At 60.9% G+C, this 56,678-nt stretch carries 53 protein-coding genes (2 of these 53 only partly in view); 25 read left to right on the top strand and 28 right to left on the bottom strand.

The genetic code is table 11. The annotated features are described in order from the left end of the window. From M5B98_RS05150 to M5B98_RS05140, 3 genes are all read left to right on the top strand, one after another. Positions 1-612: the end of a helix-turn-helix transcriptional regulator gene (locus tag M5B98_RS05150; RefSeq protein ID WP_248742053.1), read on the top strand. 879 nt of this gene lie to the left of the window's left edge; the window shows 612 of its 1,491 coding nt (coding positions 880-1,491); the start codon falls outside the window, past its left edge; it ends in the stop codon at positions 610-612. 180 nt (positions 613-792) lie between these two features. Further along, positions 793-1,035: a DUF1652 domain-containing protein gene (locus tag M5B98_RS05145; protein ID WP_085711500.1), complete on the top strand. Its 243-nt coding sequence runs from the start codon at positions 793-795 to the stop codon at positions 1,033-1,035. Positions 1,036-1,943: 908 nt separating this feature from the next. Continuing rightward, positions 1,944-2,597: a trimeric intracellular cation channel family protein gene (locus tag M5B98_RS05140; protein WP_248742052.1), complete on the top strand. Its 654-nt coding sequence runs from the start codon at positions 1,944-1,946 to the stop codon at positions 2,595-2,597. 45 nt (positions 2,598-2,642) lie between these two features. Here M5B98_RS05140 and M5B98_RS05135 read toward each other — a convergent pair whose 3' ends face one another. Both M5B98_RS05135 and M5B98_RS05130 read right to left on the bottom strand, forming a co-directional pair. Further along, a complete protein-coding gene (locus M5B98_RS05135) occupies positions 2,643-3,410 on the bottom strand; it encodes an SDR family oxidoreductase (RefSeq protein WP_248742051.1) in 768 nt (255 codons plus the stop codon). 38 nt (positions 3,411-3,448) lie between these two features. Then, a complete protein-coding gene (locus tag M5B98_RS05130) occupies positions 3,449-4,516 on the bottom strand; it encodes a phosphotransferase family protein (protein WP_248742050.1) in 1,068 nt (355 codons plus the stop codon). 190 nt (positions 4,517-4,706) lie between these two features. On the opposite strand from M5B98_RS05130, the gene M5B98_RS05125 reads away from it, so the two are divergent. Further along, complete coding sequence (locus M5B98_RS05125; RefSeq protein WP_085732036.1) at positions 4,707-5,102, top strand: DUF4280 domain-containing protein; 396 nt, start codon at positions 4,707-4,709, stop codon at positions 5,100-5,102. A 1-nt stretch (position 5,103) separates the two neighbouring features. Here M5B98_RS05125 and M5B98_RS05120 read toward each other — a convergent pair whose 3' ends face one another. From M5B98_RS05120 to tssB, 13 genes are all read right to left on the bottom strand, one after another. Then, positions 5,104-5,646 carry a toxin-antitoxin system YwqK family antitoxin gene (locus M5B98_RS05120; RefSeq protein ID WP_248742049.1) on the bottom strand — a complete coding sequence of 181 codons (543 nt, stop codon included), beginning with the start codon at positions 5,644-5,646 and terminating at the stop codon, positions 5,104-5,106. A gap of 12 nt (positions 5,647-5,658) precedes the next feature. Further along, positions 5,659-7,668: a type VI secretion system tip protein VgrG gene (gene tssI, locus M5B98_RS05115; RefSeq protein WP_248742048.1), complete on the bottom strand. Its 2,010-nt coding sequence runs from the start codon at positions 7,666-7,668 to the stop codon at positions 5,659-5,661. A gap of 11 nt (positions 7,669-7,679) precedes the next feature. Continuing rightward, the gene (locus M5B98_RS05110) at positions 7,680-8,252 is read right to left on the bottom strand and encodes a hypothetical protein (RefSeq protein ID WP_248742047.1); all 573 of its coding nucleotides are present in this window, start codon (positions 8,250-8,252) and stop codon (positions 7,680-7,682) included. A 41-nt stretch (positions 8,253-8,293) separates the two neighbouring features. Beyond that, a complete protein-coding gene (locus tag M5B98_RS05105; RefSeq protein WP_248742046.1) occupies positions 8,294-9,034 on the bottom strand; it encodes a hypothetical protein in 741 nt (246 codons plus the stop codon). Between the two features lie 63 nt (positions 9,035-9,097). Continuing rightward, entirely contained in the window at positions 9,098-9,733 is a 636-nt protein-coding gene (locus tag M5B98_RS05100) for a hypothetical protein (protein ID WP_248742045.1), read from the bottom strand. A gap of 66 nt (positions 9,734-9,799) precedes the next feature. Then, a complete protein-coding gene (locus tag M5B98_RS05095) occupies positions 9,800-10,849 on the bottom strand; it encodes a hypothetical protein (protein ID WP_248742044.1) in 1,050 nt (349 codons plus the stop codon). Positions 10,850-11,032: 183 nt separating this feature from the next. Beyond that, positions 11,033-13,573 carry a type VI secretion system ATPase TssH gene (tssH, locus tag M5B98_RS05090; protein WP_248742043.1) on the bottom strand — a complete coding sequence of 847 codons (2,541 nt, stop codon included), beginning with the start codon at positions 13,571-13,573 and terminating at the stop codon, positions 11,033-11,035. 1 nt (position 13,574) lies between these two features. Further along, a complete protein-coding gene (gene tssG, locus M5B98_RS05085; protein WP_248742042.1) occupies positions 13,575-14,600 on the bottom strand; it encodes a type VI secretion system baseplate subunit TssG in 1,026 nt (341 codons plus the stop codon). Next, positions 14,564-16,357, bottom strand: a complete 1,794-nt coding sequence (gene tssF, locus M5B98_RS05080) for a type VI secretion system baseplate subunit TssF (RefSeq protein ID WP_248742041.1) — start codon at positions 16,355-16,357, stop codon at positions 14,564-14,566. The genes tssG and tssF overlap by 37 nt, the downstream gene beginning before the upstream one ends. Then, positions 16,341-16,784 carry a type VI secretion system baseplate subunit TssE gene (tssE, locus tag M5B98_RS05075; protein ID WP_248742040.1) on the bottom strand — a complete coding sequence of 148 codons (444 nt, stop codon included), beginning with the start codon at positions 16,782-16,784 and terminating at the stop codon, positions 16,341-16,343. Before tssE ends, tssF begins: the two co-directional genes overlap by 17 nt. A gap of 15 nt (positions 16,785-16,799) precedes the next feature. Then, positions 16,800-17,297, bottom strand: coding sequence for an Hcp family type VI secretion system effector (locus M5B98_RS05070; protein ID WP_025111453.1), 498 nt, complete (start codon positions 17,295-17,297; stop codon positions 16,800-16,802). Positions 17,298-17,374: 77 nt separating this feature from the next. Beyond that, positions 17,375-18,859: a type VI secretion system contractile sheath large subunit gene (gene tssC / locus M5B98_RS05065; RefSeq protein WP_085711487.1), complete on the bottom strand. Its 1,485-nt coding sequence runs from the start codon at positions 18,857-18,859 to the stop codon at positions 17,375-17,377. Positions 18,860-18,888: 29 nt separating this feature from the next. Further along, positions 18,889-19,431, bottom strand: coding sequence for a type VI secretion system contractile sheath small subunit (tssB, locus tag M5B98_RS05060; protein ID WP_007958861.1), 543 nt, complete (start codon positions 19,429-19,431; stop codon positions 18,889-18,891). A gap of 228 nt (positions 19,432-19,659) precedes the next feature. On the opposite strand from tssB, the gene M5B98_RS05055 reads away from it, so the two are divergent. The 5 genes from M5B98_RS05055 to tssA are packed head-to-tail and all read left to right on the top strand — an operon-like array spanning position 19,660 to position 27,164. Continuing rightward, positions 19,660-20,106 carry a type VI secretion protein gene (locus M5B98_RS05055; protein WP_085732262.1) on the top strand — a complete coding sequence of 149 codons (447 nt, stop codon included), beginning with the start codon at positions 19,660-19,662 and terminating at the stop codon, positions 20,104-20,106. Between the two features lie 46 nt (positions 20,107-20,152). Further along, entirely contained in the window at positions 20,153-21,484 is a 1,332-nt protein-coding gene (gene tssK, locus M5B98_RS05050; protein ID WP_114883825.1) for a type VI secretion system baseplate subunit TssK, read from the top strand. Positions 21,485-21,502: 18 nt separating this feature from the next. Continuing rightward, complete coding sequence (locus M5B98_RS05045) at positions 21,503-22,267, top strand: DotU/TssL family secretion system protein (RefSeq protein WP_248742039.1); 765 nt, start codon at positions 21,503-21,505, stop codon at positions 22,265-22,267. Continuing rightward, entirely contained in the window at positions 22,264-26,085 is a 3,822-nt protein-coding gene (locus M5B98_RS05040) for a type VI secretion system protein (RefSeq protein WP_248742038.1), read from the top strand. Before M5B98_RS05045 ends, M5B98_RS05040 begins: the two co-directional genes overlap by 4 nt. Then, positions 26,082-27,164, top strand: a complete 1,083-nt coding sequence (tssA, locus tag M5B98_RS05035; protein ID WP_248742037.1) for a type VI secretion system protein TssA — start codon at positions 26,082-26,084, stop codon at positions 27,162-27,164. The genes M5B98_RS05040 and tssA overlap by 4 nt, the downstream gene beginning before the upstream one ends. Here the strand turns inward: tssA and M5B98_RS05030 are convergent. The 3 genes from M5B98_RS05030 to M5B98_RS05020 all read right to left on the bottom strand — a co-directional run bounded on the left by M5B98_RS05030 (position 27,161) and on the right by M5B98_RS05020 (position 29,396). Further along, positions 27,161-28,129, bottom strand: a complete 969-nt coding sequence (locus tag M5B98_RS05030; protein ID WP_248742036.1) for a 2-hydroxyacid dehydrogenase — start codon at positions 28,127-28,129, stop codon at positions 27,161-27,163. The genes tssA and M5B98_RS05030 overlap by 4 nt on opposite strands. Before the next feature lie 139 nt (positions 28,130-28,268). Continuing rightward, entirely contained in the window at positions 28,269-28,793 is a 525-nt protein-coding gene (locus tag M5B98_RS05025) for a cysteine hydrolase family protein (RefSeq protein ID WP_248742035.1), read from the bottom strand. Positions 28,794-29,012: 219 nt separating this feature from the next. After that, positions 29,013-29,396 (bottom strand): tautomerase family protein, encoded by a 384-nt coding sequence (locus tag M5B98_RS05020; protein ID WP_248742034.1) that lies wholly within the window; start codon positions 29,394-29,396, stop codon positions 29,013-29,015. Positions 29,397-29,667: 271 nt separating this feature from the next. Between M5B98_RS05020 and M5B98_RS05015 the strand changes: the two genes are divergently transcribed. From M5B98_RS05015 to M5B98_RS04995, 5 genes are all read left to right on the top strand, one after another. Further along, positions 29,668-29,862 (top strand): hypothetical protein, encoded by a 195-nt coding sequence (locus M5B98_RS05015; RefSeq protein WP_096820205.1) that lies wholly within the window; start codon positions 29,668-29,670, stop codon positions 29,860-29,862. A gap of 46 nt (positions 29,863-29,908) precedes the next feature. Then, positions 29,909-30,079, top strand: coding sequence for a hypothetical protein (locus M5B98_RS05010; protein ID WP_248742033.1), 171 nt, complete (start codon positions 29,909-29,911; stop codon positions 30,077-30,079). A gap of 254 nt (positions 30,080-30,333) precedes the next feature. Next, on the top strand, positions 30,334-31,614 hold the full coding sequence (locus M5B98_RS05005) for an HAAAP family serine/threonine permease (RefSeq protein WP_248742032.1): 1,281 nt from the start codon (positions 30,334-30,336) through the stop codon (positions 31,612-31,614). Positions 31,615-31,751: 137 nt separating this feature from the next. Then, positions 31,752-32,369 carry a ParB-like protein gene (locus M5B98_RS05000; RefSeq protein WP_114883813.1) on the top strand — a complete coding sequence of 206 codons (618 nt, stop codon included), beginning with the start codon at positions 31,752-31,754 and terminating at the stop codon, positions 32,367-32,369. Continuing rightward, the gene (locus M5B98_RS04995; RefSeq protein ID WP_412548530.1) at positions 32,359-34,017 is read left to right on the top strand and encodes a SulP family inorganic anion transporter; all 1,659 of its coding nucleotides are present in this window, start codon (positions 32,359-32,361) and stop codon (positions 34,015-34,017) included. The genes M5B98_RS05000 and M5B98_RS04995 overlap by 11 nt, the downstream gene beginning before the upstream one ends. Positions 34,018-34,084: 67 nt before the next feature. Here M5B98_RS04995 and acnB read toward each other — a convergent pair whose 3' ends face one another. Next, the gene (gene acnB, locus M5B98_RS04990; RefSeq protein ID WP_248742174.1) at positions 34,085-36,694 is read right to left on the bottom strand and encodes a bifunctional aconitate hydratase 2/2-methylisocitrate dehydratase; all 2,610 of its coding nucleotides are present in this window, start codon (positions 36,692-36,694) and stop codon (positions 34,085-34,087) included. A 468-nt stretch (positions 36,695-37,162) separates the two neighbouring features. Here acnB and M5B98_RS04985 point away from each other — a divergent pair, with 468 nt between their 5' ends. Then, positions 37,163-37,633, top strand: coding sequence for a DUF1289 domain-containing protein (locus M5B98_RS04985; RefSeq protein ID WP_085711613.1), 471 nt, complete (start codon positions 37,163-37,165; stop codon positions 37,631-37,633). Positions 37,634-37,678: 45 nt separating this feature from the next. Here the strand turns inward: M5B98_RS04985 and M5B98_RS04980 are convergent, their stop codons facing one another. Continuing rightward, positions 37,679-38,542, bottom strand: a complete 864-nt coding sequence (locus M5B98_RS04980; protein ID WP_085711476.1) for a universal stress protein — start codon at positions 38,540-38,542, stop codon at positions 37,679-37,681. 158 nt (positions 38,543-38,700) lie between these two features. On the opposite strand from M5B98_RS04980, the gene M5B98_RS04975 reads away from it, so the two are divergent. The 3 genes from M5B98_RS04975 (at position 38,701) to M5B98_RS04965 (ending at position 41,443) form a co-directional block, all read left to right on the top strand. Beyond that, positions 38,701-39,309: a tRNA-(ms[2]io[6]A)-hydroxylase gene (locus tag M5B98_RS04975; protein WP_085610660.1), complete on the top strand. Its 609-nt coding sequence runs from the start codon at positions 38,701-38,703 to the stop codon at positions 39,307-39,309. A gap of 139 nt (positions 39,310-39,448) precedes the next feature. Continuing rightward, entirely contained in the window at positions 39,449-40,156 is a 708-nt protein-coding gene (locus M5B98_RS04970; protein WP_085711475.1) for a response regulator, read from the top strand. Continuing rightward, positions 40,157-41,443 carry an ATP-binding protein gene (locus M5B98_RS04965; protein ID WP_248742030.1) on the top strand — a complete coding sequence of 429 codons (1,287 nt, stop codon included), beginning with the start codon at positions 40,157-40,159 and terminating at the stop codon, positions 41,441-41,443. A gap of 34 nt (positions 41,444-41,477) precedes the next feature. Here the strand turns inward: M5B98_RS04965 and M5B98_RS04960 are convergent, their stop codons facing one another. Continuing rightward, positions 41,478-42,377 (bottom strand): bestrophin family protein, encoded by a 900-nt coding sequence (locus M5B98_RS04960; RefSeq protein ID WP_248742029.1) that lies wholly within the window; start codon positions 42,375-42,377, stop codon positions 41,478-41,480. A 28-nt stretch (positions 42,378-42,405) separates the two neighbouring features. Then, on the bottom strand, positions 42,406-43,404 hold the full coding sequence (gene moaA, locus M5B98_RS04955; protein ID WP_248742028.1) for a GTP 3',8-cyclase MoaA: 999 nt from the start codon (positions 43,402-43,404) through the stop codon (positions 42,406-42,408). Between the two features lie 356 nt (positions 43,405-43,760). Here moaA and M5B98_RS04950 point away from each other — a divergent pair, with 356 nt between their 5' ends. The 4 genes from M5B98_RS04950 (at position 43,761) to M5B98_RS04935 (ending at position 48,783) form a co-directional block, all read left to right on the top strand. Beyond that, a complete protein-coding gene (locus tag M5B98_RS04950; protein ID WP_248742027.1) occupies positions 43,761-46,085 on the top strand; it encodes an FdhF/YdeP family oxidoreductase in 2,325 nt (774 codons plus the stop codon). 109 nt (positions 46,086-46,194) lie between these two features. Further along, positions 46,195-47,610: a cytochrome ubiquinol oxidase subunit I gene (locus tag M5B98_RS04945; protein ID WP_248742026.1), complete on the top strand. Its 1,416-nt coding sequence runs from the start codon at positions 46,195-46,197 to the stop codon at positions 47,608-47,610. Between the two features lie 17 nt (positions 47,611-47,627). Continuing rightward, positions 47,628-48,644, top strand: a complete 1,017-nt coding sequence (cydB, locus tag M5B98_RS04940) for a cytochrome d ubiquinol oxidase subunit II (RefSeq protein ID WP_248742025.1) — start codon at positions 47,628-47,630, stop codon at positions 48,642-48,644. Continuing rightward, the gene (locus tag M5B98_RS04935; RefSeq protein WP_074688757.1) at positions 48,631-48,783 is read left to right on the top strand and encodes a DUF2474 domain-containing protein; all 153 of its coding nucleotides are present in this window, start codon (positions 48,631-48,633) and stop codon (positions 48,781-48,783) included. Before cydB ends, M5B98_RS04935 begins: the two co-directional genes overlap by 14 nt. A gap of 171 nt (positions 48,784-48,954) precedes the next feature. On the opposite strand, the gene M5B98_RS04930 is transcribed toward M5B98_RS04935, so the two are convergent. Next, positions 48,955-49,806, bottom strand: coding sequence for a CAP domain-containing protein (locus tag M5B98_RS04930; protein WP_248742024.1), 852 nt, complete (start codon positions 49,804-49,806; stop codon positions 48,955-48,957). 201 nt (positions 49,807-50,007) lie between these two features. On the opposite strand from M5B98_RS04930, the gene M5B98_RS04925 reads away from it, so the two are divergent. Then, a complete protein-coding gene (locus tag M5B98_RS04925) occupies positions 50,008-50,628 on the top strand; it encodes a cell wall hydrolase (protein ID WP_085711468.1) in 621 nt (206 codons plus the stop codon). Here M5B98_RS04925 and M5B98_RS04920 read toward each other — a convergent pair. Next, positions 50,625-51,512, bottom strand: a complete 888-nt coding sequence (locus tag M5B98_RS04920; protein WP_248742023.1) for a LysR family transcriptional regulator — start codon at positions 51,510-51,512, stop codon at positions 50,625-50,627. The genes M5B98_RS04925 and M5B98_RS04920 overlap by 4 nt on opposite strands. A 103-nt stretch (positions 51,513-51,615) precedes the next feature. On the opposite strand from M5B98_RS04920, the gene M5B98_RS04915 reads away from it, so the two are divergent. Beyond that, on the top strand, positions 51,616-53,016 hold the full coding sequence (locus M5B98_RS04915; protein WP_248742022.1) for an MFS transporter: 1,401 nt from the start codon (positions 51,616-51,618) through the stop codon (positions 53,014-53,016). On the opposite strand, the gene M5B98_RS04910 is transcribed toward M5B98_RS04915, so the two are convergent. The 4 genes from M5B98_RS04910 to M5B98_RS04895 form a co-directional block, all read right to left on the bottom strand. Beyond that, on the bottom strand, positions 52,961-54,376 hold the full coding sequence (locus tag M5B98_RS04910) for a heavy metal sensor histidine kinase (RefSeq protein ID WP_248742021.1): 1,416 nt from the start codon (positions 54,374-54,376) through the stop codon (positions 52,961-52,963). The two genes, M5B98_RS04915 and M5B98_RS04910, sit on opposite strands and share 56 nt — an antisense overlap. Beyond that, entirely contained in the window at positions 54,373-55,044 is a 672-nt protein-coding gene (locus tag M5B98_RS04905; protein ID WP_085711464.1) for a heavy metal response regulator transcription factor, read from the bottom strand. Before M5B98_RS04905 ends, M5B98_RS04910 begins: the two co-directional genes overlap by 4 nt. Before the next feature lie 19 nt (positions 55,045-55,063). Beyond that, positions 55,064-55,315, bottom strand: a complete 252-nt coding sequence (locus tag M5B98_RS04900; RefSeq protein WP_248740846.1) for a DUF2790 domain-containing protein — start codon at positions 55,313-55,315, stop codon at positions 55,064-55,066. A gap of 167 nt (positions 55,316-55,482) precedes the next feature. After that, entirely contained in the window at positions 55,483-56,196 is a 714-nt protein-coding gene (locus M5B98_RS04895) for a murein L,D-transpeptidase catalytic domain family protein (RefSeq protein ID WP_085711462.1), read from the bottom strand. A 152-nt stretch (positions 56,197-56,348) separates the two neighbouring features. Here M5B98_RS04895 and M5B98_RS04890 point away from each other — a divergent pair, with 152 nt between their 5' ends. Beyond that, positions 56,349-56,678: the start of a L,D-transpeptidase family protein gene (locus M5B98_RS04890; protein WP_248742020.1), read on the top strand. 1,275 nt of this gene lie beyond the right edge of the window; the window shows 330 of its 1,605 coding nt (coding positions 1-330); the start codon lies at positions 56,349-56,351; its stop codon lies beyond the right edge, outside the window.

Raw genomic sequence — 56,678 nt, 5'->3', positions numbered from 1 at the left:
AATCAGGCCTTTCTCGATACCCTGGCTTACGAGAGCGACGACGTGCTCGGCAAGACCCTCGCGCAACTGGACTTCATCGATGAACCGGCGGAACGCGCCCGGTTGCTGGCGGCGCTGGAAAAGACTGGTCGCGTTGACCGCGTCGATATGCGGATCCGCAAGAAAGACGCCGAGCTGCTGGAGTGCGCGGTGTCCGCCGACACCGTCAACATCCAGGACACTGTTTGCTATCTGCTGGTGCTGATGGACATCACCGAACGCAAGCGCACCGAGCTTGAGCTGGTGGCGGCGATTGAAGAGGTGATGAAGGATGCTTCGTGGTTCAGCCGTACGCTGATCGAAAAACTGGCCAATGTGAAGAAGGTCAACTCGCCGCAACTGCCCAGCGTTTCGTTTACCGATCTCACGGCTCGCGAGCGTGATGTGCTGGGGCTGATCTGTGAGGGGCTGGCGGACAAGGAGATTGCGGCGCGATTGAAACTGGCGCCGAACACCGTGCGCAATCATGTAGCGACGGTGTATTCCAAGCTCGATGTGCACAGTCGCAGTGAGGCGATTGTCTGGGCTCGCGAGCGTGGGTTGTTCTCGGGCAGCAGCCGGGGGCAGCGGTAAGGTGCAAATGCACTAGTTCATGGGGTGCAAATTCGGGTGTTTGATCGGGCGGGCTGTTCTTAGTCTGGTGAGGTGCGGTGCGGTTTTCTCCCGTGATCGTGTCCCTTTTGAACCTGCTAATGGATCAGCCCCTATGAATGTGTTGTTTGTTGTCGAGTCTCGTAGTGCGGAGCTTGCGCGATGATTTATCTGGCGCAGTTGCGGGCGCAGCTTGAGCGCAGTTTTTCGCCGTTGGCTTGTGAGTGTGTGGTGGATGGGGATCACTCGCTTACTGTGAAGTTGTATGAGCCGGTTTCGGGGCGCGTGGATCTGGTGATCAGTGGGTTGAGTCTTGGTGCCTTGCGTACGCCGGAAGCGGTGGATGCCTTGATTGATGAGTTGCGGTATGAGCTTGAGAGTAATTCTTTGCGGTCGCCGGGGTGAACTTGGCGGCCTCTGGGCCGACCAGGTTCATGGGTTCTTTTGGGTGAATATCCGTTGCTTCGGGTGCTGCCGCTGGCGGTTTCGCCCTTACGGCGAGTCACTTTTGACAAACGCCTCAAAAGTAACCAAAAAGTCTTTACCCTGACGTTCGGCCCTCGCTGTGGCTCGGGTTCCTTCGCTCCGGGATCGATCCGGGGCATCGCCTACGGTTTGCTTCGCTGCACCTCCTCTCGATGTGTTTGGCTTCGCCAAACGGTCGCTGCGCTCCCACCCCGGATCAATCCCTCCACTCAGCCTGCCGACGGGCCCTGCGATCAAAAGCGGTACTTGAGCTAACGCTCATCGTGTTGAGTGGTGAAGAGCGTAAAGCCGACTTGTATGCTCTTCCACGCCGGAGTTCGGCTCGATGTATCAGGTCGATGCAACTCGAATGAACAACTCCGTCGGCTCCCTCTCCCTACGGGCGGTCCGACGTTTCGGGAGGGCTGGGGTGAGGGCTTGTTCTCAAGGCTGTCCTCGATTTGTCAGAATCCACGAATCAACAACTCCGCCCAAAATCGACAGCCATTTCCCCCCAATCCCACCATTCCACTGGCACTCACCCCCCACTGGTCTATAAGGAATGAGTGGTTCGGTTTCCATAACCGGGTATTTGCACGCTCGGCGACGGGAGTTTGTCTTCCATTTATCGCGGGTCATCCTATGAACAATCCTGGGAAACGCGTGTGTTTTTCGTTGTTGTCGGCTTTCGGTCTGGTGCTGCTCAGTGGCTGTGCCAGTCCTCCACCCCCTCCGCCGGCAGCGCCGCCTCCGCCACCTGAGCGTACCTGTCAGGTGATGGAAAATACCGAGGTCGCCGGTGACATGTATGCCGACGGGCAGGTAACCCGACACATCACCAAGACTCGTTGCGTCACTCAATAACGCACGCGCCGTCGAAGGCGCGGGTCGAGTGGATTGTGCTGGTGGCCGATCTGGTCGGCACTGCCGTGTTCGCCGTTGAAGGCGCCATTGCGGCGATGCACGCTCAACTCGATCTGTTGGGCGTGATGGTGATTGCCTTTATCGTCGCGCTCGGCGGCGGGGTGACGCGTGATCTGTTGATCGGCGCTACGCCGCCCAAGGCGGTGGCCGACTGGCGTTATCCGGCGCTGGCGTTTGCCATGGGCGGGGTGGCGTTTGTTTTTCATGAGCAGGTGCTGGGCTGGTCCGGTTCGACGCTGATCGTGCTGGACGCGGCGGGGTTGGCGCTGTTTGCCGTGGCCGGGGCGCAGAAGGCGTTGAATTTCGGGATCTCGCCGTTTGTGTCCATGCTGATGGGGACGATTACCGGCGTCGGTGGCGGGGTGCTTCGGGACATTGTGCTGGCGCGGGTGCCAGTGGTGTTGCAGGCGGATCTGTATGCCAGTTCGGCGTTTGTCGGCGCGGCGGTGTTGATCGTCGGGCGCAGGCTGGGCGTTTCGCCGGTGGCGGCTGCGTTGCTGGCGGGGGCGGCGTGTCTGTTGTTGCGGTTGTTATCGGTGCATTTCGGCTGGCAATTGCCGAAGGTTCTGGAAGCATGAAAAAGGCAGCCCTTGGGCTGCCTTTTCGTTTGCATCAGAAGCGGATCAGGACAGGAAACCGCCGTCCACGTTCAGCGATACGCCGGTGGTGTAGCTCGACGCATCGCTCGCCAGGTACAGCACGGCGCCGGCCATTTCGCTTGGGTCGGCCACGCGCTTGAGCGGGATCTGGGTCAGGGCTTGCTTCAGGATCGCGTCGTTCTTCACCAGGGCCGAGGCGAACTTGGTGTCGGTCAGGCCCGGCAGCAGGGCGTTGCAGCGGATGCCGAACTGCGCGCATTCCTTGGCGAAGACTTTGGTCATGTTGATCACCGCAGCTTTGGTCACCGAGTAGATGCCCTGGAAGATCCCCGGCGAAATACCGTTGATCGACGCCACGTTGATGATGCTGCCGCCGCCGTTTTCGCGCATCAGCTTGCCGGCTTCCACCGACATGAAGAAGTAGCCACGGATGTTCACGGCGACGGTTTTCTGGAAGGCGCCGAGGTCGGTGTCCAGCACGTTGCAGAACTGCGGGTTGGTCGCGGCGTTGTTGACCAGGATGTCCAGACGGCCGAACTGTTCCTTGATCCCGGCGAAGACCTGGCTGATCTGTTCCATTTCGCCGATGTGGCAGGCGACCGCTGTGGCCTTGCCGCCGGCGGCGATGATGGCGTCGGCCACGTGCTGGCAGCCTTCGAGTTTGCGGCTCGAAACAATCACATGGGCGCCTTGCTGGGCCAGCAGTTTGGCGATGGCTTCACCGATGCCACGGCTGGCGCCGGAGACGAAAGCGATCTTGCCGTCGAGGTCGAACAACTGAGTCTTGGACATGGGATTCCCTTGTAGTGAGCCTTGTTATAACGCCGTCATCAGAGGCTGGATTTGGCAATGACCTGCAGGCTCATCTGCTCCAGCAGTTTGTTCATGTGAATGAACTGCGCGAAGCGTTTGTCCTGGGTCTGGCCATGGAAGAAGCGGTAGTAGATCTGCTGCACGATGCCGGCCAGACGGAACAGGCCGTAGGTGTAGTAGAAGTCGAAATTGTCGATCCGGATGCCCGAGCGCTCGGCGTAGTAGTCGACGAATTCGCGGCGGGTCAGCATGCCCGGCGCGTGGCTCGGCTGGCGGCGCATCAGTTGCACCGGGGCCGGGTCGTCGGCCTGGATCCAGTAGGCGAGGGTGTTGCCCAGGTCCATCAATGGATCGCCGAGGGTGGTCAGTTCCCAGTCGAGCACGCCGATGATCTGCATCGGGTTGTTCGGGTCGAGGATGACGTTGTCGAAGCGGTAGTCGTTGTGCACGATGCTGGAGGTCGGGTGGTCGGCCGGCATCTTGTCGTTGAGCCAGGCTTTGACCTTTTCCCAGTGCGGTGCGTCCGGGGTCAGGGCTTTTTCGTAGCGTTCGCTCCAGCCTTTGATCTGCCGGGCGACGTAGCCTTCAGGTTTGCCCAGATCGCCGAGGCCGCAGGCGTTGTAATCGACCCGGTGCAGTTCGACGAAACGGTCGATGAAGCTCTTGCACAGGGCTTCGGTTTTCGCCGAGTCCAGGCCCAGTTCCGGCGGCAGGTCCGAGCGCAGGATGATCCCCTTGACCCGTTCCATCACATAGAACTCTGCACCGATCACCGAATCGTCGGTGCAATGCACGTAGGCTTTCGGGCAATACGGGAAGCCGTCGCGCAACTGGTTGAGGATGCGGAATTCGCGGCCCATGTCGTGGGCGGACTTGGCCTTGTGGCCGAACGGCGGACGGCGCAGGACGAATTCCTGGTCCGGGTATTCCAGCAGGTAGGTCAGGTTCGACGCGCCGCCGGGAAACTGGCTGATCTGCGGCGTGCCGCTCAGGCCCGGAATGTGCGCCTTGAGGTACGGATCGATCAGGCTGGCATCGAGTTCTTCGCCAGAGCGGATACGGGTGGACTGGTCAGTAAGCGCCATGCTTATCCCTTCTGCTTATTTTGGAGGCCAGACATCATTGGCTAATCTAATGGCGCGCTCGGGTCGTCACAAGCGCGGTTCGGTCTTATAGGTTAGCGTGTTGGACGATAATCACCCTTGGGAATGTGCGCGGCGGGCCGCTGGCGACTAAGGTTTAGCGCGTATGCCTTGTTCACAAAGGAGCTTTGAAATGGGCTGCCCGCAAGTCTGTGCCAGCGCCACCCTGCAATGCAGTTTCGGCGCCGCACCGGCGGTGCTCAACGTGCTGCCGGTCAATCGTACGCTGACCGGCGGGATGCCGGCGGCGAACATCATGGATCATATTCCGCTGGTCAACGTCACCACGTTCGGCATGTGCATGAGCATGGCCAATCCGATGGTCGCCGCTGCCACGGCTGCGGCATTGGGCGTACTGACGCCGATGCCGTGCATTCCTGCCACCGCCTCGCCGTGGATCCCCGGCGGAGCGCCGACCTTGCTGCTGGGCGGGATGCCGGCGATCGATGCCAACAGCACGTTGATGTGCAACTGGGCGGGGGTGATCAAGATCGTGATGCCGGGGCAGATGCAGATGTTGATTCCCTGAGTCAGGCCTGCTGCGGATCCGTCCACTTGCGAAACCACCAACGCACCCGGGAAATCGGCTTGCCATCGGCATCCAGTGGTCGCCCGTCCTCGGCAAATCCTTGCTCCGGCTCCATCAACTGCCCATTCAGATAACGCGCATCCACCGCCGGTTTGCCGTTGGGATGAAAGCGCTGATAACGCCCCTCACGCACGCCATCGCGATAGAACTCGGCTTCCGCGACTTGCCCGTCGGGAAAGTAATTGAAGGCCTCACCATGCAATAACCCACGCCGATAAGTGGCCTTGCGCTGCAACCAGCCTTCGGGCGCATAAAAACTGGCGATCCCTTGCAGCTTGTCGCGCACGAACGGCATATGCGCCGAGACCTTGCCGTTGGGGTGATAGAGCAGGGACGTGCCCTGCAATTGGCCCTGGCTGTAATTCAGGTCTGCCTGCGGGCGACCGTCATCCTTGATGTTCAACGGTCCGTCGAGTTGCCCGTCCTGCAGGCGCCCCTTGAGGTGTTTGTCATCCTGCTGCAAATCCAGCGGTGTGATCGCCATGGCGACTCCTTGTCAGTTGACCTGTACCAGCCCGCCCTTGATGGTCAGCATGCCACCGCCGTCCACGGTCTGCGAGGCCGCGCCCTTGTTGGTCAGGCTGACGCCGGCATCGTTGGTCAGCGTCGTTCCGGCCTTGTTGTCCAGCGAAGTACCGGCCTGATTGGTCATGGCGGTGCCGGCCTTCTGGGTAATCGAGGTGCTGGCCGAAGTTGCCAGATCTGCGCCGCTCTTGATTGTGAAACTGCCGCCGCTTTGCAGGGTGAGGGTGCCGCTGACCTTGATCGTCAGGTTGCCGTCCACCGTCAGGCTGTAGTCGCCGGTGACCTTGTCGGTGTAATTGCCGCCGGTGCTGTGGTTCTGGTCGGCGCCGACCTTGACGGTGCGACTGTCCTTCACATCGAGGCTGTCGCTGCCGGTCTGGATCGTCACGCTGCGTTTGCCTTTTTCCAGCGTGACGGTTTCGTCGCCGTCCTTGACCGTGCGGGTGCGGGCGTTTTGCACCGTGAGGGTTTCGTCGTGGCCGACGGTGGCGCTGGTGTCGTTGAGCACGTTGATCTTCAGGTCTTTCTGCGCTTGCAGGAACACCTCTTCGGCATCCTTCTTGTCCTCGAAACGCAGCTCGTTGAAACCGCCGCCACCCTTGGACGATTGGGTCTTGATCCCCGATTGGGTCTGGTTCGCCGGCAAGGCGTAGGGCAGGGCGTTGTCGCCGTTGTACACGCAACCGGTGACCAGTGGCCGGTCCGGGTCGCCGTCGATGAAGGTCACGATGACTTCCTGGCCGATGCGTGGCACGAACTGCATGCCGAAGCCCTTGCCGCTCCACGGCAACACCACACGCACCCAGCAGGAACTGGTTTCATCGTTCTTGCCGTCGCGATCCCACGGGAACTGCAACTTGATCCGGCCGTATTCATCGGTCCAGATTTCCTCGCCGGACTTGCCCACGACGATCGCGGTCTGCGGATGCATGCGTGGTTTGGGTGTGGTGCGTTGCGGGCGAAAGGGCGTGGCTTTAGGGATGGCTTCAAAGCGGTTGCGATAGCTTTCGTGGCTGGCGTCGTGGGTGACATGCGTGACCACCCAATCGATATTCAGGCTTGCATCGTCATGGCCGTCGAGGGTGAACCAATGGCCCGGAATCAACCAGCGGCAATCGCTTTCGCCGACGAAACGTTTCTCTTCACTGCGCAGGCCATCGACCCGTTGTTTGGTCAATGCGTCACCCCGAGCTTTGGCGTTGTAACCGCCGGGATGCTCATAGATGGAGCGTGGTCCGGCCACGGCCTCCGCCTGGCCATAGAGTGAAGTGGTCGGCGTGGTGAACTCGTAATCCGTTGCCTTGTACACCCCTGCCACTGCTTGCAGACACACCTGGCCTGAGCGGATGCCATGCAATTCTCGCTCGCCCATTTGCTGGCCCAGGTATTTGACCTTCGGCCCGTTGGGGATCTGTACGAAAGCATCGTTGCTGTCACCCAGCACCAGCGTGTGCTTGCCGTCCTCGTGGATGAAGAACCAGAAGATGCCTTCCTCTTCCAGCAGGCGAGAAACGAAGGCGAAATCGGTTTCGCCATATTGCACGCAGTATTCGCGGGGCGTGTAGCTGCCGCTCAGCGAGAGTTTGAAATCGGTGAAACCGTGGGCCTTGAAGATTGTGGTCACGATGTCCGAAGTGGCGAGGTTCTGGAACACGCGGTTGTTGCTGGCCAGGGTCAGCCACCAGAGCCAGGGCCTTAATACCAGCTGATAGCGTTCGGCGGTCGCGTCGGCGGGGAGCTGGCGAATCTCGGCGACCAGTGCGTCGAAGGGACGGAGTTGGGCGTCGTTGTGCAGGGTGGTGGTGACGTGGGTGGCGATGGCTGTGGTCAGGGTGAGGGAAGTGCCGTCGTTGAGACCGTTAAGGATTTGTGAACCCAACAGGTTTAGCGCTTCGTCGCCGGAAAACGACTCAGGGAAAAGTGCCGACAGCGAGGCGGCGGTGAGGGAGAGGGTGGTGTTGCTGTCGGTCGAGCGGGGCATGGTTTGGCCTGCTACTGATAGTCCAATTCATGAATGGTGGTATCGACATTGCCGTTCTGATAATAGAAGTGCCATTTCGAAGTGAAAGGCCAATATCGAGGGACATACTCGCCCCAGAGAATCGCATCGCCTCCACCGTGTCCCATATGAGTGTAGGGCGCTGCCCTGGGGACGGTGTTCACGTTGTATTTATCCGAGGGCAACAACCAGGAGACGTTGGTTCCGTATCTGAACAGGTCGTCATTGGTGAATATGGGCCTGTGAGTCTGGGTGGTTGCAAGGTTGTAATGACGAACCCTGACGAACCCGCCAAAACTCTGAACGCCCACACAGCAGCCCGTCAGATTGTCAGTCAGAAAAATAACCGGATCAGTACCCGTTGGTGTCGCCGGCAAGTCGAGATACAAGCCCGCGTCTTCCGCCCAGGGTAGGTAATAAGCCTCGAAGGGACCTCCATGATTCAGGCAAAGTAGTTCTGGGGCTGAACTCATGGTTGAAATCTGAAACGTCACGGTTCCTGCGTGTGTTTGAGGCAGATTCAAATACAGGTGCTTGTCTTGTTGTTCGAGGAGTGCCTTGAGCATGATCCAGTGTCCTTCAGCAGTGAGACTCCGCTCGTCCCGCGTTACACCACAACCAGCCAGCCAATGTCACTGACGTTGCTGGACTCTTCCCATTTGAGTCCCTTGACCACCTGTTGAATGGGGCTGGTCTTGCCCAGGCCCAGGCTGGCTTCCAGATAATTGAGCAACTGTTCGAGATTGGCTCCGCGCGGGGTTGCCGCCACAGGCGTGGTGCCAGGTGACACCACGTCATAGTGTTTGTCGATCCGGTCACCGATGCTTGAATTGGTCTGGGCGAAACCCACATACAGGTTGTCTGTAGATGCATCGAATTCGCGCAGCATTCGTGTTATCTCAATGGCGACCTGCGGCTTGGTGGCCGTGGATGCGAGGTTTTTCTGCAACATGGCCACTTCTTGTGCAGCAACACTGGCATAACCGTGACCGTAGAGACCTTGCAGCAAAGACTCCAGATGCGACCACGCGAAATTGTGAGGAGCGGGGTTGGTTTGAACTAGCTTCAGAAAGCTTTTTTCTACCGCCGAATACGGGATCTTGTGGCAGACGGCACAGTTATAGGTCGACAGGAATTTCTTGCTTTTCATCTGCTTGGCAATTTTGTAGGGGTTCTTTTTTGAATGGGGGTCGTGGGTATCCAGAAGCAGTTGCTCCGCCTCATTGAGTGGGGTGGTGTTGATGATCTCTTCGACCAGTACTTGCAGAACGCTCAGATTCAAGTGTGAGCCGGGCCGAGAATGATCGGAGGCGAAAGTGTCTGTCGTCTTTTCGTAGGTGATGCCCATATTGATTTCCTGCTTGCAGGATTGGTACAGGTTCATGTCCTCTGGCTCGCACGCTTTTCAATATCAGCCTGAGAACCAGCGCAGCCAGTTTGGCCAGGCATTTCCACCGGGTGAGTGCCCTTGGTGCATGTAGTCCCAGCGTGCGGTCTCCGTTAAGCCCGCGCCTCGCAACTCCTGAACCACCGTAGCTTCAATAGCCCTGACATTCAGGTTCTCCAGCTCGCCTATGTTTCCTTGAGCCAGCAACTGAAATTGTGCCGGATCGGAAATGTACTGCAGTGCATGGCCCATTTCGTGTAACAGGCACACTGCCGGGGTCAGGAAACCTGTACGTGTACGTGGACCAAATACGCCTTCCAGAATCCATGCGCCCCAACTCTGCTCTCTATTCCAAGGCGCATCGATACGATGACTTTCACCCGGTCCCAATCGTGGGTCGTTTGAAGCGAAATCCGTAGTGTCGACCGACTGAGTGTGGTTCCAGCAGATCATCCCGCCGTCAAGGTAATGGGGGCATTTTCGGCTGTAGGGAGGGATATATTCCGAGCCGCCTTGATTGATCACCATGATTCCGATGTGCAGAGGGGAGTTATCAAGGCTGGAGATGACCTCTTGGGCGAAAGGGGAGTGATTCAGATACGAAATTGCCGTGTTGTAGTGAGTCTGGAACTGATTGATTGAAGGGACTAGTCCTAACATGATTGTTTTTTCCTGAGATTTTTAGGGGGGCGTACTGTCGGCTCTTGTTTCGGTATCTCGTGCCATTCATTTTGCGTAGCTGATGTATTCTTTTGTTTGTATCTTTTGAAGGAAGTTGGACTCTTGTCCTGCGTCTGTTGGTCGGCTCCCGGATTTTTTAAAAGCTTTGTCTCTGATCAGGTCCAGGAAAGCGTAATATTTTGTCGTGTCATTGAAGATGGTCATGCATTCATAACCTTCTTTTAATGCTCCGTGGCTATTCGCTGGACGGTATTTCTGACTGTAGATTTCATTTGCAATTCCGCGAATGACATCTTCTATTCGTTGTCTTGTTATTTCTTCCAATATGTCTCTGCTGAAGACGCCGCCACCTTCGGTGCCCCCGAACTCAAGACCCAGTGCTAGAGGTTTTGGAATAATATGCAGTGCACCTATTAGTTCCTTTTTACCTTTGCTGTTTTTTTCATAATAGGGGATCAGTGGTTCGGAGACCAATGAACGCATAGCGTTGTCGCGTTGCAATAAAGACAGTGAGCCATGAATTTGTTCGCAGGCCTTGCAGGTTCTCCGATCTCCTTGGGTTGCTGCGCCGATCGTCGAAGATCTTCCGGTACCTGAGGCAACTTTTTTAAGAGAGTCGAGCAAGTCATTTGTCCCGTCGATCGTTTTTTGCGGCGTCGGTGCAACTAAATAGGCTCTGAAAGCCAAGGTAAAAACTTCATCCAGTACCTCTCTCCAGATTGAGGCAGATACAACGTTGTGCGCATTGGTTCCCGGATTTGATTCGTCCATACTGGGCTTTCCGCACATAGGGCATAACAGAGGAATATTTTGCTTGGCAATACCCGTCTCGGTGATAACTGCTACGAGTGTACTCACGCCAAGGCTGTTTTTAAAATATACCTGCCACGTGTTGTGGGTTTTATATGCTTCGATTGGAATTATTTCGCACTTCAATCCTTGGGAAGATGCACTTTTGGTGAATATGGCTCTTGAGGTGTCAAGGTTTTTTTGAATGCTGCTCAAGTCTTCAATCGCTCTTTCTGCATGGATGACCGCATCAAAAGCCCAATCTTGCAAATTGGAGGTTGTTGAGAAACTTATGGTGATTGACATGGTGGTTTTCTCCAATTCGACGTCGAATTAAAAGTCCTGAAATTAGCAGTTTTCAATATAAGTGCAGTGCTCTGCGGTGACCCGGGTTATGTCAGAAAAAGATGCTGATAGGAGCGCGATCGCTTTGTATTCCCGTGCCGCTAACGTTGAACATAATCTCGACATGACGATTTCCTTATCCAGCTACTCCAACACCCACTCCGCCAACTTCCCCGTCACCTGCGTCATCAACACGTTCTCGACATCCCGCGCGCCTGCCGCGCTGCATTTGGCGAGCACCGCTTTCACAATTCCCGAATCAAACTCGAACTGTTTGCCGGTCGCCGCCTTGTAGCGCCCGCGCAATTTCTCAAGCTTCGCCAGCACAATCCCTTCCAGCGTCTGCTCATCCAGCGGCCGATACGCGACCACCGTCATGCGCGCCAGAAACGCCGGGCGGAAGGCTTGCAGCAGGACTTTGTGCAGCGCCTCGTTGAAGGCTTCGCTGCCGATTTGCGACACCGGCGTATCGAGCAGCAATTCAGCCCCGACATTGCTGGTGGCGAGCATCACGGTGTTCTTGAAGTCCACCACCAACCCGGTGCCGTCCTCCATCAAGCCTTTGTCGAAGACGTTGTAAAACGCTTCCAATACATCTGGATGCGCCTTCTCGATTTCATCCAGCAACACCACCGAATAGGGTTTGCGGCGGACGGCTTCGGTCAGCACGCCGCCACTGCCATAACCGACGTAACCCGGCGGGGCTCCCTTGAGCTGGCTGACGGTATGGGCTTCCTGGTACTCGGATAAGTTGATGCTGATCAAGTTGCGTTCGCCGCCATACAAGGCATCGGCCAATGCATACGCGGTTTCCGTTTTGCCAACGCCTGTGGGGCCGACCAGCAGGAACACGCCGACCGGTTTTTGCGGATCGGTCAGCCCGGCGCGGTAGGCCTGGAGGCGCTGGGCGATGGTTGCGAGTGCCGTTTTCTGGCCCATCACACGCAAGCCCATGCGTTGGCCAAGGGTGCGCACGGCATGGGCTTCATCAGCGAGCATTTTGCCGACGGGGATGCCGGTCCAACCTGCGATCACGGCAGCGACGGTCTTGCTGTCGACCTGTTCCGGTACCAGCGGGTCGTCCTGGCGAATCGCATCGAGCCCTGCCTCCAGGCGCAGCAGTTCGGCGGCCAGATGATCGATGCGACTGTCGGTGGCTTCGTCGGGCTTGTCGCTATCGGCGCTTTCGCTCAACGCCAGCAATTCGCGGCGTGTTTCGAGTAGTTCACGCACGGCCACGCGCTCTTCGCTCCAGCGGGTTTCCAGTTCGCGGATGGCTTGCACATTGGTTTTCGATTCATTTTCCAACAGCGTGATTCGCTCACGATGATCCAGCCCCGTGGCCTGTTCCCGGCGCAGGCGCTCGACTTCATCCTTTAAACTGTTCTGCCGGTGGCGCAGGCTTTCCAGCGGTGGAGGCACGTCATGCTGACCAAGGGCAACCCGGGCGCATGCGGTGTCGAGCACGCTGATGGCCTTGTCCGGTAGCTGGCGTCCGGAGATGTAGCGATGGGAGAGTTTCACCGCTTCGTGGATCGCCGCGTCCAGCACTTGCACTCCGTGGTGCTGTTCGAGTTTGGCGGCCACGCCGCGAAGCATTTCCACAGCGGTGATTTCGTCGGGTTCCTCGACCTGCACCAGTTGGAAGCGGCGGGCGAGGGCCGGGTCTTTCTCGAAGTATTTCTTGTATTCCATCCAGGTCGTGGCGGCGAGGGTGCGCAATTCACCTCGGGCCAGCGCAGGTTTGAGCAGGTTGGCCGCATCGCTGCCGCCCTCTGCACCGCCGGCACCGATCAGTGTGTGGGCTTCGTCGATGAACAGGATGATCGGTTTGTCGGCGCTGCGAACGGCGTCGATTACGCCTTTGAGCCGTTGTTCGAACTCACCTTTTACCCCGGCACCGGCCTGCAGCAGGCCCAGGTCGAGCACCCGCAGGCTGACTTCCTGCAGCGACGGCGGCACATCTCCGGCAGCAATACGCAGCGCCAGGCCTTCGACCACTGCGGTTTTACCGACGCCCGGAGCCCCGACCAGAATCGGGTTGTTTTGCCGGCGTCTCAGAAGAATGTCGATGCACTGACGAATCTCGCCGTCGCGACCTACGATCGGGTCGATGCGCCCGGCGTGGGCGTCAGCGGTCAGGTCCTGGGTGTATTGATCGAGTACCGAGTCCTGACGTGGCGCCGGATTTCCAGAAGACACAGAACGCGGGCCTGCATGCTCGCGAGAGTTCTCCGTCCACTCCAGCAGATTCGCGCGCAGGGCTTCTTTCGGAATTCGCAGCAATGAAGACGCACTGTTGAGCAGCAGACTGCGGCGCTCGTCGCGATCAATCAGTGCCAGCAACAACAACCCGGAACGAATGCTGTCGATCCCCAGCACACTGGCCTGCACCACCGCATCCTCCAGCAGTCCCAGCGTGTGCGATGACAACGCCGGGGTGCGTGTGCTGCCAGCCTTGAACAGGTCCAGCGCCTTGTTGATTTCCGCCGTCAGTGCATCCCGTTCCAGCCCGAAACGCGGCAGCAGAAAGGCAAAGTCGCCACCGTCGATGTCAAGCAATTCCAGCAACAGATGCTCGATCTCGACAAAGTGATGCCCGCGCTGCAAACAGCGCTGGGCGGCGCGTTCGAGGGCGCGGCGGTTGTCCGGGTTGAGGCGTCCGATCAGGCTGGCCAGTTCCATTTCAGGTGATCTCCAGCTGACGAAGACGGGTCTCGATCCGTTGCACTGCAAGGCTGGCCTGACGCTGCAGTCCGCCGTTCCAGCTCAACAACGCCGGGGCCTGACGACCGAGCTTCAGCGGCCCGGCACCGCGCACCAACATCACCAGTTTCACGTCCAGATCCGGGCCGAAATACAACGCCGCCAGGCTCGCCAGTGCCGGGTGCGCTTCGCCGTCCGGCAGAAAGCTTCCGGCTTGCGCCGAGGACAATGGACCGAGCGTCAAACGAATCCCGGCATGCTCATCCCAGACCCGGGTGCCGGCCACGGCGCTGCGACCCAGTTGCAGATTGCGCCCGCCGGCCTTCATGACGCTTCGACTGGCGGCCGGAATCTCACGCCATGCACCTTCATAGGCGCTCAGCTCCACCGGTATGGAAAATTGCTCGCGGACAATCGCTGCGAACCCCGCCAACGACCGGCGGCCATCGGCGTACAACGCGGTGCAAGCCAGAACGGCGCAGTCGGGAATCGCCTGGCGCTCCTGCAGGGACTTGGGCAACAACCCGGTCAGGGCCCGCAATTGCGCCTGCACCGGAGAGGCGCCGGGCGTGGTGAAGCCAAGGGCGATCCGGTGTTTGCGCATCACCTTGTACAGCAGGCTCAGCAGCCGATGCTGGAACAGATCGAGGAATTCGGCAGGTGCGTGATCCTTGGCCCGGGCCCGTTGTTGCAGCCATTCCTGATAGGCGTAGGGCAGAGGGCCGTCGGGGCCGCCGAGGCCGAACATCGGCGAGTTGAGCGTCAGCGGTTCACCGGGTTTTTCCTCCAGGCTTTCGATCTGGCTGGCGGCGAACACGGGCGTCAACGGCCCGCGCAATTTCAGCGCTTCGCCCTGCGGCGATGTGCCTGAACCGAGGGAGTCGGCCTGCGGCTGTTCGCGCTCCAGCAGCAGCAACGCCTGCAACCATTCGAACGCCTGCGGATCGCGGCGCAGACGCTGGCCCAGGGTCAGAGCGACAGGGGCATGCCGGCTTGGGGTTGCCATGCCTTGACCTCCTTGTCAGCCTGCATAAGCACCGTGCGCACAAAGCGATTGGCCGTGGCGTACACCGAAAAGAACTGCGCGAGCACCGCCGAGAACAGCACTGCGCTGCTGCCGACGAAATGCTGCGGATCGAGCTGCAACTGCACTTCAAGCCCGTTGCGCCAGCCACGCCAGGCATCGGCACCGACGTGGCCGATCACCCGTTCGCAGGCAAGGCTCAGCAAGCCATCGATCTGGCGCAGGGCGCTGGCTTCATCGCGCAGGTTATGCAGATGCAGAATCTCTTTCAGCGCATCCATGGCCAGCGGTCCTTCGACCAGCGACAAGTGATTGAGGGTCAGTTGCGACACCAGCCGCCAGCGTGAATCGCCGTCCAGTCGCGGTAGACTCTGCGGGCTCGGCGGATTGCGCAGGCGTGCCCACGCCACCGGCCCCGGCCGCTCGAATCCCAGCGGCGTGCCGGCCGGCAGGCTCTGGGCCAGGTGCCGGTTGGTGCACAGCAGTTCGGCCGTGAGGCTGTAGTCGGGCAGGTCGGTTTGCGGTTCAAAGCGGGTGTCGACCACGCTGACCAAAAGATCACTGCCGAGCCGGTTTGGCGACTGGCCACTGACTCGCCGCGCATGCCAGTAACGCTGTTGATCGCCGCCGATGTGCTGGCTGCCGTAATAGGCGGGCAGGCGTTGCACGCCGACACTGGAGCTGGAGCGCATCGCGCGAATACTGTGAATCTCGACGCTGTTTTCCCGGTGGCTGTCGGCGATGAGTCGGTATTCGCTGCGGGTGCCGTCGGGGCGCAGCGGCTCGGAGGTGCGCGGGAACAGATTGATCACCGGCGCACAGCCGAGGGCGATGTCGCTGGCCTGCAGGTGCAGGCGGCCGGCCGGCGCACGGTCGAAAACGATGTACAGGTAGAGCGTCTGGCTGTCGCTGGAAACGCCGCCGAGCGGCAGGTCGAAGAAATGGAATTTCTCCGGGAAGGCAAAGTATTCCGCCAACAGGCGCATGCCCGGGTGCACGCCGTCTTCGTCCGGCAGCAGCACTTCGCCGTCGGCGAATCCGACGATCTGCGGCAGCCCCTTCAATTTCTCCGGAATGCTCCCCGGCGAGCCTGCGAGCACCTGCACGGAATGGGCGCCGAGCAGGTCATAGAGCCCGGCATTGATCACCGGTGAGGCGGCCAGATGAATGCGTAAACTGTCGATCTCCAGCTCGGACCATTGGCTTTCGCCCAGGCAACGCAGGCTCAGGCGCAACGCTGAACGGGACTGCGCCACACCGGTCAGCGCCTGGGCTTCGTCACTGCCGAGCAACAGCGCTTCGGTCACTTCGATGGGCCACAGCCGCACGGCGGCACTGGTGCGAAAGTGAATGCTTTCGCCCTTGCTGGTGGTGATGAACAGTGGCGTGTCACGGGGCAGGGGATAGCCGCCGTCGAGTTTGCCTTTGCTCGGGTCCGGCTCGAACTGGACGATGGCGCAGGACGGCAGCGGGCGCACGGCCAAGGGATAGAGCTGCTCCAGCAAGGCATCGCTGAACTCGGCGTAGTCGTCATCCAGCCGCCGTTGCAGACGCGCCGCGAGCAGGGCGAAGCCTTCAAGCAAACGCTCGACGTGCGGATCCGGACATTCCCCGGGAGACAGCTCCAGCCGCCGCGCGACTTTCGGGTAGCGTTCGGCAAACTGGCTGCCGGCGTGGCGCAGCCAGGTCAGTTCTCGTTGGTAATAGTCGAGCAGTTGCGGGTCAATCGAGTCGCTCATGGCGCACCTCCAACCCTTCGTTGCCGGGCTCGATGACAAAGGCCACCGGCCAGTGCAGCGAGCCGCTGCGCAACTCGCCGAGCAGGCGGATGCTCAATCGCTGTGGCTGTTCGGGGAGGGGATTGACCTGAACCTCGCCCAGCAGCAAGCGCGGTTCGAAATGGGTGATGGCCTCGCGAATGTCCCGCGCCAGGCGACGACGGTCATCGCTGCGCTGTTGTTGCAGGGCGCTCCAGTCGGCGATGCCGTAGTCGATAACGCTCGGGGGTGTCGTCAGTGCGCGCGGGCCACGGCGGGTGTTGAACAGGCGCCCGAGCTCGGCGTGCACCGAGTCGAGCAGATCCTGCCGATTGAACACCGGCGGCTCGTCGGCCTCGCTGCAAGCGAGGCGTTCGAACAGCGGTGCACGTATGCCGGTGCCTGCCATGGCGAAGGCGTCCGGTTACTTGCTGGCCTTGTTGGCCGCCAGGTCCCAGACCGTGCCGGCGGTGCCTTCCTTGGTGCCGTCGTCTTTCTGCGCGGTGAGTTCCCATTTGATCTTGGTGAAGTTCAGGGACAGGGTTTCCACCGGTTTGCCCCCCGTGCCGCCGCTGACGCTGACGTTGGAGATCACCACGTTGGTCAGGGTGTAGATGATGAACGGCATGATCTGCCCGCTGCCTTCTGCGGCGTTGCGACCGATGGTGATCTTGGCTTCCGGGATCGGCTTGCCGGCGCAGCAATATTCGTTGAGCGAAGGGGTCGAGCTGTCGATGAATTTGGTCAGGGTAAATTCACCGATGTGCGGCCGGCCGGAGGTACGTTCCGAGTTGCTGACGTCGTTGGTCACCTGCATCGCCACGTTGTGGCTGTAGGACATGACTTCGATCTTGTCCTTGTAGCCCTCGAGCAGGCTGTCGCCTTTGATGTCGCCGCCGAGGTCGAGAATGATTGCATCCATCGCTTGAAACTCCTGAAGGTTGTCGCGCTAGACAAACGGGGGAGCGCCCGCAGGGAAATCCTACGGGCGCAGGCAGGTCAGGCTGCTACCGGAGGCGGCAGGGTGGCGACCAGGCGGATCGATGCGGTCAGCTCCTCCAGCTGGAAGTGCGGCCGCAGGAACACGGTCGCGCGGTAGGCGCCGGGCTTGCCGGCGACTTCGGTGACGTCCACCCGGGCTTCACGCAACGGGTACTGCGCCTTGATTTCCTGCGGCGCGTTGTCGTTGATCAGCACGTAGTCGGCGATCCAGTTGTTGAGGTAGGTCTGCACGTTGTCGCGGGTCATGAAGCTGCCGACCTTGTCGCGCATGATCACCTTCAGGTAATGGGCGAAACGCGAAGCCGCGAGCACGTACGGCAGCATCGCCGAGATTCGTGCGTTGGCGTTGGCCTCGTTGGTGTTGTAGACCTTGGACTTGTTGGTGGTCTGGCCGCCGAAGAACACCGCGATGTCGCTGTTCTTCTTGTGGCACAGGGCGATGAAACCGAGGTCGTTGAGTTCCTTCTCGCGGCGGTCGGTGATCGCCACTTCGGTCGGGCATTTCAGCGACAGGTCGCCGGAGCTGGTACGGAAGGTGTGCGCCGGCAGGCCTTCGACCGCGCCGCCGCCTTCAGCGCCACGGATCGCCGCGCACCAGCCGTACTTGGCAAAGGCTTCGGTGATGCGTTGCGACAGCGCCCATGCGGCATTGCCCCACAGGTATTTGCTGTGGTCGGTGCCGTTGGTGTCTTCGACGTAATTGATGCCTTCCACCGGCGAAGTGTCCGGGCCGTATGGCAGACGCAGCAGGAAGTGCGGCAGCACCAGCGAGACGTAGCGCGAGTCTTCGCTTTCACGGAACGAGCGCCACTTGATCAGTTCCTGACTCTCGAACACTTTCGACAGATCACGGGGCACAGCCAGTTCGGTGAAGCTGTTCATGTCGAACAGACGCGGGCTGGCGGCAGCGATGAATGGTGCGTGCGCAGCGGCGGCAACGTTCGAGAGTTTTTCCAGCAGGCCGATGTCCTGTGGGTGACGGCCGAAGGTGTAGTCACCGACCAAAAGGCTGAACGGGTGGCCACCGAAAGTGCCGTATTCCTCTTCGTAGATCTTTTTGAACAGCGCGCTCTGGTCGAACTCGACGGCTTTTTCCAGATCGTTCTGCAGCTCCTTCTGGGTCACGTTGAGCAGGCGCAGTTTCAGCCGGGTGCTGGTTTCGGTGTTCTGCACCAGCATGTGCAGGCCGCGCCAGGACGCTTCGAGTTTTTGCAGGTCCGGGTGGTGCAGCACTTCGTTGAGCTGGGCACTGATCAGTTCATCGATCTTGCTGATGCGGTCGTTGATCATCGCCACGGTGTCCTTGTCGATGGCCATGCCTTCGTCGAGTACCTGGGTGGCGAATTCCGCGAGCATGTCGCGGGCATAGTCCTGCTGGCTGTCGTCATGGGCCATGCGGCCCTCGGCGATGATCCGGTCAAGCAGGGATAAAGTTTCGGCGGCAGCATTTTCGCTGGCTTGATTCTGGGCGGCGGCGGGCATGGCGAATTCTTCCTCGGTCAGGTGGACGATCAGGCTTGCGGTTCGGCCGGGGCCTCGGCATCAGCTGCCGGGACAGCGGTGTCCGGGCGGGCCGATTTGATCTCTTGCAGGCCTTCGGTGTTGGCGATGACATCGCGCAACAGCTTGTCGAGATCGTCGTTGCCGTCGAGTTTGGTCAGCAGGTCGCGCAGACGCTGACGGGCTTCGAACAGGCGACGCAGCGGAGTGACTTGCTCCACCACCTTGACCGGGTCGAAATCGTCGATGTGTTTGAAGTTGAGTTCGATGTTCAGCTTGCTGTCGTCGCCGCTGAGGGTGTTGTTGACTTGCAGCGTGGCGCGGGGAGCGATGGAGGCGAGGACGTCGTTGAAGTTGTCGCGGTCGATTTCGGTGAAACGGCGTTCGGTCAGTTTTGCCAGTGGTTCGAGCGGCTTGCCCGAGAGGTCGGCAAGAATCCCGACCACCAGCGGCAATTCCTTTTTCTCGATGGCGTTGCCGATTTCGACGTCATAGGTGATTTGCACCCGGGGCGGACGCACCCGGTCGAGCTTGTGCTGAGTACTTTCTGCCATGTCGGCGGACTCCGATGCGATGAGCGGGCGCAATGCATCGGGGAGGCCCGTTCATCGCTTTCCCTTGCTGGACCACAGGTTAGAAAGGGAGGCAGATGACCTGTCGTTCCTTTGACAAACCTTCCACATTCGGCTGTAGGAACCGAACTACCCAAGACGCTAGAACAGGTCTATAAAAATGCAAGCGAAAAACTTTTTTGGACCGTCTCGCGAAAAGGAAAATTCATTTTGTCTTCACGACTTTTTCTAACAATCGGCTTTGCGCTGCTCGCGGGCTGTTCGTTCTTCGGGCCGAAAGTCGACCTCGACAGCCTGACCCTCGACGTCGCGCCCAAGGCCAATGACGACACACCGATTGCCGTGGATTTCATCGCGGTCAATGACCCTGACCTGCTCAAGCAACTATCGGGCATCAGCGCCCAGCAATGGTTCGCCGGGCGCGAGCAGTATCAGCGCGACTATCGTCAGTTGATGAGCGTGTGGGGACTGGAGCTGGTGCCGGGGCAATTCATCGACCGTCAACCCTTCCCGCTGGGGGGCAAGCGGGCGGCTGGACTTTTAGTCTTCGCCAGCTATAACACACCCGGAGCGCACCGCTTGCGGCTGGACGATCAGAGCGATGCGTGGCTCAAGTTCGACAGCCGCGAGATGACCCTGGTCAGCAAGGAAAACTGAAAAAAACCGTCCGCCGCCGGTTCGCGGTGCAGTCGAAGGGAGTCGTATGAGTCTGCTACCTGACGCGGTCTGCTGGCATGAAGGCATGCAATTGCTGCCACAGCATTTTCAGTTGCAGGGCCTGCGGGCCGAAGCGCTCGGCGCGCATCTGGCCCAGGCGTGCAACCCGTGGTTCTTCGGGGTCAGTCACATGGAGTTCGACCCTTCGGCAATGAGTGCCGGGGTGGTGCGGGTGATGTCCTTGCAGGGGACGATGCCCGATGGTTTGCCGGTCAATCTGCAGGCGGGTGTCGGGCCGTTGGTGGAGCTGGATGTCGGCCCGTCAATCAACGAAACCGACGATGCGACTGTCACCGTTTACCTCGCGATCAGCCCTTTGTGGCGCGCCGGTCAATTGCTGCCGCTCAAGGGGCGATTGCAGTCGGTGGTCGGCGAGGCGCTGCCCGATCTCACCAGCGGCGAATTCCCCGAATCGATTACCGTGTGGCGACCCAACCCGCGTCTGTGCACGCAACTCAACAAGGCGGATTCGATCTGCCTGCCGCTGCTGAAAATCCGCAGGGAGGGTGGCGGTTTCCTGCCGTTGCCGTATACACCGCCGACGCCGGTCCTGTTGCCGGAATCGCCGCTGGGTCGGCGGATTGCCGGGCTCTGTGCGCGGGCCCGGGAAAAATGCCTGTTTCTCGGCGGGCGTCTGCGTCAGGCACAACAGTCCGGCAATCAGGACGACGCGCTGGAGATTCGCCGTCAACTGACCGCGTTATGGACGCGGCTGCCGGAAGTCGAAGGCTCGCTGAACAGTCGCATCGCCCATCCGCAGGCGTTGTATGTGCAGTTGCTGGGGCTGGCCGGTGCATGGTCGGCGCTGGATCCGCTGGCGGGAGTGCCGTCGTTTGCGCCGCTGGATTTTTTCGAGTTGCAGCGTGGGTACGAACCGTTGCTCGATTGGCTGGAAACCACGCTGGAGCTGATCCGCGCCGGTTATCGCAGCATCGCTTTCGAACGCAGCGAACACAGTTTTTCCATTCAGTTGCCGGACGAGCAGCCGAGCCAGCGGCTGGTCATCGGCCTGCGCATGCCCAACGGTGCCAGCGAACAGGCGGCCGGCGAGTGGCTGCGCGGTGCGATCATCGCCTCGGCGCCACACATCGCCTTGCTCAGCCGCCAGCGCATGAGCGGCCTGACACACCAGGCCATGAGCCGCAGCGAGCAAGTGGCCTACAGCGTCGGCGACGATACCCGACTGTTTGTGGTGACAGCCGAAGGCAACTGGTTCGACGCGCAATTGCCGCTGGTGATCGCCGCGCCGGCCACCCGGCTGACCAGCAGTCCGTGGCAAGTGGTGCTGTTTGTCGCCCAGAACAGTGAAAGTGCCTGATCACACAAGGAACGCCGTATGTCGCAAGGAAGTGCCGCAAGCCTTGGGTTGCAGGACGCACCGTTGAGCAGCGCGTTTCGTCAGACGTGGCAGCAATGGCAACTGGACTGGACGCAGTTGCCCAAGGACATCGAGGACGATGCGGCGCTGGTCGAAACCGTGGTCGAACTGTCCACCCAGGCTTCACAACGGCTGTGGCGCACGGCGTTTTCGCGGGTTGGCGACTCGGCGACCGAACAGGTCAAGGCGCTGGTGTACGCTTTCGTTGCGCTGGTCGATGAAACGCTGCTGTTCAGCCCATGGCCGGGCCAGAGCGCCTGGCAGGAAAAACCTCTGGAATCGCGCCTCTACTCCAGCCGGCAGGCGGGTGAGCAACTGCCGGCGGCGATCCAGACCCTTCTCGATGAACAGCACCCCACCACCCGCGATCTCGCCAACGTTTATCTGCAATGCCTGATTCTCGGTTTCCACGGACGCCTGCGCGGCGAGCACAGTCAGGCGCAATTGGAAAAGTGGCGGCTGGCGCTGTTCACCTTTGCCTGGCAGGACGAGGCCAGTTACGACGATGTCAGCCAGCGCCTGGTGCAGCCGTCGCTGGCCGCGCCGCTGCAATTGCCGGTGCGCACGGCGTTGCCGGACGGCTTTCGTCTGGCGCTGGGGATTCTGGCGATGGTGCTGTTGCTGACCGGGATCGGCCAGTTCTTGTGGAGCGACATTCGTTCCGAGTTGGAGCCGGTGCTGCAAACCACCGACTCGATGGCGGCGCCGGAGCAAGACTCATGAGTACCTTGGCGATCGTCGCGTGGGTGGTGGCGGTGCTGTTGCTGCTGGTGATCGTCGGGGTGGCGGTGTGGTGGCTGCGCACTCGAAGCGGTGCGGCGATCCGCAGTTTCTATCTTGCGGTGCGGCACATGGAGCAAGAGCAGGGCACTCACGATCGCTATCAGTTGCCATGGCTGCTGATGCTCGGCGATGAGGTCCAGGGCACGCAACTGGTGACCGAATGGCGCCTGCAACCCACCGACAAGCCTGCCTGGTTCGGCCGTTGGTGGTCGGACCCTGAAGGCGCGGTGCTGGTGGTGCCCCAAGGCCTGTTTCTGCCGGAAGACGGCATGCATTTGCAACGGGGCGGCTGGTGGCGATTGCTCGGACTGATCCTGCGCCTGCGCAGCAAGCGTCCGCTCGACGGGGTGATCTGGACCGTGCCGGTCAGTCGCCTGGGCAATCTGGAGCAGGCGACGCAGTTGGGTCTGGCGGCGCGCCGACGCTTCATCGACCTGTTGCAACGTTTTGGTTTGAGCGTGCCGGTGTACGTGATTGTCACCGGGCTTGAGGAACTGCCGGGGTTTCAGGACCTGATCAGTGCGCTGCCGGATGAGGCACGCGAACGTACCCTGGGCTGGTCATCGCCGTTTGCGCGAGATGCGGTGTGGCAGGGTCAATGGAGCGATCAGGCACTGGATCGCCTGCACCGCGCCGTCGCCGAAGCGGTGATTGAACTCGGTACGCTGTCCGGGCAGTTGACTGCGGATCTGTATGCCTTGCCCGAGCGTCTCGAAACGCTGCGACGGGGGCTGCAGAACGTGCTGGAACCGGTGTTCCAGGGCAACGCGCAGGGCGAGGCTCCGTGTTTTCGCGGTGTGTATGTCAGCGCCAATCAACCGGCCGACGACGCACTGGACGGCTTCAGCGCCGATGACAGTGGCCTGCAGCGTAGCGTGTTCATGCGTCAGCTATGGCGCCAGCGTCTGGTGGGCGAGCGTGGTCTGGCACAGGGGGTGCCGCGTCTGTTGCGCTTGCGTCAGCGTTGGCAACGACTGACGGCCGGCGTGGCGCTGGTGGTCGGGGTCGTCTGGGCGCTGGCGATGTTCTGGGTGTGGAACCAGTCGGTCAAGGATGCCCATGAACTGGCGCGGCTGATGCAGGGCGCGCAGAAGAGTTACGTCACGGTCACCGATGACGCCCATCGCGTCGAGCCGACCCGGCGCAACGTGCAGAGCTTCTGGCGGGTGCTGGAAAAGGCCCCGCATTGGCACTACGTGTCGCTGGCGTTTCCGTCATCGTGGATTTCTTCTGTCGACGTGAAGATCGAACGGGCGGTGTTCCAGGCCGCCCAGCGTCATATGATCCAGCCGCTGCATGAATTGCTGGTGGCGGAGCTGGCGAAGCTCAAGGCGATCCGCGCGACGGATCGGCGCAACAGCGTCGAAAGCGAAGACCCGGCCCAGTGGCAGAATTACCAGAAAGCCACGGACCTGGTGGACCGGGCGTTGCGCCTGGAGCAACAGAACCAGTTGTTCGCCGAGGTGCAGAACAATCAGCGCGTTCCGCTGGACGATCTGGTGCAACTGAGCAACAACGCGCTGTCACTCAACCTCAACGCGGCGACGGTACCTCACGCTGCTTATTACAACCGGCTGCTGGCGGCGGGGGACAGCGGTGATTTGCAGGCGCTGGACTTGAGTGTCGAGCGGCCGTTGATCGTCAGCAATTTCAACGGACTGATGGAGCGCTGGCTCGATCAGTATTTCCTGGCCGACAACTTTGTCAGCAGGGCCGGCTACCTCAAGTTGCATCTGGAGCAGCTCGAGGCCGGGAGTGGCAACAGCCTCAGCGAGCTGGAAGACCTGCGCGCGCTGATCGATGACCTGCAAGCCGCGATTGCCCTGACCAACTCGACCTGGAGCCGCGGCAAGGGCCAGGAGCTGGTACCGGGCTACCGCGAATTTCTCGACAAGGTGCGCAAGAGCACGTTGCTCGGGCCGGCGGTCGAGCAACAACTCGATGCCCAGGCGGGCAAGTTGCAGCAGAGTTTCCGTGACCAGTGGATCGCCCAGATTGGTTCGCGCGGCAACTTGCTGGTGCAACAGGGCAGCGGGCAACTGGCGTTGCAGGATCAGGTGGTGAAACTCAATAACGCGGTGCAGGCGCTGTTCAAGCGCGACTTCGTGTCCATCGCGATGCGCGCCACTGAAGACAACGTCAACCTGCAAGGCCAGACCGTCGATGGCGATGACCTCAACACCTCGCTCAACTACTTCACCAGTTACAAGAGTTACGTCGCCGAAGAACTGCCGCGCATCCCGCCGGTTTATCGCGAGGCGTTGCTGCAAGCGGCAGAAGGCGCGGCGGCGCAGGCCATGTGGCTGAGCCTGAAGGATCACAACGACCAGACGCATCCCTACACGGTGTTCAACGTGCAGGCCGAGCAGGCGATGGCTTTGCAGAAGGCGTTTGTCGAGGTCCATCGCAGTGATCTGGCGGCGCGTCTGCAAGGCGCGCTGAATCGCCGGGCCATGGCGCAGATCGTCAACGGTCTGGATGAAATCACCGCGCAACCTTTGTTCGGCGGCCGGACTGAAATCAGTCAGTGGGACGGCTCGAAAAACCTCGGCCTGCAACTGTACGGCGCCAGCGATGTGCAGGATTTGAAACTGAGCCTCAAGCAGCAATTCAACACCATGCTCGGCATCACCGAGCGGCGCACTTCGGCGTTGCAGTGGCTGATGACTCAACAGGGCAATCTGTCGGCGCTGGATTACGAACGGGTGACCCAGTTCAGCGCACTCAACGATGAACTGCTCAAATACAAGGATTCGAACCCGGCCAGTTCGCCGGCGCAGATCGAGCAACTGGTCAGCCGCGATTTCATCGAGATGGACACCGGCTCCTGCGTGCAGGTGTTGCAGACCGCGAATCTGGCGGGCGGGCGCGGCACCCTGGCGATGCGTGCGGTGGAGTTGCAACAGTCGGCCATGCAGCGTTGCCAGTACCTGCAACAACGGCAGGCTGCGGCGGCGTGGAATGAACTGGCCAACTATTTCAATCAGTACCTGGCCGATCGCTTTCCGTTTGCCAACGGTTTGCAGGCACAGGATGCGGACCCGGCGCGGGTGCAGCATTTTCTGGAAATCATCGACAAGCGTCTGCCGGTGGCCCAGGCCGGACTGGTGCTGAGCCAGACTCCGGAGCGGCTGGCGGCAGAGGATTTTCTCAACCGTCTGAAGCAGGCAAGCCTGTGGCTGACCCCGTTGTTCGTGCGCGACAAGAGCGGCATTCTCGGTGTCGAGATGGATGTTCGCTGGCGCACTGATCGAGATGATGAGCGCGGCGCCGATCAGGTGATCGCCGGGGGCTTGCTGGCGGGCAGTCAGCAAATCAACTATCCCGCCGCCGAGCAGCCGAACCTGCGCTGGATGGTCGGCCAGCCGATTCGCCTGAGCCTGCGCTGGGCGCGCAACGGGCGCGAGCGCCCGGTCAACGATCCGCTGCAACCGAACCTGGTGGTGCGGGACCTGGAGGCCGGTTGGGAATATGGCGGGCCATGGTCGTTGCTGCGGCTGATGCGCGCGCACTTCTCGGTGCAGCGCCAGCCGAGCATGGATTACACGGATTTTCCCCTGACATTGCGCCTGCCGGTCACTGCGCTGAACGACAGCGTGACCACGGAGTTCACCCGGATGTTCGTGCGCCTGTCGTTGATGAGTCAGGGCTCGAAACTGCCGCTGTCGATTCCACCGTTGCCGACCCGGGCGCCGCGTTCGCCGTTCCAGGTAACCGGCACCACCGCCGCCATTGAATCCCGCGAGGAGGGCCTGTGAGCCTGCCATCTGCAACCTTGCCCGACCTGATCGATCAGTTGCTCGCACCGATCAGCGCCGACGCGCCGTGTGGTGCGGATCTGCGTTACGAACGCGAGTTCGATCAATTGCGCGACCTGCGCCGCGAGGATGATGCGAGCCTGCCGACCGGAGTCTGGCAGTCGACGCTGAAACAGGCGAACTGGCCGGAAGTGGAAAAACTCACCACGACGTTGCTGATCGAACGCAGCAAGGACCTGATGCTCAGCGCCTGGCTCGGCGAGGCCTGGCTGCACCTTCAAGGACTGGACGGATTACCCGGCAGCCTGGCGCTGATCGCCGGATTGTGTGAGCGCTATCCCGAACAACTGCACCCGCAAGCCGAGGAGGGCGATCAGTCATGGCGGGTGATTCCGCTGGAGTGGCTGGTGCGGCGTTACAGCGAGGTGCTGCTGACCCGGGTGCCGCTGTTCGGCTCGCACAACGGCGATTTCGAGGCCTACAACCTGGAAACCTGGCGCCGTTTGCAGACGCAGCAAGTGCAGGTCAATGACAGCAAGAATGCCAAGGCTTCAGCGGAGACCGCACGTAATGAACAGAAGAAACTCAGCGAACAGGTGCGCGCCACGCCGCTGGCGTTCTGGCTGCGCCAACAGGGCAATCTGCTGCTGAGCCAGCAACATCTGCAACGTCTGAACGCCTGGAGTGATACATACCTCGGTGATCAGGGGCCGGGTCTGCATCCCTTGCAGGAGATCATTCAAGCGCTGCTGAAACTGGTTCAGGAGTTCATCGCCATGCACCCACAAAAACCGGCGCCGGTCGCACCCGTCGAAACCCCCGTGGTGGAGGCGCAACCGGTCGAGGAAGCCCCCGTGGCGGCGCAGGTCTTTCGTGAGCCGGCGAACCGTGAAGAGGCCTATCGACAATTGCTGCTGATCGCCGAATACCTGGCCCGCACCGAACCCCACAGCCCCGTGCCGTACTTGATCCGGCGCGGGGTGGAGTGGGGCAACAAACCGTTGAGTGAACTGCTCGGCGAGCTGATCTCGGCCGACGCCGAATCGCGACGGCTGTGGACGTTGCTCGGCGTACTTTAGTGCACGCGCTGATTGTTCTGCTTCGGCGGCAGTGTCAGCGGTGTCAGCACTGGCTCCCCGGAAAAGAACGCCACCAGGTTTTTCCCCACCAGTTCCACGGTGCCTTGGGTGGCTTCCGGTGAAAGCCCGGCGACGTGCGGGGTGAGGATCACGTTGCTCAGGGTTTTCAGCGCGTCCGGAACCCGCGGTTCGTGGTCGAACACGTCCAGTGCGGCGCCGGCAATTCGCCGTTGCTCAAGTGCCGTGATCAGGTCCGCCGTGGCGATCACGCTGGCGCGGGCGATATTAACGATAAAGCCTTTGGGCCCCAGCGCGTCCAGCACGGGACGGGTCACCAGATGCTGGCTGCCGATGCCGCCGGGCGTCGCCACCACCAGAAAATCCGAGGCCCGAGCCAGTTCGGTGGGGGTCGAGCAGAAGGTGTAAGGCACATCGTTGCGCACCTGGCGGTTGTGGTAGCTGATCTCCATGTCGAAACCCAGATTCGCGCGTTTGGCGATGGCCATGCCCACCGCGCCGAGGCCGAGAATCCCCAGCCGCTTGCCCGCCAGGGACGGGCGCATGATCTTCGGCCATTCGCCACGGCGCACGGCGGCATCGCAGCGTGGAATGTCGCGTACCAGCGCCAGCAGCAATGCCATGGCATGGTCGGCCACCGACGAGGCGTTGACGCCGGCACCGTTGGTGACGGTAAGGCCCCGGTTGCTGGCGGCTTGCAGGTCCACTTGTTCGTAGCCGGCGCCGATCACGCAGATGATTTTCAGCACGGGCAATGCGGCGATTTCTTCGGCGTACAGTCCCAGCGGGCCACGGGTCAGCACTGCGTCGATACGAGCGCCGTGAGTGGCAATGGCCTGGGCGCGTTCGGCGGGAGTCGGGGCAAGAATCAGGTGAAAGCCCTGTCGTTCAAGAATGGGCAGGTAGTCATTGATGGTTTCAACCAGTACCAGAACGGTGGCGGGCATTGCTCGGCTCCTGTGATCGTCGGCGTGTCGGTTGCGAAAGTCGTGTCAGAGTGCTGATTGCAGAGCGGTTTGGCAATGGCCGACATTGCCCCGCACCAGCCAGTGTAGGAGCTGATGCGGGGAGTGCGCGGGCGCTTCGTCAGAAGGCGATGTCGGCGGTGTTGATCAACCGCACGAACGCCGCGCCGAGGGTTGCGTTGTGGTGCTCGATGATCGCCTGGGCCGGCAGTGCGTGGGTGTCCATGCAAGTGTGGGCATCGGCTATCAGCAATGGCTTGAAGCCCAGATCGGCCGCGGCACGGCAGGTGCTGTCGATGCAGAACTGGGTTTTCATGCCGACTATGTACAGGTCTTCTATGTTCGCGGCGTTGAGTTGCAGGGCCAGGTCGGTGCCGTGGAAGGCGTTGGGACGGGATTTGTCGAAGAGGGTGGCGTTTGCGGCATCCATTTCAAGCGCCGGCAATAACTGCCAGAACGCACTGCCGGCGGCAATCGGCGAGCCAGCCGGGCCGGTGTGGCGAACGGCAAAAATTGGCACTTGTCGTTGGCGTGCCCGGGCGATCAAGTGCTGGATGTTGGCGAGCACGCGTTCGCCGTCGTGGGGCTTTTCCTGACCCTGGAACAGGCCGACCTGCATATCGATGATCAACAGTGCTGCGGGCATGGTGTTTCTCCTTGGGTACCAAACGTGCCGCACGGACGGGAGAAACAACAAGGCCCCGTCCATTGCTGGCGGGGCCTTGGGTTTGCTGCGCTGGTTTTACCTCAGGCACAAACACCACGACCCGCCGGTGGCGGTCGTGGTGGTACGGGTGAGGTGCAGCGCGCAAAGGTTCATGGGGCCGATCATGCTGGCGGCGTCAGCGGGCTGTCAACAGGTGCATCAACTGGCGTATTGAGCGATGCCGTTGCCGAAGGACCAGTTTTCTTTCTTCACTTCCACCAGATTGATGAACACATCTTCCAGACGGATCGACAGGTGCGTGTTCAGGTTCTGGGCGATGGTCTGGTACAGCGCCTTTTTCTGTTCCAGCGTCCGGCCCTCATTGAGGGTGATCTGGATGATCACCAACTGGTCGCTGCGCTGGATCCCCAGGTATTGCGTATCGAAGACGAAATGCTCGCCGTCGTGCTCGGCCAGGATCTGGAAGTTGTCGTGCTCCGGGACATTGATCGTGCTGCGCATGGCGGCGTAGATCTGCTCGCCGACGCGTTTGGCGAAGGTCGGATCGGGGCGTTTCTTGAGTTCGACGCGGACGAGGGGCATGGGAGGGCTCCATGGGGCAGGGGACTGGAAAGGGCTGTCAGTCGGTTCGCCATTGGGTATAGCTGAAAAATGCCGTTGGATGAGGCTGTTTAAAATCGTTCGGCGATGTAGGTGCCGTACTGCAAAAGTTACGGAAGCAGCCTACGGGTGCTGATGGATTTATCCGCTATTCCGCAGGTGAGAAACGCGAAATCATGCAGGCAAGACGGGATGCGCTCTTCAGGATGGGGCAGCAACCTGAATGGTGATAGCCATTAGCCAAGGAAGGCCAATGCTTCAGAACAACCGCGAAGAGCTGGAACTCGAAAGGTTACTGCATGAATCACGAAAACTCGTTGCTGAAAGGCAAAAGCTTTTGGCGGAGGTTAAAAAGCTGAACAGTGAAATATACCTATATCCAATCGCAGTGTTGGGTGGTGTGGTGACCGCAATCACTGCAGTAGCAAGTGTTTACTTCAAGTTTTGAGTATTCGCTACTCATAAAAACAGACCCTTGATTCGAAGGAGCCAACATGAACACATTTGACCGCCAGGCCATCATTGAACAAGCAGATCGAGAGTACGATGAGTGGGTCGAAAAAATGCGAATCAAAGACAAAGAGAGCAGGTACCCGGTCTGGAGCATGCTGGGTTTCGGTCTCTTCTGCATGTCACTTGGCGTCATATTGGGCCGATCGATCTGACCAGGTTTTCCTGATCACATTCGGCACCGGGATGTGTCACAAAACGACATTAAACGTACCAGTTGCCGACAGATATTTTCCCAAAAACGACAACCGTCCAATCTGCTCCGCACAACCATTCCTCAGCTAAGTCTTTGCTTCCGCTCATTTATCGCGGAGAATCGCGCCCCTGTTTCGGCCGGAGCATGTCTGTCGGTTTTTTCCGACGCGTCCTGACCGAGTGGCAAGTGACCGGAATGCGGAGATCCGACCGGATGAATGATCAGGCCAATAGCGTCGAACAACGCTTTGAAACGGCAGCACCAGCCCAATTGTCGAGCTGGAATCGCCATGACACTACCTGGATGTTGGGACTGTTCGGGACGGCCATCGGCGCCGGCACCCTGTTTTTGCCGATCAACGCAGGTCTGGGCGGCTTCTGGCCGCTGGTGATCCTCGCGCTGCTGGCATTCCCCATGACTTTCTTCGCACACCGCGGCCTGACCCGCTTTGTGCTCTCCGGTCGCGAAGGCGCCGACATCACCGAGGTGGTGGAACAGCATTTCGGCATCAAGGCCGGTGCGCTGATCACGCTGCTGTACTTCTTCGCGATCTTCCCGATCCTGCTGATCTACAGCGTTGGCCTGACCAACACCGTCGCCAGCTTCCTCGAACACCAACTGCACATCATGCCGCCACCGCGCGCGCTGCTGTCGTTCGTGCTGATCCTCGGCCTGCTGGCTGTTGTTCGTTGTGGCGAGCAGGTGATCGTCAAGGCCATGAGCCTGATGGTGTATCCGTTCATCGTTGCGCTGCTGTTCCTCGCCGTGTACCTGATTCCGCACTGGAACGGCGGCATCCTGAGCACTGCTTCGCAGGTGCCGGCGCCGTCGGCGCTGCTGCACACGCTGTGGCTGGCGATTCCGGTAATGGTGTTCTCGTTCAACCACTCGCCGATCATTTCGGCGTTCGCGGTGGACCAGAAACGTCGTTACGGCGTTCATGCCGACGAACGCAGCTCGCAGATCCTGTCCCGCGCCCATCTGCTGATGGTGGTGATGGTGCTGTTCTTTGTCTTCAGCTGCGTACTGACCCTGTCGCCGGAGCAACTGGCTGAAGCCAAGGCGCAGAACCTGTCGATCCTGTCGTACCTGGCCAACCACTTCAGCAACCCGACCATCGCGTTCGCCGCGCCGCTGATTGCATTCGTGGCCATCTCCAAGTCGTTCCTCGGCCACTACATCGGCGCCAGCGAGGGCCTGAAAGGCTTGATCGTGAAAAGCGGCAAGCGCCCGGGCGCCAAGGCCCTGGATCGCATCGTTGCAGCGTTCATGCTGGTGGTGTGCTGGATCGTGGCGACCCTGAATCCGAGCATCCTCGGCATGATCGAAACCATCGGTGGCCCGGTCATCGCGGCGATCCTGTTCCTGATGCCGATGTACGCGATCCGCAAAGTACCGGCAATGGCCCGCTACCGTGGCCAGGCGTCGAACGTATTTGTCACCGCCGTAGGCCTGGTGGCGATTTCGGCGTTGATCTACTCGCTGGCCGCCTGATTCCAGGCCAGCAGTTCCAGACGGGGGCGAGCCATTCGCCCCCGTTATTGCAAGACCTCCCGAGTGCCTGATCCAGGGCACGCATCCCAAGATATAAACGGCTACGCTTGAAAGGCACTTTTCCCCGGAGATGCCTCATGCCCCGTGCACGACCCCAATTGATCAGCGCCAAACTGGAAAAACTCCATCCCACCCAGCTCACGGTCGGCCTCGCCGAAGTCGCCGACAAGCGCCAGGAATGGAAAAAACTCAAACGCAAGGAGCGGGCGGCAGCGCTGGACAATCACTGGTTCCCCAGTGTGCTCGGGCCTGAAGGCGTCTATTACATCGTCGATCACCATCACTTTGGTCTGGCGCTGATTGAAGAAGAGGTCAAGAAGGCCTCCTTGCTGGTGCTCAAGGATCTTTCGTTTGTCGACACGGTGACCTTCTGGAACGTGATGAACTTCAACCAGTGGGCGCATCCCTACGACGGTCGCGGTGTCCGGCGCACCTTTGAAGCCATTCCCAAGTCCATCGCCGATCTGCAGGACGATCCTTATCGCAGCCTCGCCGGACGCTTGCGTCGGGCCGGTGGCTACGCCAAGGACGCGACGCCCTACAGCGAGTTTCTCTGGGCGGACTTCTTTCGCAGCCGCATCGCCAGTGATCAGATCAACGACCTCAGTCCCAAATTGCAGACCAAAGCCATGAATCTGGCCCGCAGTCAGGAAGCTCGGTATCTGCCAGGGTGGGTGGGTCCGATTGTCAACTGAACCTCTGAGTGCCGCTTCCCGACCCGAAGTGCAAAGTCGTAGCCAGGACCTGCTGGCCGGGTTGTCGATTGCCGGTCTGTTACTACCCGAGGCCGTGGCGTATTCCAGCATTGCCGCGTTGCCACCCCAGGCCGGGGTGATCGCGTTGTTCGCCGGGCTGCTGTGTTACGCGTTGATGGGCACCAGCCGCTTTGCCGTGGTCTCGGCCACGTCGTCCTCGGCGGCGGTGCTGGCGGCGGCGACCGCGTCACTGGCCGGCGGTGATCCGGCATTGCGCCTGAGCCTGGCGGTCGGGTTGGTGATGATGACCGGTGTGCTGTTTTTGCTGGCGGGGCTGTTCAAGCTTGGCAGCGTGACGTCCTTCATCGCCAAACCGGTGTTGCGTGGCTTTGCACTGGGATTGGCGGTGACGATCATCCTCAAGCAGGTGGCGAGCGTCGTCGATGTCCACCTGACTGAGAGCAACCTGGTTCGCTTTCTGCCGCAATTGATCGAGCAGTGGCCGAAATGGAATCTGGCAGGCGCTGGAGTAGCGCTGGTGGCGTTGCTGGTACTGATGGTCTGCGCCCGTTTTCGCCGGGTGCCGGGTGGCTTGATTGTTGTCGCATTGGGCATTGCCGCCAGCCAATGGCTGAACCTGCCGGCCCACGGTGTGAAGCTGATCGGGGTTATCGATCTGGCGCTGGAGATGCCGCAGTTGCCGAACATGCCGTTTGCCGACTGGCTGCGGCTCGGCGAGCTGGCGTTTGCCATGGTGATGATTCTGTATGCCGAGTCCTATGGCTCGATCAGCTCGTTTGCCCTGAAACACGGCGACCGGGTGTCCTCGAACCGCGATCTGCTGGCCCTTGGCGCATCCAATCTGCTGTCGGGTCTGTTTCACGGCATGCCTGCCGGGGCCGGGTATTCGGCAACGTCGGCCAACGAAGCGGCGGGGGCGACATCGCGGTTGGCGGGTGTAGTCGCGGCGGCAGTGGTGTTGCTGATCGTCTTGACCGTGCTGCCGTACATCGCCCTGACCCCGGAACCGGTGCTGGCCGCGATCGTGATTCACGCACTGGGACGAGCGCTGAGCCTGCAACCCCTGGGTCGCTACTTCATCTGGCGCCGCGATCGCCTGTTGGTGATTTGCGCGGTGGCGGCGGTGCTGGTGCTGGGCGTGCTCGACGGTTTGCTGCTGGCAGTAGCGATCAGCGTGGTGCTGATGCTCAAACAGATGTCATCGGCGGATATTCAGGTGCTGGGGCAAATGGGCGGAGGTCACGATTATGTCGATATGCAGCGCCATCCGGATGCCCGGGAAATCCCCGGCGTATTGATTGTCCGGCCAAGCGAGGCGCTGTTTTTCGCCAACGTGGAACGGATTCTCGGTGGCGCGCTGCGGCTGGCTCGGCATGCGCCGGCGGCGGTGCACACGATCATCCTGAGTCTGGAAGAATCACCGGATCTGGACGGCACCAGCATCGAGGCGCTGGAAGCGTTCTTCCTGCAGGTGAGGGCCGAAGACAAACTGTTGATTCTGGCGCGCCTCAAGCATGAGGCGCAGACCGTGCTGACGCAGTTGCCAGAACTGGAACGCGAGCAGGTGCTGTTGAGCGGCTTGAGTGTGGATGAGGCGGTTCAGCAGGCACTCAAGCTGAATGCATGAGTTTTCACTGGCATAAAAAAACGCCGCTCATCTCACGATGGGCGGCGTTTTTCATTGCGTTGCAGCGTCAGGCTTGAACGACCGGAATGTTGGCGTTCGCAGCAGCTTCACGGAACTCGGCAATCTGGTCGAAGGACAGGTAGCGGTAAACATCGGCCGCCATGCTGTCGATCTTGCCAGCGTATTCCATGTACTCCTCGACGGTCGGCAGGCGACCCAGGATCGAAGCTACGGACGCCAGCTCAGCCGAAGCCAGGTAGACGTTCGCGCCGTCGCCCAGACGGTTCGGGAAGTTACGGGTCGACGTCGACACCACGGTGCTGTTCGGCTCGACGCGTGCCTGGTTACCCATGCACAGCGAGCAGCCTGGCATTTCCATACGTGCGCCGGCCTTGCCGTAGATGCCGTAGTAGCCTTCTTCGGTCAGTTGGTGAGCGTCCATCTTGGTCGGCGGCGACAGCCACAGACGGGTTGGCAGCTGACCCTTGACCTGATCCAGCAGTTTACCGGCAGCGCGGAAGTGACCGATGTTGGTCATGCACGAACCGATGAACACTTCGTCGATCTTCTCGCCAGCAACGCTGGACAGCAGACGGGCGTCGTCCGGGTCGTTCGGCGCGCACAGTACAGGCTCGCTGATGTCGGCCAGATCGATTTCGATGACTTCGGCGTATTCGGCGTCGGCATCGGCTTCCATCAGCTCAGGGTTGGCGATCCAGGCTTCCATCGCTTGAGCACGACGCTCCAGGGTACGCGCATCGCCGTAGCCTTCGCCGATCATCCAGCGCAGCAGGGTGATGTTGGACTGCAGGTACTCGGTGATCGACTCTTTCGACAGCTTGATGGTGCAACCGGCTGCCGAACGTTCGGCCGAGGCGTCGGACAGTTCGAACGCCTGTTCCAGGGTCAGACCTTCCAGGCCTTCGATTTCCAGGATACGGCCGGAGAAGGCGTTTTTCTTGCCTTTCTTCTCGACGGTCAGCAGACCGTTCTGGATGGCGAAGTAAGGAATGGCATGAACCAGGTCACGCAGGGTGATGCCAGGTTTCATCTTGCCTTTGAAGCGCACCAGGATCGATTCCGGCATGTCCAGCGGCATGACGCCGGTGGCTGCGGCGAACGCGACCAGACCGGAACCGGCCGGGAACGAGATGCCCATCGGGAAACGGGTGTGCGAGTCACCACCGGTACCCACGGTGTCCGGCAGCAGCATGCGGTTGAGCCACGAGTGGATGATGCCGTCGCCCGGACGCAGGGAAACGCCGCCGCGGGTCATGATGAAGTCAGGCAGGGTGTGGTGGGTGGTCACGTCGATCGGCTTTGGATAAGCCGCGGTGTGGCAGAAGGACTGCATCACCAGATCAGCGGAGAAGCCCAGGCACGCCAGGTCTTTCAGTTCGTCACGGGTCATTGGACCGGTGGTGTCCTGAGAACCTACGGTGGTCATCTTCGGTTCGCAGTAGGTGCCAGGACGGATGCCTTTGCCTTCTGCCAGACCGCAGGCCTTGCCGACCATTTTCTGCGCCAGGGTGTAACCCTTGGTGCTTTCGGCCGGAGCTTCCGGTTTCTTGAACAGGTCGAATGCTGGCAGACCCAGTTCGGCGCGAGCCTTCTCGGTCAGGCCACGGCCGATGATCAGCGGGATACGGCCACCGGCGCGGACTTCGTCCAGCAGGACCGGGGTCTTCATTTCGAAGGTGGTGATGACTTCGTCCGTACCGTGCTTGCAGACTTTGCCAGCGTGCGGATACAGGTCGATCACGTCGCCCATGTTCATGTTCGATACGTCGAACTCGATAGGCAGTGCGCCGGCATCTTCCATGGTGTTGTAGAAGATCGGAGCGATCTTGCTGCCGAAGCAGAAGCCGCCGCCGCGCTTGTTCGGCACGTAAGGGATGTCGTCACCGAAGAACCACAGGACCGAGTTGGTCGCGGATTTACGCGAGGAACCGGTACCGACCACGTCACCGACGTAGGCGATCGGGAAGCCTTCGCCGCGCATGGTTTCGATCTGCTTCATCGGGCCGGTCTTGCCTTGCTCGTCCGGAACGATGCCGTCACGGGCCATTTTCAGCATGGCCAGGGCGTGCAGCGGGATGTCAGGACGCGACCAGGCGTCTGGAGCAGGGGACAGGTCGTCGGTGTTGGTTTCGCCGGTCACCTTGAAGACGCGCAGGCTGATCTTGTCGGCCAGCACAGGGCGCTTCTTGAACCACTCGCCGTCAGCCCAGGATTGCAGCACGGCCTTGGCGTGAACGTTGCCGTTCTTGGCTTTTTCAGCCACGTCGTGGAAGGCATCGAACATCAGCAGGGTGTGCTTGAGTTCTTCGGCGGCCACTGGCGCCAGCTCGGCGTTGTCCAGCAGTTCGACCAGGGTCACGATGTTGTAGCCGCCCTGCATGGTGCCGAGCAGTTCTACAGCGCGTTTCTTGTCCAGCAGAGGGGAGGAGGCTTCGCCCTTGGCCAGTGCGGAGAGGAAACCGGCCTTGACGTAGGCGGCTTCGTCCACTCCTGGTGGTACGCGATTGGTGATCAGGTCAACGAGGAAAGCTTCTTCGCCAGCCGGAGGATTCTTCAGCAGCTCGACCAGGCCTGCAGTTTGTTCGGCGTTAAGCGGCTGGGGAACGATACCCAGTGCTGCACGCTCTTCGATATGTTTGCGGTAGGCTTCAAGCACAGTTATTACCCTCATCAGTGGTCCCAAATGGGTGTCCGGGACGCTCATCCCGAAATTGCCGTACTCATGCTCCTCACGACGTTGTGGGTCGTTCGGCCAGAATTACCGGCAATTCCTTACAGAAGCTGCTTTCAAAGTTTTACGCCTGCAGAACGGGGAGCTGATGAGGGTTGGCGTTGGGCTTTTCCCCGCTGGAAAAACCCTTCGCCAACACCGCTCTGAAGGAACGACTGTGCTCGTGACGCTTTGAAAACAGCTTCTAACGGACATTGGCGCCTAAAAAGGCTGGCTGATTCTACGGCAAAAAAAATTTAAAGGTAAGTCGGGCTCTATTGGACTTTGGTGGCGTTGTGCGTGGGCGGGGCAAACCCTGATCCAGCGCTTGCCCCTGACGTTTGAGGGGTGATGAATGCCGGACAAAGGGCTAACATGCCGACCTGTTCCGCGTTTCAAGTGTTCTGCCCATTTATGCCCAATCAGACCATCAAGACCCCCTGCGTCGGCCTCTGCTCCACTGTTTACGGTGATCTGGTGTGCCGTGGCTGCAAGCGTTTCCACCACGAAGTGATCCACTGGAACGGTTACAACGAGGAGGAAAAGCGCGCGGTGTGGCTGCGTCTTGAGCAATTGCTGTCACAAGTGATGGCGAGCAAGGTCGAGGTCTTCGATCCGGCGCGCCTGCGCCAGCAGCTGGAACAGCGCAAGATCCGCTTCGTGCCGCATCAGTCGGAATATTGCTGGGCGTACCAGCTGATCGCCCGGGGCGCGCGGGTGATCATTAATCTGGAAGCCTACGGGATGGTATTGCTGCCGGAGTTTCGCGACTGGAACCTGCCGGAACTGCGCGATGCCATTGATCGGGAATTTTTCCTGCTGTCGGAAGCACACTATCAGCGCTACATCGCACCCGGTTTTCTGAAGGATGCATTGGGCGAGTGAGCATTACCTGTGGCGAGTATGCTCGCCACAGGATGACAACAATGCTTAATGCTTCACCGCCAACTCCACCAAATGGTCTTCAACCTCCTGCGGCTTGAGCACCAGCACATCACTTTCCAGCGCATCCAGCACCACTTCGGCGGTATTGCCGATCAACGCCCCGGACAACCCGGTACGCGCCACGGTGCCAATCACGGTCACGGCGGCCTGCAGCTTGTGCGCCATGAACGGAATCAGCACATCCGCCGGCCCTTCCTCGACATGCAAATGCTCGTCATCGACATCGAATTCAGCCTGGAACGCCCGGCATTGCTCGCGATAGCGCGCCTCGATGGTTTCCTTGAGCTGGAAGGTCGGGTCGGCGGCCGAAAGCATCGGTGACGGATGGGCGGTAATCACGTGCAGATGCCCCTTGGCCAGGCTCGCGATGTCATAGCCGTGGTCGATGATGGTGGTGTGCAGGTGACGGTGTTCGCCATCGGCGTTGCCCACATCGACCGCGGCCAGAATCACCCGGTCTTTCCAGGAGGCGGAGGTTTTTACCAGCAGCACCGGGGTCGGGCAGTGGCGCAGCAGTTTCCAGTCCGCCGGGGTCAGCAGGGCTTTTTTCAGCGAACTGTCGGGGAAATGCTGCTTGATCACCAGCCCGCAGCCTTCGGCCTGCTGCACGTCGATGATGGTTTCGTGCAGGCTCTCGTTCCACGCCTGTTCGGTGGTGACGCTGTAGCCGTCCGCCAACAGCGCGGCCTTGAGCACGCTGAGCATGCCGGCGTGATCGTGCTTCTTGTCGCAGACCAGCAGGTGCAGATGGGCCTGGGTCACCCCGGCGATCAGCTTGGCGCGCTTGAGCGCCAGACTTTCCGCGTGTTCGGGTTCGATGACCACCAGAATGCTGCGAATGGCTTGCATGAGTGAGTCTCCAGCAATGAAAAGGCACGGCGTTGCACAACTATAGTTGCTGCGCATCCGTCCGCGACTTGATGCATATCAAGGGCTGGCGCTGGTGGTCTGCGGGCAGGCCGGTATAATCGGCGCCCTTCGCTCGAACACCTTTGACCGTGAGCCCCATGATCCTTCCCGAAATCCACGAATTCCTTGGCTGCCGCACGCCAGACGCCTGGGTCCAGGCCGCGCTGGCCGATCAGGAAACCCTGCTGATCGACCACAAGAACTGCGAGTTCAAGGCCGCCAGCACCGCGTTGAGCCTGATCGCCAAGTACCATTCCCATGTCGATCTGATCAACATGATGTCGCGCCTGGCCCGGGAAGAACTGGTGCACCACGAACAGGTCATGCGCATCATGAAACGGCGCAAGATCGAGCTGCGTCAGCTCCACGCCGGCCGTTATGCCTCGAGCCTGCGCAAAGTGGTGCGCAGTCACGAGCCGGTGAAACTGGTCGACACCCTGGTGGTCGGTGCCTTCATCGAAGCCCGCAGTTGCGAACGTTTCGAAGCGCTGGTGCCGCATCTGGACGAAGAGCTCGGCAAGTTCTACTTCGGCCTGCTGAAAAGCGAGGCCCGGCATTTCCAGGGTTACCTGAAACTGGCCTACCAGTACGGTGACGCCAAGGACATCGCTCAAGTGATCGAGAAAGTCCGCGCCGCCGAGCAGGACCTGATCGAGTCCCCGGACGAGGAATTCCGTTTCCACAGCGGCGTACCCGTCGCGGCATGAATTGTTAAAAACTCTTAAGAGCATGAAACATCAACGAAATCCGGCCCAAGTGGCCGGTTTTTGCTGCCCGCGATAATCGTCTTGCCTGCGAATGCCGCCATAATGTCGCCCACTTCACTGAGGGTTGGCGACGGTCGTTATGGATAACCTGGGTTTTGGCAGAGTCCTGCTGGTGGAAGACGATGAGCGGCTGGCCGCGCTGATCGCCCACTTTCTCGAACAACACGGCTACGAGGTGCGCACGGTGCATCGCGGCGATCTGGCCGTGGCCGCGTTTCTTGAATTCAAGCCCAAAGTCGTGGTGCTCGACCTGATGCTGCCGGGTCAGAGCGGCTTGCACGTGTGCCGGGAAATCCGCAGCGTGTCGGACACGCCGATCGTCATCCTGACCGCCAAGGAAGACGACCTCGACCACATACTGGGCCTGGAGTCCGGTGCCGACGATTACGTGATCAAACCGATCAAGCCGCCGGTGTTGCTCGCGCGTCTGCGTGCGCTGCAACGCCGGCAGGTGCCGGACAGCGGCGTGGTCAGTTCCCTGGAGTTCGGTCAGTTGCATATCGACCGCAGCTGTCGCGAAGTGCGTCTGGCTGGTGAACTGATCGAGCTGACCACCATGGAGTTCGAACTGCTGTGGCTGCTGGCCAGTGCCGCCGGCAACATCCTGTCGCGCGATGACATCCTCAACCGCATGCGCGGCATTGCTTTCGATGGCCTCAACCGCAGCGTGGACGTGTACATCAGCAAGTTGCGCAACAAACTCAAGGACAACCCCCGGGAACCGGTGTGCATCAAGACCGTGTGGGGCAAGGGCTATCTGTTCAATCCGTTTGCGTGGGAGTTGTAGATGCTGCGGTTATTTCTCGGGCTGTTTCTGGTGATGACCGTCGGGCTGGTGGCGGCGCTGCAAACCGTCGAACACACCTTCAACGCGCTGCTCGACAACCAGATGCAGGCCTACAACCGCGAGGCGGTGCGTGGCCAGGCCTGGTCGCTGATCGAACACATGCGCGACCAGAAAGGCGCGGCGCGGGAGGCGCAACTGGACGCGCTGCGTCCGCACTACGGGCTGACGCTGAGTCTGGTCGAGGCCGAGCAACTGAAGCTCAGCGATGAGGAAAAAACCGAGCTGGCCCAGGGGCTGCTGGTGATTCGCCACGACTACACCCAGTTCATCAGCAACATCGACGGCGGCTCGCAACTGCTCAGCATCAAGCTGCCGCCCGAGCCGAGCCTGATGCCGTTCTACATTTCGGCGGCTTACATGATGCTGGCCGTGCTGCTCGGGATCGTCCTGTACTTCTGGGTGCGCCCGCACTGGCGTGATCTGGAAAAACTGCGCCTGGCCGCCGAGCGTTTCGGCGACAACGACCTCTCCGCGCGTATCCAGCTTTCAAAACGCTCGAACATCCGCGATCTGGCCGAACACTTCAACCTGATGGCGGCGCGCATCGAAGGCCTGATCGCCAATCAGCGTGAGCTGACCAACGCCGTGTCCCACGAACTGCGCACGCCGATTGCGCGGCTGTCGTTCGAACTCGACCAGCTCAAGCAACAACCGGACGCCAGCCAGAACCGCGAACTGATCGCCGACATGTACGCCGACCTGGGCGAGCTGGAAGAAATGGTCTCCGAACTGCTGACCTACGCCAGCCTCGAGCGCGGTGCGACGGTGATCACCCGGGAGAATATTCAGGCCGCCAACTGGCTCGACAGTGTGGTCGGGAGCGTGGCGCTGGAGGCCGAGGCTGCCGGGGTGCAATTGCTGATCGGCGAATGTCGGGTCGACGAGGTGCGGATCGAGCCGCGTTTCATGGCGCGGGCGGTGATCAATCTGCTGCGTAATGCCATTCGATATGCCGAGCAGCGGGTCGAGGTGTCGCTGGTGCGCATCGGCGATCAATACGAAGTGCAGGTCAACGACGACGGTCCGGGTGTGCCGCTGGCCGGGCGGGAGAAGATTTTCGAACCGTTCTCGCGCCTGGACGCCAGCCGCGACCGCCGCACGGGTGGTTTCGGCCTCGGACTGGCATTGGTGCGACGGGTGTCGCAGTCCCATGGTGGCCGGGTCGAGGTCGGCGATTCACCGTGGGGCGGGGCATCGTTCCGCATGACCTGGGCGCATCTGGATTGATGAGTTTCCCTGCCCCGAAGGGGGAGGTATTCGATTAACTGAGAACGTAGTCCACCGGTTTCAGCGCTGGCGGCAACGGCTCAGTCCCGAGCTCCGAGAGAATATCCCGCTCGATACCCCGCACCAGCGCATCGGTCGGCAAATCGTTTTCATCCCGGCCGAACGGGTCTTCCAGCTCATCGGCAATCGCATCCAGCCCAAAAAACGTGTAGCTGACAATCGCCGTGAACAGCGGCGTCAGCCAACCCAGCGGTTCGGCCATGGCGAACGGCAGCAGGATGCAGAACAGGTAGATCGTGCGGTGCAGCAGCAGGGTGTAAGGGAAGGGCAGCGGCGTGTTCTTGATCCGCTCGCACACCGCTTGTGCCTGGGTCAGGCTGGTCAGGTGGTTGGCCAGCAGCATGTAGCGCCATTCGCTGAGATCGCCCGCTTCATGCAGATCGGAACATTGCTGGCCGACGGTTTGCAGGATGCGTCCGCTGTAGTCCGGCACCTGTGCATCGAGTTGCGGGGTGATCCACTCCGCGCTGGCGGCGGCTTCGTTTTCCCGGCGCAGCCGAGCATTCAAGGCGTGGGCAAAACCGCAGAGGTTGAGCAACAGCAAGCGGCGTTGCGCCGATTCGCGGATGACATGGGTTTCGCGAATCACCGATCGCACATGCACGATCACTTCACCCCAGGCCTTGCGCGCCTCGTACCAGCGGTCGTAGCAGGCGTTGTTGCGAAAATTCATGAAGATCGACAGCGACAGGCCAAGCAGGGTGAACGGCGTGGCGTTGACCTTGGTGAAGTTGCTCGGGTGGAGGATTTCCACCAGCACGATGGCCGACGCCAGCAACGTGACCATCAGGGTGCGCAGGGCGATGCGTTTGGCAATCGAGCCCTTGAGGGTGAACAGGATGGCGAACTGGTTGACCTTGGGTCGGATGATCATGCTGTTTTTGCCTTGAAAACGTGGCGGCTCAGCCGCCGGTCATGTTCATGAAACGCACCACTTGCACGTCGTCGTTCACTTCAAAGTTGTGCCGGTAAGGCTTGAGCTTCATCGCGTCGATGATCGCTTTCTCGAGCCGTTGCGGTTGACCCGGATGGGCCCGCAGCACCGCTTTCAAGTCCACCGAATGCTCGTTCCCCAGACACAGTAGCAAACGCCCCTCGACGGTCAGCCGCACCCGGTTGCAGGTGCCGCAGAAGTTGTGGCTGTGGGGCGAAATGAACCCCAGCCGAATGTGCGGCGCTTCCGCCAGCCGCCAGTAGCGCGACGGGCCTTGGGTCGACTCGGCGGAATCGATCAGGGTGTAACGCTCGGCGATCTTTTCGCGCACCTGGGTGCTGGAAAAGAACGACTCGGCGCGGCTGTGTTCGCTGATGATGCCCAGCGGCATTTCCTCGATGAAGGAAATGTCCAGATCCCGCTCGATGGCGAACTGCACCAGATCATTGATCTCGTGATCGTTGCGGCCCTGCATCACCACGCAGTTGAGTTTAGTGCGGGTAAATCCGGCCTCGCGGGCGGCATCGATGCCGTTGATCACTTGCGCCAGGTCGCCGGTGCGGGTCATCTGCCTGAAGCGTTCGGCATCGAGGCTGTCGAGGCTGACGTTGAGGCGCTTGACCCCGGCGTCGAACAGCGGGCCGGCGAGTTTGCCGAGCTGCGAGCCGTTGGTGGTCAGGCACAGTTCGCGCAGGCCGGACAGGGAAGCAATCTGCTTGCACAAGCCGACGACACCGGGACGAATCAGCGGCTCGCCACCGGTCAGGCGGATCTTGCGGGTGCCCAGCGCCACAAAGCTCTGCGCCAGTTGATAGATCTCCTCCAGCGTCAGCACCCGTTGGCGCGGCAGAAACTGCATGTCTTCAGCCATGCAATACACGCAGCGGAAGTCGCAACGGTCGGTGACCGACATGCGCAGGTAGTCGACGCGGCGGTTGTATCCATCGATCAAGACGCGCTCTGACATGACAGCCTCGCTTGGGTGAAATCCGCTATTAAAGGGATTGGGTCGGCGCAGGTTATGAGCAACTTGTGACAGCGTCCAATCACTATTAATGACCGGCTGATTGATGCTGTCGATGATGAAATAATTATTCCGGATTTATCGCTTCTTAGTTTTGCAAGTGCCTGGATTTAAAGGGTTTGAATCCGTGATAGATGCTTTCGATAACGCAGTCATTAATAGCGATTAGACAAGTTTTTGCAGCGGTTCATATCCTTGGCCCCGTCAAACGAAACGACCGCTTTTGAACTTGAAAGTCAGTCGTCGCTGTTTAAACCCGATCAGGTTTTTGCCTGTGTGCATCGTCATGGAGAAGTCCCATGTCACAAGTCGACCGTTACAAACCCTACAAGGGCGCTGCTGCGGGGTGGGGTGCTGTGATCAGCCTCACCAAAAACTGGCTGGGCAGTGAAAACGCCCTGAAAAACATCCGTGCCATGCTCAAGACCAACCAGAACGGCGGCTTCGACTGCCCCGGTTGCGCCTGGGGTGAGGCACCCGGCGCGAGCATGCTGAAGTTCTGCGAGAACGGCGCCAAAGCGGTGAACTGGGAAGCCACCGGGCGCCTGGTCGATCCGGCATTCTTCAACAAGTACACGGTGTCGACGCTGGCCGAGCAAAGCGATTACTGGCTCGAATACCAGGGCCGGATCACCCATCCGATGCGCTACGACGCGCGGGTCGACCGCTATGTCGAAACCACCTGGGACGAAGCCTTCGCGCTGATCGCCAAGCACCTCAAAGGCCTGAAATCACCTCACGAGGCCGAGTTCTACACCTCGGGTCGTGCCAGCAACGAAGCGGCATTTCTCTATCAGTTGTTCGTCCGCGCCTACGGCACCAACAACTTCCCGGACTGCTCGAACATGTGCCACGAAGCCAGTGCGGTGAGCATGGGCGAGAGCCTCGGTGTCGGCAAAGGCACGGTGGTCTATGAAGACCTGCACCACGCCGACGCGATTTTCGTCATCGGCCAGAACCCCGGCACCAACCACCCGCGCATGCTCGAACCGCTGCGCGAAGCGGTAAAACGCGGCGCGCAGGTGGTGTGCATCAACCCGCTCAAGGAGCGTGGGCTGGAGCGATTCCAGAACCCGCAGAATCCGATCGAGATGCTCAGCAACGGCTGGGAAGCGACCAACACCGCGTACTTCCGCCCGGCACTAGGCGGTGACATGGCGATGATTCGCGGCATGGCCAAGTTCCTGCTGGAGTGGGAACGTGAAGCCCAGGCCACCGGCGGCGAGCCGGTGTTCGATCACGCGTTCATTGCCGAGCACACCTCGGGTCTCGACAGCTATCTGGCCGAAGTCGATGCCACGAGCTGGGAGCACATCGTCGAACAGTCCGGCGTGCCGCTGCATGACATCGAACTGGCCGCACGCATGTATGCCCGCGCCAAGAGCGTGATCATGTGCTGGGCCATGGGCCTGACCCAACACGTACACTCGGTGCCGACCCTGCAGGAAGTCATCAACCTGCAACTGCTGCGCGGCAACGTCGGCCGTCCGGGCGCCGGGCTGTCGCCGGTGCGTGGCCACAGTAACGTGCAGGGCGACCGCACGATGGGCATCAACGAACTGGCGCCGAAAGCGCTGATGGACGCCCTGGAAAAACGCTTCAATTTCAAGGTGCCGCGTATGCACGGCCACAACACGGTGATGGCGATCGGTGCCATGGAGCGTGGTGAAGCCAAGGTGTTCATCGGTCTGGGCGGCAACTTCGCTCAAGCCACGCCGGACACCCCGCGCACCCACGCGGCGATGCGCAAACTCGACCTGAGCGTGCACATCTCGACCAAGCTCAACCGCAGCCATCTGGTGACCGGGCGTGACGCGCTGATCCTGCCGTGCCTCGGCCGTACCGACATCGACGTGCAGGCCGAAGGCCCGCAAGGCGTGACCGTGGAAGACACCTTCAGCATGGTGCACTTGTCGTTCGGCCAGCTGAAGCCAAAATCGGCGCACCTGAAATCCGAGCCGGCGATCATTGCCGGGATCGCTGCCGCCACGTTGGGCAAACACCCGATCGACTGGGAATGGGCGGTGGGCGATTACGGGCGCATCCGCAACCTGATCGCCGACGTGATTCCGGGCTTCGACAATTTCAACGAGAAGCTGCTGATCCCCGGTGGTTTTCACCTCGGCAACGACGCCTCCGACCGTGTCTGGAAAACCGAATCCGGCAAGGCTCAGTTCACCCCGTGCGTGCTGCCTGAGCATTTGATCAGCGAAGGCGTGCGCAACCTCCCGGTCAAACCGCATCTGATCCTGCAGACCATGCGTTCCCACGATCAGTACAACACCACGCTGTACGGCCTCGACGACCGTTATCGCGGGGTCTACGGCATGCGCGACGTGGTGTTCGCCAACGAGCAGGACATCCGCCGGCTTGGTTTCGAACCGGGGCAGAAGGTTGATCTGGTAGCTCTGTGGGATGACGAGCGCGAGCGTCGGGTCAGCGGTTTCACCCTGATCGCCTACGACATTCCGGCCGGGCAGGCTGCCGCGTACTACCCGGAAACCAATCCGCTGGTGCCGCTGGAAAGCTACGGTGATCGCACCTACACGCCGACCTCCAAGTTCGTGGCGATCCGCCTCGAAGCGGCCGAAGCGAGCAACCTGATCCCGTCGTCGGTGGCCTGACCGACCCACGCGATTCAACCCTTTTGCAAATCGACTGGCTGCAGGCGTTCGCGCCTGGCGGTGGCCCGGCCGTGTGCTGCCGCTTTTCAGCCTTGATGAGGACATCATCATGTTCAACCTGGAGGCACTGGACCTGGCGCGAATTCAATTCGCGTTCACGGTTTCGTTCCACATCATTTTCCCGGCGATCACCATTGGTCTTGCGAGTTTCCTGGCGGTGCTCGAAGGCCTGTGGCTGAAAACGGCTAACGACACCTACCGCGATCTCTACCACTTCTGGTCGAAGATCTTTGCCGTCAACTTCGGTATGGGCGTGGTGTCGGGTCTGGTCATGGCGTACCAGTTCGGCACCAACTGGAGCGGGTTTTCCGACTTCGCCGGCAGCATCACCGGGCCGTTGCTGACCTATGAAGTGCTGACCGCGTTCTTCCTTGAAGCGGGGTTCCTCGGGGTGATGCTGTTTGGCTGGAACCGCGTGGGCCGTGGCTTGCACTTCTTCGCCACGGTGATGGTCGCCATCGGCACGCTGATTTCGACCTTCTGGATTCTCGCCTCCAACAGCTGGATGCAGACCCCGCAAGGCTTCGAAATCGTCGACGGCCGGGTGATGCCGCTGGACTGGCTGGCCATCGTGTTCAACCCGTCGTTCCCGTTCCGTCTGGCGCACATGGCGATTGCCGCGTTCGTGGCCACGGCGTTTTTTGTCGGCGCTTCGGCGGCCTGGCATTTACTGCGCGGCAACGACACCCAACCGGTGCGCAAGATGTTTTCCATGGCGCTGTGGATGGCGCTGATCGTGGCGCCGATTCAAGCGGTGGTCGGTGACGCCCATGGCTTGAACACCCTGGAACACCAACCGGCAAAAATCGCCGCCATCGAAGGCCACTGGGAAAACGCTGACAACGGACCGACCCCGCTGGTGCTGTTCGGCATCCCGGACATGCAGGCGGAGAAGACCAAATACGCGATCGAGATTCCGTACCTCGGCAGCCTGATCCTCACCCACAGCCTCGACAAGCAGATCCCGGCGCTCAAGAGCTTCCCGAAAGAAGACCGGCCGAACTCGACCGTGATCTTCTGGAGCTTTCGCGTCATGGCCGGGCTGGGGATGTTGATGATCCTCGTCGGTGTGCTGGGCCTGGCGTTGCGGCGCAATAGCAAGGTCTACCGTCATCGCGGCTTCCAGCGTCTGGTGCTGCTGATGGGGCCGAGTGGTCTGATCGCGCTGCTGGCGGGTTGGATCACCACTGAAGTCGGGCGTCAGCCGTGGGTGGTGTACGGCCTGATGCGTACCCATGACGCTGCGTCCCATCACTCGGTGGCGCAGATGAGTACCTCGCTGGCGCTGTTCGTTGTCATCTACTGCTCGGTGTTCACCGTGGGCATCGGCTACATGATGAAGCTCGTGAGCAAAGGCCCGCAGCCGCACCACGAACACCCGCCTGAAGGCACCCAGATACAGACCCCGCGCCGGCCACTCTCGGCCGTTACCGACAACCTCGAATCCGCGACCCGGGTCCACTGATAAAGGAGCGTTGAGTCATGGGTATTCAAGGTATCGATCTCTCGTTGATCTGGGGCGTGATCATTGCCTTCGGGGTGATGATGTACGTGATCATGGACGGCTTCGATCTGGGCCTCGGGATCCTGTTTCCGATGATCAGCGACGAGCAGGAACGCGACGTGATGATGAACACCGTCGCACCGGTGTGGGACGGCAACGAAACCTGGCTGGTGCTCGGCGGCGCGGCGTTGTACGGCGCGTTTCCGCTGGCTTACGGAGTGATTCTGGAGGCGATGTATCTGCCGCTGATCTTCATGCTCGCGGGGCTGATTTTCCGTGGTGTGGCGTTTGAGTTTCGCTTCAAGGCGCCAGCGGAAAAACGTCATCTGTGGGACTGGGCGTTCATCGGCGGTTCGCTGCTGGCGACGTTCTCCCAGGGCGTGGTGATCGGCGCGTATGTGGCCGGGATTCCGGTGGTGGATCGGCAGTTTGCCGGTGGCGGGCTGGACTGGCTGGCACCGTTCCCGCTAGTCTGCGGCGTCGGTCTGGTGGTCGCTTACGCCTTGCTGGGCAGCACCTGGCTGCTGGTGAAAACCGAAGGCATGCTCGAGTCGCGGATGCGTCACTACAGCCGTCCATTGGCATGGCTGCTGCTGGCGATGGTGGTGGTGATCGGCGCGTGGACGCTGCAACTGCATCCGGAACTGGCCACTCGCTGGTTCAACCATGCACACCTGACCGTGTTCGCCGGGCTGGTGGTGCTGGCGGCACTGGCGCTGTTCGGGTTGTTGCGCTCGTTGCGTCAGCGGCACACCCACTGGCCGTTCGTGTTCACCCTGGTGCTGATGTTCCTCGGCTACATCGGGCTTGCGCTGAGCATCTGGCCGAACATCATCCCGCCGTCGGTCAGCCTGTGGGCGGCGGCATCACCGGCCACCAGCCAGTTGTTCGCCCTGATCGGCGCGCTATTCATCCTGCCGGTGATCCTGATGTACACCTTCTGGAACTACTACGTCTTCCGCGGCAAAGTGAGGATCGGCGATGGCTACCATTGAAATGCGTGAAGTGAAAAGCCGCTGGTACAAACGTCTGGGCTGGCTGCTGCTGATCTGGTCCGGCAGCGTGGTCTCGCTGGCGGTGGTGGCGAGTCTGCTGAAACTGGCGATGTATGCGGCGGGGATGAGGACCCACTGACCATAAAAAACCGGAGCCTGGCTCCGGTTTTTATTGCCTGCATATTGCATCCACTGCACAACCCCTGTGGGAGCCAGCCTGCTGGCGATAGCGATCTTTCAGTCTATGAAGATGTGATGACCTCATCGCGAGCAGGCTCGCTCCCACAGGGGCAGCGGTGGATTCAAGTCATCATTCGCCACCAAACATCGCCGTCCAGTAAATGCCGGCGCTGCTCTTAGGATCGACGGCGTAGGCTGCACCCATTTCGCGGTACTGCGGGTTCATCAGGTTGGCGCAATGGCCGGGGCTGGCGAGCCAGCCATCGACGACTTTCTGCACCGTGTCCTGCCCGGCGGCGATGTTCTCGCCGACCTGCTGGCCGCTGTAGCCGGCCAGTTCGGCACGGTCGCCGGGGGTACCGCCGTTGCGGTCCTTGTGGTCGAAATAGTTGTTGTTGGCCATCTCGCGGCTGTGATCCTGGGCAACACCGCCGAGCACTGCGTTCCACGCCAGTGGTGCCGCCGCGGAGAACGACTGGCCGCCGCACTGGCGCGGCTGGCTGCGGGCGGCGTTGAGTTGCGTCAGCAGTTTCTGGCCTTCGGCTTGTCCGTCGCCCAGGCGAGCCGACAGCAGCGGTCGCGCCAGGGTGATGCGCCAGTCACGGTCGGCGCGGCTGACGCCGATATCGACGAACTGCGGATCCAGCACTACCTGACAGAAGCTTTCCTGAATCGCCTTCATTGCCGCCGCCGCATCCCGAGGGCCGTTGAGGGTGATCGCCTGCACGTTGACCATCGGGTAGCTGGCGCTGGCCATGGCCTGTTGCAGATCGACGACACCACTGGCCGGCAGATGCAGGCGCGGGTCGGCCGACAGCGGCGGCAATTCACTGGATGCCTGGGTACCGCAGCGCTGCGGCTGGCTGCGGTAGCTGTTGATCGACTCGATCAATTGCGACTCGTCACTGGCCATGGCCGAAGCGGCCAGCGCCAGACCCGTGGACAACGCGGCGAATCGCAGAACGGATGGCATGAAGCGCATGGAAATCTCCCTTGGGCTGAGTGCGCCCATGATGCGCGAAACGCCCCGGGGTCGTGCAATGTCTTTTTTCTTCATTGTGTGGTTTTCAGCACGGAACGTTGCGTCGGATTCCGCCGTCTACACTCTGCGAAGTCCCCGGAAACCGGGCGTCTCAGCCACATAACACTTTGCCCGCAACGGGCGCTGCCGGAAGAAACGATCATGAAATTGCACGGGCTGATCTGTTGTCTTGTGTTGACCCTGCTAAGCGGCGCGGTGCTGGCCACCGATCAGGCACCGATCAAGGAAAAGGCCGAAGCGAAAGCCGAGGTGCTGGAAGAAAAGGCTGCCGACAAACCCAATGCGCCCCCGGCGCCGAAGTCCGAAGCCATCACCCCGAAAGAAGTTCAAGCCGTCGACCCTGCCGGCACCGCGCCGCTGGACGACCCGATCACCTGCCTGGCACGCAGTATCTATTGGGAAGCCAAGGGCAAGGACACGGCGGAAATGGAAGCCGTGGCCAATGTGGTGATGAACCGTCTCGGTCACGACGGTTTTCCGGGCACCGTTTGCGAGGTGGTCAAGCAAGGCTCGGAAACCAAGAGTTGCCAGTTTTCCTGGTGGTGCGACGGCAAGTCGGATCAGGTCAAGGAAGACGCCGAATATGCGCTGGCCAAGGAGATTGCCGGCAAGGCCCTGAACCGTCAGCTCCCCGATCGCACCCACGGCGCTTTGTACTTCCACGACCACAACGTCGACCCGAGCTGGGCGAAGAAGTACACCAAGACCGCCGAGACCGGGAAATTCCTGTTCTACAAACCCAAGGACGGGGAGGCGCGCTAGGCGCAGACTTCCCGCACGCAGTTGCGCAACCAGCGATGTGCCGGGTCGGCGTCCATGCGCGGATGCCAGAGCATCGACACGCTGATGTCCGGCATGCGCAACGGCAGGGCAAAACTGAACAGACCTGTTCGCAGTTTGCTGGTGTGGCGTTCCGGGACGGTGGCGATCAGGTCGGATTCGCGAACCAGTGTCAGCGCCGCGGAAAACCCGCCGAACGAAGTGACGATGTCCCGCGTCAGGCCGAAGGCGAGCAGCGCTTCGTCCACCGGGCCGCTGCTGCGTCCGCGCCGTGACACCAGAATGTGCTGGCCCGAAGCGAAGCGTTTGGCGCTGACCTTGCCGCTGCTCAACGGATGCCCCTCACGCACCACACCGATCCACTGATCGCGGAACAGGATGCGACTGTGCAGCGTCGGGTCGGTGCTGTCGTCGACCACGCCGGTTTCCAGGTCCACACGGCCTTCGCGCAACAGGGTGCTGTCCTTGTCGGCCTTCTGTACAAAACGCAGACGCACGTCGGGCGCCTCTTCGGCGATGCGGGCGAGCAGGGCGGCGGCGAAGGTTTCGACAAAACCGTCGGTGTTGCGCAGGGTGAAGGTGCGCCGCAACTGGCCGGGATCGAGCACTTCTGCCGGGCGCAGAACCGCTTCGGCTTCCTGCACCAGATAGCTGACCCGGTCGCGCAACTCCAGCGCACGCGGGGTTGGCACCAGCCCGCGACCGGCGCGCACCAGCAGCGGATCCCCGGTGGTTTCCCGCAGTCGGGCCAGCGCCCGGCTCATGGCGGACGGACTCAGACCCAGGCGCGTGGCAGCCCGGACGACGCTGCCTTCGCTCAGCAGAACGTCGAGGGTGATCAACAGGTTCAGATCCGGTGCATTCATGACAAGGCGTTCCGTGCAGGTATCAAGTGCAAAGCATGCGTCTTGCGCCTTGTATTGTCGAGGCTCAGGCTATGTCCCATGACTTCTGCCCTGTGAGCCCCCCATGCACCGAGAACCCCTGAGCCCTTCAGCCCGCTGGGCGCTGACCAGTCTGGCGCTGTCGATGTTGATGCCGTCGCTGGACACCAGCATCGCCAACGCCGGACTGCCGGCCCTGGCGGCGGCCTTCGATGCGACGTTTCAGGAAGTGCAGTGGATCGTGCTGGCCTATCTGCTGGCAGTCACCACCTTGATTGTCAGCGTCGGGCGACTGGGTGACGGCTTCGGTCGGCGGCGCTTGCTGCTGATCGGCATCGGCATCTTTACCGCCGCGTCCCTTGCATGCGCACTGGCGCCGAGCCTGGCCTGGCTGATCGGCGCCCGGGCGGTGCAAGGCGTGGGCGCGGCGATCATGTTCGCGTTGACCGTGGCGCTGGTGGCCGATGCGGTGCCCAAGGCCCGGGCCGGCAGCGCGATGGGGTTGCTGGCCACGATGTCGGCCACCGGCACCACCCTCGGGCCGTCGCTTGGTGGATTGTTGATGGCGCATGTCGGCTGGGAGTCGATCTTTGTGATCAACGTGCCGTTAGGCTTGCTCAATGCATGGCTGGTGTATCGCTACCTGCCCAAAGACCGAACCGTACGCAAGCCGGTAGTGTTCGATTATCCCGGCACTGCGGTGCTGATGCTGACGCTGGCGGCCTATGCACTGGCGATGACGGTTGAAGGGTTCACCCGGACGTTGTTGCTGATCAGTCTTTTGGGCGTGGGGCTGTTCATCCTGATTGAGAAGAAGAGCAAGGCGCCGCTGATTCATTTGTCGTTGTTCACCGATTCACGCATCAGCAGCAGTCTGGCGCTGACCTTGCTGGTGACCACGGTGATGATGACCACGCTGGTGGTCGGGCCGTTTTACCTGAGCCGAGGCTTGGGTCTCAGCAGCACTCAGGTCGGACTGGTGTTGTCGGTCGGGCCGTTGCTGGCGGCGTTCAGTGGTGTACCGGCCGGGCGTCTGGTGGATCGTTTCGGGGCGCGGCGAATGGTGCCGGGTGCGTTGCTCGGGCTGGCCTGCGGTTGCGGTTTGCTGGCGCTGTTGCCGGTGAGTCTCGGACTGCTTGCCTATGTGTTGCCGATAACGGTGGTGGCATTGAGTTATGCGCTGTTCCAGGCCGCCAACAATACCGGGCTGATGGCGGGTGTCGGGCCGGATCAACGCGGGGTGGTCTCGGCCATGCTCGGGTTGTCACGCAATCTGGGGTTGATCACCGGGGCGGCGGCCATGGGCGCGGTGTTTGCCCTGACCACGGAAGATCCGACCCGGGCAACGGCCGCGGTCATCGCGAGCGGTTTGCACATGACCTTCGGCGTTGCTGCGGCGTTGATGTTTGCGGCGCTCGGGCTCGGCGCCTTCACACACCTGCGTTTCGCGTCTCCCGCGCAGGAAAGAACAGTTCAAAGCAGGTGATGCCATCGGCGCTGCTGACGCTGTAGCGGCCCTGATGCAATTGCATGATGGTCGCCACGATCGACAGGCCCAGTCCGTTGGATTGGGCCGAACGCTCGCGGGACGGATCGGCGCGGTAGAAACGTTCGAACAGCCGCGACAGATGCTCGGGGGGAATCGTCGCCCCCTGATTGCGCACCCGCAGGTAGCTGCCATCCGGCTCGGCGATGGCTTCAACCTGCATCGTCGAATCGGTCGCGCCGTACTTGATCGCGTTGGCGCACAGATTGGCCAGGGCCCGGCGCAGCAGCATCGGCTCGGCCCAGATCACGCCGCTACCACGAGCCTCGATGGTGACGCCGACATCGGCGGCCAGTCCTTCGAAATAATCGGCGATGCGCTGCATTTCATCGCAGGCGTCCAGCTCCTGACGCTGGCTCAAGGCACTGGCCGGGTCGGTACGGGCGAGAAACAGCATGTTGTCGAGCATCCGCGCCAGCCGTTCGAGTTCTTCGACGTTGGAGGCGAGCAACTGCTGATAGGCCTCGACGCTGCGGTTCTGTTGCAGGGCGACCTGGGTTTCGCCGAGCAGGTTGTTGATCGGCGTGCGCAGTTCGTGGGCCATGTCGGTGGAGACCTGGCTCAGTTGGGTGACCCCTCGGTCGAGCCGGTCCAGCATCGCGTTGAAGGCTTCGATCATCGGCTGCAATTCACGGGGTGTGCCGTGGCGGTCGAGGCGTTCACCGAGGTTGGCGATGCCGATCCCGTGGGCATGCCGGGCAAGCCGCCGCAACGGCAGCAGGCCGCGATACACCAGCAGGCAGCCGACCAGCGCCAGGACAATCGCCGCCAGTGACGCCAGGCCATACACGTTGAGCCGGTAACTGGCGAGCATCGCCGTGCGTTCGCTCATCACCTTGCCGATCAGCACTTGCAGATTGCCCTGATCGCCGGAGTCGATACTGGCCGCCACCGCCGAGAACGGCACGCCGTTGATGCTCGGCAGATGTTGCACATCGTTGAGGGCCATCACATGGTTGATCGGCACGGCGGGTACGGTCGGCAGGGTCAGATTGCTGGGATTGACCACGAACAAGGGGGGCTGACCCGGGGCGCCGATGGTCAACAGCGCTTCGCGGTTGCCGAGCATATTCTGGAACAGCGCCGGTTTGTTCTGGATCAGCTCCAGGGTGTTGCTATCGTTGAGGATGGTGCGCAGCTGATCGATGCGGCTGACCAGCTGAATGTCATCGCGGCGGGTCAGTTGTTCATCCAGCGCGTTGTACAGTGCAGCGCCGAGGCCCGCCAGGGACGCGAAGGCGAGCACCGCGAACACCAGCGCCAGGCGCAGCGTCAGGGAATACGAACCGGCGACTTTCATGGCTGGGTATCGAAGCGGTAGCCGATGCCGCGCACGCTGTGGATCAGCTTGAGCGGGAACGGATCGTCGATCTTCGCCCGCAGGCGGCGCACGGCGACATCGACCACATTGGTGTCGCTGTCGAAATTCATGTCCCACACCCGGGAGGCAATCAGCGAGCGCGACAGCACTTGCCCTTCGTGGGTGGCGAACAGTTGCAGCAGGGCGAACTCCTTGTTGGTCAGGGTGATCCGGCTGCCGGCGCGGGTGACCCGGCGCTTGAGCACATCGATCTGCAGATCGGCCACCTGCAATTGTTCTTCTTCATGGATCGGCCCGCGCCGTGTCAGGGTGCGCAGGCGCGCCACCAGTTCGGCGAAGGAAAACGGCTTGATCAGGTAGTCGTCGGCGCCCAGCTCCAGGCCTTTGACCCGGTCGGCGATGTCGTCACGGGCAGTGAGAAACAGCACCGGCGTGTCGGCTTCCTTGCGCAGCCGGCGCAGGACTTCCCAGCCATCCATTTTCGGCATCATCACGTCCAGCACGATCACGTCGAAGTCGTGTTCCAGCGCCAGGTGCAGACCGTCGGCGCCGTCCCGGGCCAGGCTCACGTTGTAACCCAGTTCCTGCAAGCCGTTGAGCAGGTAATTGCCGGCCTTGGGTTCGTCTTCGACGACAAGGATATTCATGGGCACTGCGCCTCACTGGTCAGTTGGTGCAACCGCTGCCTTGCACTTGGTAGTCCAGCACATGTTCGCGGCCCTGGTGGTCGAGGTAGTTCAGTCGTGCGGGAATGACGCCGCAAGCCTGGGAAATATCGGTGCTGGAGAGGACTTTGTCGACATCCAGGTGCACGTAGAAGCCGTTGGTGTCGTGAATGACCGTGCGCTCGGGCATTTCGGCAGCGAACACGGAACCGGTGGCGAGGAGGGCGGTGAAGGCCAGGATCAGGGTTTTCATGATGAGTCACTCGTGTCGGTGAAGTGGATCGGCAGGTGTGCCGGAACAACTTCAGGCTACCGAGCGATCCGCTCGGCAAACCGACAACTCAATGACAAAGTTGTAATGAAACCCTGAAAACACAAATCCCCTGTGAGAACAGGGGATTGTTTTGACCGCAGCTGTTTTCAACTGCCGTGGGTACTGAGAATGCTCGCAATCTGCTGCGGCTGGCAGTTGAGGTACGGCGAGGACTTCAGCCAGTGCTGGTCCGGGTACCAGGAAAACATGTACTGGCCGTCCTTCAGGCTGTCGATCACCCGTCTGGCGACTTGCGGACGCACCGCCGGGCAACCCTGACTGCGGCCCAGGCGGCCCGTACGTTTGCTCCAGAACAGATTCACGTAGTCGGCGGCGTGAATCACGATAGCGCGGTCGCGGGCCATGTCGTTGACGCCCGGCTCCAGGCCGTCCATGCGCAGCGAATAACCGTGGGTGCCTTCGTAACTTTCCTGGGTGCGGAACAGGCCGAGGCTGGACTGAAAACTGCCTTCACGGTTGGAGAACCGGGTGGCGAAGTTGTCCCCGGACTTCGAGCCGTGGGCAACCAGGTCGCGCAGGATCAGTTTTTTCTGCGTCAGGTCGAAGATCCACAGGCGTCGCTCGGTGGACGGTTGCGAATAATCGATGATCGCCAGGTGACGGGACTGTTTCGCGCCGTTGTTGATCGCGCATTGCATGGCGTTCAAAGCGCCTTTCAGCGCCTGGGGATTGAGTTCCGGAGCGGCGTGGGCGAGGCTGTTGTAGAGAACCGGCGAAGCGGTGCCGGCGGCAAAAACCTGACTGGTCCCCAGCCCCAGGGCAGCGGCAGTCAGCAGAAGTCGGCGCAAAAACGTCAACATTTAAAGTGAATCCTCACTGGCTACATGGTTGGCACTTTGGCTCCTGACGTCCAGTCGTCCCCGGCAGGCCCGCGAATCGGACCTGACTGTATCACCGCACCTGATGTAAGGTTGACCGTCAATCAAGACGGCCATGGATTGGAGTAAAGCAGTTGTTCAAAAAGTACGCATGCTACTTGAGCATTTGTCTGCTCGCTGCGCCGTTTGTCGTTTGTGCCGATGAGCCTCTGTCGGCGCTGCCGACGCTGCCGGCCGAAATGCCTGTCGAGCCACAAAGTCCGTTGCAGGCCGTGCTGATCAGCCTGCCTCAGGCTTGTCCGGCGATTGCGGCGCGACTCAGCGGCCCGGCGCTGGACCAATTGCACACGTTCTATCAGCAACAGGACTGGATGCCGGTGTGGGCGTCGGCCGGACAATTGCCGGCCTTGCAAGCGCAATTGCAGCTGTTGGCCGACGATGGCCTCAATCCCAAGCGCTACCCG

This window comes from Pseudomonas sp. MWU12-3088 (assembly GCF_023242405.1).
Lineage (GTDB): Bacteria > Pseudomonadota > Gammaproteobacteria > Pseudomonadales > Pseudomonadaceae > Aquipseudomonas > Aquipseudomonas kribbensis.
The sequence above is the reverse complement of the archived record's forward strand: the minus strand, read 5'-3'. Positions and strand labels throughout refer to the sequence as shown.

Bases quoted from the DNA above. Each gene is read 5' to 3' on its own strand.
- M5B98_RS05145 (WP_085711500.1), top strand. From the start codon at position 793: ATGATTTATCTGGCGCAGTTGCGGGCGCAGCTTGAGCGCAGTTTTTCG.
- M5B98_RS05135 (WP_248742051.1), bottom strand. From the start codon at position 3,410: ATGTCCAAGACTCAGTTGTTCGACCTCGACGGCAAGATCGCTTTCGTC.
- M5B98_RS05130 (WP_248742050.1), bottom strand. From the start codon at position 4,516: ATGGCGCTTACTGACCAGTCCACCCGTATCCGCTCTGGCGAAGAACTC.
- M5B98_RS05125 (WP_085732036.1), top strand. From the start codon at position 4,707: ATGGGCTGCCCGCAAGTCTGTGCCAGCGCCACCCTGCAATGCAGTTTC.
- M5B98_RS05120 (WP_248742049.1), bottom strand. From the start codon at position 5,646: ATGGCGATCACACCGCTGGATTTGCAGCAGGATGACAAACACCTCAAG.
- tssI (WP_248742048.1), bottom strand. From the start codon at position 7,668: ATGCCCCGCTCGACCGACAGCAACACCACCCTCTCCCTCACCGCCGCC.
- M5B98_RS05110 (WP_248742047.1), bottom strand. From the start codon at position 8,252: ATGCTCAAGGCACTCCTCGAACAACAAGACAAGCACCTGTATTTGAAT.
- M5B98_RS05105 (WP_248742046.1), bottom strand. From the start codon at position 9,034: ATGGGCATCACCTACGAAAAGACGACAGACACTTTCGCCTCCGATCAT.
- M5B98_RS05100 (WP_248742045.1), bottom strand. From the start codon at position 9,733: ATGTTAGGACTAGTCCCTTCAATCAATCAGTTCCAGACTCACTACAAC.
- M5B98_RS05095 (WP_248742044.1), bottom strand. From the start codon at position 10,849: ATGTCAATCACCATAAGTTTCTCAACAACCTCCAATTTGCAAGATTGG.
- tssH (WP_248742043.1), bottom strand. From the start codon at position 13,573: ATGGAACTGGCCAGCCTGATCGGACGCCTCAACCCGGACAACCGCCGC.
- tssG (WP_248742042.1), bottom strand. From the start codon at position 14,600: ATGGCAACCCCAAGCCGGCATGCCCCTGTCGCTCTGACCCTGGGCCAG.
- tssF (WP_248742041.1), bottom strand. From the start codon at position 16,357: ATGAGCGACTCGATTGACCCGCAACTGCTCGACTATTACCAACGAGAA.
- tssE (WP_248742040.1), bottom strand. From the start codon at position 16,784: ATGGCAGGCACCGGCATACGTGCACCGCTGTTCGAACGCCTCGCTTGC.
- M5B98_RS05070 (WP_025111453.1), bottom strand. From the start codon at position 17,297: ATGGATGCAATCATTCTCGACCTCGGCGGCGACATCAAAGGCGACAGC.
- tssC (WP_085711487.1), bottom strand. From the start codon at position 18,859: ATGCCCGCCGCCGCCCAGAATCAAGCCAGCGAAAATGCTGCCGCCGAA.
- tssB (WP_007958861.1), bottom strand. From the start codon at position 19,431: ATGGCAGAAAGTACTCAGCACAAGCTCGACCGGGTGCGTCCGCCCCGG.
- tssK (WP_114883825.1), top strand. From the start codon at position 20,153: ATGAGTCTGCTACCTGACGCGGTCTGCTGGCATGAAGGCATGCAATTG.
- M5B98_RS05045 (WP_248742039.1), top strand. From the start codon at position 21,503: ATGTCGCAAGGAAGTGCCGCAAGCCTTGGGTTGCAGGACGCACCGTTG.
- M5B98_RS05040 (WP_248742038.1), top strand. From the start codon at position 22,264: ATGAGTACCTTGGCGATCGTCGCGTGGGTGGTGGCGGTGCTGTTGCTG.
- M5B98_RS05030 (WP_248742036.1), bottom strand. From the start codon at position 28,129: ATGCCCGCCACCGTTCTGGTACTGGTTGAAACCATCAATGACTACCTG.
- M5B98_RS05025 (WP_248742035.1), bottom strand. From the start codon at position 28,793: ATGCCCGCAGCACTGTTGATCATCGATATGCAGGTCGGCCTGTTCCAG.
- M5B98_RS05020 (WP_248742034.1), bottom strand. From the start codon at position 29,396: ATGCCCCTCGTCCGCGTCGAACTCAAGAAACGCCCCGATCCGACCTTC.
- M5B98_RS05015 (WP_096820205.1), top strand. From the start codon at position 29,668: ATGCTTCAGAACAACCGCGAAGAGCTGGAACTCGAAAGGTTACTGCAT.
- M5B98_RS05010 (WP_248742033.1), top strand. From the start codon at position 29,909: ATGAACACATTTGACCGCCAGGCCATCATTGAACAAGCAGATCGAGAG.
- M5B98_RS05005 (WP_248742032.1), top strand. From the start codon at position 30,334: ATGAATGATCAGGCCAATAGCGTCGAACAACGCTTTGAAACGGCAGCA.
- M5B98_RS05000 (WP_114883813.1), top strand. From the start codon at position 31,752: ATGCCCCGTGCACGACCCCAATTGATCAGCGCCAAACTGGAAAAACTC.
- M5B98_RS04985 (WP_085711613.1), top strand. From the start codon at position 37,163: ATGCCCAATCAGACCATCAAGACCCCCTGCGTCGGCCTCTGCTCCACT.
- M5B98_RS04980 (WP_085711476.1), bottom strand. From the start codon at position 38,542: ATGCAAGCCATTCGCAGCATTCTGGTGGTCATCGAACCCGAACACGCG.
- M5B98_RS04975 (WP_085610660.1), top strand. From the start codon at position 38,701: ATGATCCTTCCCGAAATCCACGAATTCCTTGGCTGCCGCACGCCAGAC.
- M5B98_RS04970 (WP_085711475.1), top strand. From the start codon at position 39,449: ATGGATAACCTGGGTTTTGGCAGAGTCCTGCTGGTGGAAGACGATGAG.
- M5B98_RS04965 (WP_248742030.1), top strand. From the start codon at position 40,157: ATGCTGCGGTTATTTCTCGGGCTGTTTCTGGTGATGACCGTCGGGCTG.
- M5B98_RS04960 (WP_248742029.1), bottom strand. From the start codon at position 42,377: ATGATCATCCGACCCAAGGTCAACCAGTTCGCCATCCTGTTCACCCTC.
- moaA (WP_248742028.1), bottom strand. From the start codon at position 43,404: ATGTCAGAGCGCGTCTTGATCGATGGATACAACCGCCGCGTCGACTAC.
- M5B98_RS04950 (WP_248742027.1), top strand. From the start codon at position 43,761: ATGTCACAAGTCGACCGTTACAAACCCTACAAGGGCGCTGCTGCGGGG.
- M5B98_RS04945 (WP_248742026.1), top strand. From the start codon at position 46,195: ATGTTCAACCTGGAGGCACTGGACCTGGCGCGAATTCAATTCGCGTTC.
- cydB (WP_248742025.1), top strand. From the start codon at position 47,628: ATGGGTATTCAAGGTATCGATCTCTCGTTGATCTGGGGCGTGATCATT.
- M5B98_RS04935 (WP_074688757.1), top strand. From the start codon at position 48,631: ATGGCTACCATTGAAATGCGTGAAGTGAAAAGCCGCTGGTACAAACGT.
- M5B98_RS04930 (WP_248742024.1), bottom strand. From the start codon at position 49,806: ATGCGCTTCATGCCATCCGTTCTGCGATTCGCCGCGTTGTCCACGGGT.
- M5B98_RS04925 (WP_085711468.1), top strand. From the start codon at position 50,008: ATGAAATTGCACGGGCTGATCTGTTGTCTTGTGTTGACCCTGCTAAGC.
- M5B98_RS04920 (WP_248742023.1), bottom strand. From the start codon at position 51,512: ATGAATGCACCGGATCTGAACCTGTTGATCACCCTCGACGTTCTGCTG.
- M5B98_RS04915 (WP_248742022.1), top strand. From the start codon at position 51,616: ATGCACCGAGAACCCCTGAGCCCTTCAGCCCGCTGGGCGCTGACCAGT.
- M5B98_RS04910 (WP_248742021.1), bottom strand. From the start codon at position 54,376: ATGAAAGTCGCCGGTTCGTATTCCCTGACGCTGCGCCTGGCGCTGGTG.
- M5B98_RS04905 (WP_085711464.1), bottom strand. From the start codon at position 55,044: ATGAATATCCTTGTCGTCGAAGACGAACCCAAGGCCGGCAATTACCTG.
- M5B98_RS04900 (WP_248740846.1), bottom strand. From the start codon at position 55,315: ATGAAAACCCTGATCCTGGCCTTCACCGCCCTCCTCGCCACCGGTTCC.
- M5B98_RS04895 (WP_085711462.1), bottom strand. From the start codon at position 56,196: ATGTTGACGTTTTTGCGCCGACTTCTGCTGACTGCCGCTGCCCTGGGG.